General features: G+C 47.9%; 59 protein-coding genes and 1 tRNA gene (1 of these 60 running past the window's edge). 31 read left to right on the top strand and 29 right to left on the bottom strand.

What is annotated here, in order from left to right; translation table 11 throughout:
* Nucleotides 1–122: 122 nt before the first annotated feature.
* From ispF to U2F10_RS20625, 4 genes are read right to left on the bottom strand one after another with little or no spacing between them, the layout of a single operon-like run.
* Nucleotides 123–602 carry a 2-C-methyl-D-erythritol 2,4-cyclodiphosphate synthase gene (gene ispF, locus U2F10_RS20640; protein WP_163662468.1) on the bottom strand — a complete coding sequence of 160 codons (480 nt, stop codon included), beginning with the start codon at nt 600–602 and terminating at the stop codon, nt 123–125.
* Nucleotides 603–650: 48 nt separating this feature from the next.
* Nucleotides 651–1,358 (bottom strand): tRNA (guanosine(37)-N1)-methyltransferase TrmD, encoded by a 708-nt coding sequence (gene trmD / locus U2F10_RS20635; RefSeq protein WP_163662470.1) that lies wholly within the window; start codon nt 1,356–1,358, stop codon nt 651–653.
* Nucleotides 1,359–1,380: 22 nt separating this feature from the next.
* On the bottom strand, nt 1,381–2,394 hold the full coding sequence (locus U2F10_RS20630) for a tetratricopeptide repeat protein (RefSeq protein ID WP_163662472.1): 1,014 nt from the start codon (nt 2,392–2,394) through the stop codon (nt 1,381–1,383).
* Nucleotides 2,395–2,443: 49 nt separating this feature from the next.
* Entirely contained in the window at nt 2,444–3,181 is a 738-nt protein-coding gene (locus U2F10_RS20625; RefSeq protein ID WP_250564877.1) for an RNA polymerase sigma factor, read from the bottom strand.
* Between the two features lie 277 nt (nt 3,182–3,458).
* On the opposite strand from U2F10_RS20625, the gene U2F10_RS20620 reads away from it, so the two are divergent.
* The 3 genes from U2F10_RS20620 (at nt 3,459) to U2F10_RS20610 (ending at nt 5,371) form a co-directional block, all read left to right on the top strand.
* Nucleotides 3,459–4,034, top strand: coding sequence for a glyoxalase-like domain protein (locus tag U2F10_RS20620; RefSeq protein ID WP_163662474.1), 576 nt, complete (start codon nt 3,459–3,461; stop codon nt 4,032–4,034).
* A 21-nt stretch (nt 4,035–4,055) separates the two neighbouring features.
* Nucleotides 4,056–4,553 carry a cupin domain-containing protein gene (locus tag U2F10_RS20615; RefSeq protein WP_499873161.1) on the top strand — a complete coding sequence of 166 codons (498 nt, stop codon included), beginning with the start codon at nt 4,056–4,058 and terminating at the stop codon, nt 4,551–4,553.
* Between the two features lie 62 nt (nt 4,554–4,615).
* Complete coding sequence (locus tag U2F10_RS20610) at nt 4,616–5,371, top strand: hypothetical protein (protein ID WP_163662476.1); 756 nt, start codon at nt 4,616–4,618, stop codon at nt 5,369–5,371.
* 92 nt (nt 5,372–5,463) lie between these two features.
* On the opposite strand, the gene U2F10_RS20605 is transcribed toward U2F10_RS20610, so the two are convergent.
* From U2F10_RS20605 to U2F10_RS20595, 3 genes are all read right to left on the bottom strand, one after another.
* Nucleotides 5,464–6,000: a hypothetical protein gene (locus U2F10_RS20605; protein ID WP_163662478.1), complete on the bottom strand. Its 537-nt coding sequence runs from the start codon at nt 5,998–6,000 to the stop codon at nt 5,464–5,466.
* Between the two features lie 198 nt (nt 6,001–6,198).
* Nucleotides 6,199–7,146, bottom strand: coding sequence for a glycosyltransferase family 9 protein (locus U2F10_RS20600; protein WP_499873160.1), 948 nt, complete (start codon nt 7,144–7,146; stop codon nt 6,199–6,201).
* A 34-nt stretch (nt 7,147–7,180) separates the two neighbouring features.
* Nucleotides 7,181–7,333: a hypothetical protein gene (locus U2F10_RS20595; protein WP_163662482.1), complete on the bottom strand. Its 153-nt coding sequence runs from the start codon at nt 7,331–7,333 to the stop codon at nt 7,181–7,183.
* 58 nt (nt 7,334–7,391) lie between these two features.
* Between U2F10_RS20595 and ispD the strand changes: the two genes are divergently transcribed.
* Nucleotides 7,392–8,072 carry a 2-C-methyl-D-erythritol 4-phosphate cytidylyltransferase gene (ispD, locus tag U2F10_RS20590; protein WP_499873159.1) on the top strand — a complete coding sequence of 227 codons (681 nt, stop codon included), beginning with the start codon at nt 7,392–7,394 and terminating at the stop codon, nt 8,070–8,072.
* Between the two features lie 78 nt (nt 8,073–8,150).
* On the opposite strand, the gene psb30 is transcribed toward ispD, so the two are convergent.
* Complete coding sequence (gene psb30, locus U2F10_RS20585) at nt 8,151–8,294, bottom strand: photosystem II reaction center protein Ycf12/Psb30 (RefSeq protein ID WP_006516248.1); 144 nt, start codon at nt 8,292–8,294, stop codon at nt 8,151–8,153.
* A gap of 191 nt (nt 8,295–8,485) precedes the next feature.
* Between psb30 and U2F10_RS20580 the strand changes: the two genes are divergently transcribed.
* From U2F10_RS20580 to U2F10_RS20570, 3 genes are all read left to right on the top strand, one after another.
* Nucleotides 8,486–8,842: a YkgJ family cysteine cluster protein gene (locus U2F10_RS20580; RefSeq protein WP_499873158.1), complete on the top strand. Its 357-nt coding sequence runs from the start codon at nt 8,486–8,488 to the stop codon at nt 8,840–8,842.
* A 147-nt stretch (nt 8,843–8,989) separates the two neighbouring features.
* Entirely contained in the window at nt 8,990–9,355 is a 366-nt protein-coding gene (locus U2F10_RS20575; protein ID WP_163662488.1) for a TMEM165/GDT1 family protein, read from the top strand.
* A gap of 15 nt (nt 9,356–9,370) precedes the next feature.
* Complete coding sequence (locus U2F10_RS20570; RefSeq protein WP_163702580.1) at nt 9,371–9,661, top strand: TMEM165/GDT1 family protein; 291 nt, start codon at nt 9,371–9,373, stop codon at nt 9,659–9,661.
* 11 nt (nt 9,662–9,672) lie between these two features.
* Here U2F10_RS20570 and U2F10_RS20565 read toward each other — a convergent pair whose 3' ends face one another.
* Complete coding sequence (locus U2F10_RS20565; protein ID WP_163702579.1) at nt 9,673–10,215, bottom strand: DUF4149 domain-containing protein; 543 nt, start codon at nt 10,213–10,215, stop codon at nt 9,673–9,675.
* Between the two features lie 159 nt (nt 10,216–10,374).
* Nucleotides 10,375–11,709, bottom strand: coding sequence for a glycosyltransferase family 2 protein (locus U2F10_RS20560; protein ID WP_163662494.1), 1,335 nt, complete (start codon nt 11,707–11,709; stop codon nt 10,375–10,377).
* A gap of 301 nt (nt 11,710–12,010) precedes the next feature.
* On the opposite strand from U2F10_RS20560, the gene ebsA reads away from it, so the two are divergent.
* The 5 genes from ebsA to U2F10_RS20535 all read left to right on the top strand — a co-directional run bounded on the left by ebsA (nt 12,011) and on the right by U2F10_RS20535 (nt 15,455).
* Nucleotides 12,011–12,385, top strand: coding sequence for a type IV pilus biogenesis protein EbsA (gene ebsA / locus U2F10_RS20555; RefSeq protein ID WP_006516254.1), 375 nt, complete (start codon nt 12,011–12,013; stop codon nt 12,383–12,385).
* A 233-nt stretch (nt 12,386–12,618) separates the two neighbouring features.
* Nucleotides 12,619–13,704, top strand: coding sequence for a DRTGG domain-containing protein (locus U2F10_RS20550; RefSeq protein WP_163662495.1), 1,086 nt, complete (start codon nt 12,619–12,621; stop codon nt 13,702–13,704).
* Nucleotides 13,705–13,813: 109 nt separating this feature from the next.
* Entirely contained in the window at nt 13,814–14,329 is a 516-nt protein-coding gene (locus U2F10_RS20545) for a DNA recombination-mediator protein A (protein WP_163662497.1), read from the top strand.
* A 117-nt stretch (nt 14,330–14,446) separates the two neighbouring features.
* Nucleotides 14,447–14,884, top strand: a complete 438-nt coding sequence (locus tag U2F10_RS20540; protein WP_006516258.1) for an MAPEG family protein — start codon at nt 14,447–14,449, stop codon at nt 14,882–14,884.
* Nucleotides 14,885–14,963: 79 nt separating this feature from the next.
* A complete protein-coding gene (locus U2F10_RS20535; RefSeq protein ID WP_163702578.1) occupies nt 14,964–15,455 on the top strand; it encodes a YajQ family cyclic di-GMP-binding protein in 492 nt (163 codons plus the stop codon).
* A 39-nt stretch (nt 15,456–15,494) separates the two neighbouring features.
* Here U2F10_RS20535 and U2F10_RS20530 read toward each other — a convergent pair whose 3' ends face one another.
* From U2F10_RS20530 to U2F10_RS20520, 3 genes are all read right to left on the bottom strand, one after another.
* Nucleotides 15,495–15,992, bottom strand: a complete 498-nt coding sequence (locus U2F10_RS20530) for a GNAT family N-acetyltransferase (RefSeq protein ID WP_163662501.1) — start codon at nt 15,990–15,992, stop codon at nt 15,495–15,497.
* Entirely contained in the window at nt 15,976–16,155 is a 180-nt protein-coding gene (locus U2F10_RS20525; protein WP_163662503.1) for a DUF8624 family small hydrophobic protein, read from the bottom strand. The genes U2F10_RS20530 and U2F10_RS20525 overlap by 17 nt, the downstream gene beginning before the upstream one ends.
* An 80-nt stretch (nt 16,156–16,235) precedes the next feature.
* Nucleotides 16,236–18,032, bottom strand: coding sequence for a sodium:solute symporter family protein (locus U2F10_RS20520; RefSeq protein WP_499873157.1), 1,797 nt, complete (start codon nt 18,030–18,032; stop codon nt 16,236–16,238).
* A 231-nt stretch (nt 18,033–18,263) separates the two neighbouring features.
* Here U2F10_RS20520 and U2F10_RS20515 point away from each other — a divergent pair, with 231 nt between their 5' ends.
* Nucleotides 18,264–18,800, top strand: coding sequence for a hypothetical protein (locus U2F10_RS20515; RefSeq protein WP_499873156.1), 537 nt, complete (start codon nt 18,264–18,266; stop codon nt 18,798–18,800).
* A 19-nt stretch (nt 18,801–18,819) separates the two neighbouring features.
* Here the strand turns inward: U2F10_RS20515 and U2F10_RS20510 are convergent, their stop codons facing one another.
* Nucleotides 18,820–19,578, bottom strand: coding sequence for a HEAT repeat domain-containing protein (locus U2F10_RS20510; protein WP_163702575.1), 759 nt, complete (start codon nt 19,576–19,578; stop codon nt 18,820–18,822).
* A gap of 146 nt (nt 19,579–19,724) precedes the next feature.
* On the bottom strand, nt 19,725–21,026 hold the full coding sequence (hemL, locus tag U2F10_RS20505; RefSeq protein ID WP_163662511.1) for a glutamate-1-semialdehyde 2,1-aminomutase: 1,302 nt from the start codon (nt 21,024–21,026) through the stop codon (nt 19,725–19,727).
* Between the two features lie 307 nt (nt 21,027–21,333).
* Here hemL and hisIE point away from each other — a divergent pair, with 307 nt between their 5' ends.
* The 3 genes from hisIE (at nt 21,334) to U2F10_RS20490 (ending at nt 24,359) form a co-directional block, all read left to right on the top strand.
* Nucleotides 21,334–21,975, top strand: a complete 642-nt coding sequence (hisIE, locus tag U2F10_RS20500) for a bifunctional phosphoribosyl-AMP cyclohydrolase/phosphoribosyl-ATP diphosphatase HisIE (protein WP_499060465.1) — start codon at nt 21,334–21,336, stop codon at nt 21,973–21,975.
* Nucleotides 21,976–22,057: 82 nt separating this feature from the next.
* Nucleotides 22,058–23,239, top strand: a complete 1,182-nt coding sequence (locus U2F10_RS20495) for a DNA double-strand break repair nuclease NurA (protein ID WP_499873309.1) — start codon at nt 22,058–22,060, stop codon at nt 23,237–23,239.
* 376 nt (nt 23,240–23,615) lie between these two features.
* On the top strand, nt 23,616–24,359 hold the full coding sequence (locus tag U2F10_RS20490) for a phycobilisome rod-core linker polypeptide (RefSeq protein ID WP_163702573.1): 744 nt from the start codon (nt 23,616–23,618) through the stop codon (nt 24,357–24,359).
* Nucleotides 24,360–24,434: 75 nt separating this feature from the next.
* Here U2F10_RS20490 and U2F10_RS20485 read toward each other — a convergent pair whose 3' ends face one another.
* The 4 genes from U2F10_RS20485 to groES form a co-directional block, all read right to left on the bottom strand.
* Entirely contained in the window at nt 24,435–26,261 is a 1,827-nt protein-coding gene (locus U2F10_RS20485; RefSeq protein WP_163702572.1) for a DUF3685 domain-containing protein, read from the bottom strand.
* A gap of 71 nt (nt 26,262–26,332) precedes the next feature.
* The gene (locus tag U2F10_RS20480; RefSeq protein ID WP_499873155.1) at nt 26,333–28,156 is read right to left on the bottom strand and encodes a hypothetical protein; all 1,824 of its coding nucleotides are present in this window, start codon (nt 28,154–28,156) and stop codon (nt 26,333–26,335) included.
* A gap of 674 nt (nt 28,157–28,830) precedes the next feature.
* Nucleotides 28,831–30,459, bottom strand: coding sequence for a chaperonin GroEL (groL, locus tag U2F10_RS20475; RefSeq protein ID WP_163662520.1), 1,629 nt, complete (start codon nt 30,457–30,459; stop codon nt 28,831–28,833).
* A gap of 205 nt (nt 30,460–30,664) precedes the next feature.
* A complete protein-coding gene (groES, locus tag U2F10_RS20470) occupies nt 30,665–30,976 on the bottom strand; it encodes a co-chaperone GroES (protein ID WP_006516274.1) in 312 nt (103 codons plus the stop codon).
* 388 nt (nt 30,977–31,364) lie between these two features.
* On the opposite strand from groES, the gene U2F10_RS20465 reads away from it, so the two are divergent.
* From U2F10_RS20465 to atpC, 5 genes are all read left to right on the top strand, one after another.
* A complete protein-coding gene (locus U2F10_RS20465; protein ID WP_499873154.1) occupies nt 31,365–32,093 on the top strand; it encodes a two-partner secretion domain-containing protein in 729 nt (242 codons plus the stop codon).
* Nucleotides 32,094–32,122: 29 nt separating this feature from the next.
* Nucleotides 32,123–32,797, top strand: coding sequence for a hypothetical protein (locus U2F10_RS20460; RefSeq protein WP_499873153.1), 675 nt, complete (start codon nt 32,123–32,125; stop codon nt 32,795–32,797).
* 378 nt (nt 32,798–33,175) lie between these two features.
* Entirely contained in the window at nt 33,176–34,096 is a 921-nt protein-coding gene (locus U2F10_RS20455; protein ID WP_499873152.1) for a hypothetical protein, read from the top strand.
* A gap of 185 nt (nt 34,097–34,281) precedes the next feature.
* Entirely contained in the window at nt 34,282–35,736 is a 1,455-nt protein-coding gene (gene atpD / locus U2F10_RS20450; RefSeq protein ID WP_163662526.1) for a F0F1 ATP synthase subunit beta, read from the top strand.
* Between the two features lie 190 nt (nt 35,737–35,926).
* A complete protein-coding gene (gene atpC, locus U2F10_RS20445; protein ID WP_006516278.1) occupies nt 35,927–36,334 on the top strand; it encodes an ATP synthase F1 subunit epsilon in 408 nt (135 codons plus the stop codon).
* 164 nt (nt 36,335–36,498) lie between these two features.
* On the opposite strand, the gene U2F10_RS20440 is transcribed toward atpC, so the two are convergent.
* Nucleotides 36,499–36,831, bottom strand: a complete 333-nt coding sequence (locus U2F10_RS20440; RefSeq protein WP_499873151.1) for a 30S ribosomal protein PSRP-3 — start codon at nt 36,829–36,831, stop codon at nt 36,499–36,501.
* Nucleotides 36,832–36,903: 72 nt separating this feature from the next.
* Between U2F10_RS20440 and U2F10_RS20435 the strand changes: the two genes are divergently transcribed.
* Entirely contained in the window at nt 36,904–37,698 is a 795-nt protein-coding gene (locus tag U2F10_RS20435; protein WP_499873150.1) for a TIGR01548 family HAD-type hydrolase, read from the top strand.
* A gap of 120 nt (nt 37,699–37,818) precedes the next feature.
* Entirely contained in the window at nt 37,819–39,339 is a 1,521-nt protein-coding gene (locus U2F10_RS20430) for a DUF3370 domain-containing protein (protein ID WP_250564880.1), read from the top strand.
* Between the two features lie 22 nt (nt 39,340–39,361).
* On the opposite strand, the gene U2F10_RS20425 is transcribed toward U2F10_RS20430, so the two are convergent.
* The 3 genes from U2F10_RS20425 to U2F10_RS20415 form a co-directional block, all read right to left on the bottom strand.
* Nucleotides 39,362–40,051, bottom strand: a complete 690-nt coding sequence (locus U2F10_RS20425; protein ID WP_163662532.1) for a zf-TFIIB domain-containing protein — start codon at nt 40,049–40,051, stop codon at nt 39,362–39,364.
* A 598-nt stretch (nt 40,052–40,649) separates the two neighbouring features.
* Entirely contained in the window at nt 40,650–41,678 is a 1,029-nt protein-coding gene (locus U2F10_RS20420; RefSeq protein ID WP_499873149.1) for a cysteine hydrolase family protein, read from the bottom strand.
* Between the two features lie 33 nt (nt 41,679–41,711).
* The gene (locus U2F10_RS20415) at nt 41,712–42,500 is read right to left on the bottom strand and encodes an ADP-ribosylglycohydrolase family protein (protein ID WP_499873148.1); all 789 of its coding nucleotides are present in this window, start codon (nt 42,498–42,500) and stop codon (nt 41,712–41,714) included.
* A gap of 94 nt (nt 42,501–42,594) precedes the next feature.
* Between U2F10_RS20415 and U2F10_RS20410 the strand changes: the two genes are divergently transcribed.
* The gene (locus U2F10_RS20410) at nt 42,595–43,287 is read left to right on the top strand and encodes an NUDIX hydrolase (protein WP_499873147.1); all 693 of its coding nucleotides are present in this window, start codon (nt 42,595–42,597) and stop codon (nt 43,285–43,287) included.
* Nucleotides 43,288–43,344: 57 nt separating this feature from the next.
* Here the strand turns inward: U2F10_RS20410 and U2F10_RS20405 are convergent, their stop codons facing one another.
* The 3 genes from U2F10_RS20405 to U2F10_RS20395 all read right to left on the bottom strand — a co-directional run bounded on the left by U2F10_RS20405 (nt 43,345) and on the right by U2F10_RS20395 (nt 46,364).
* Nucleotides 43,345–44,241, bottom strand: a complete 897-nt coding sequence (locus U2F10_RS20405; RefSeq protein WP_163662540.1) for a helix-turn-helix domain-containing protein — start codon at nt 44,239–44,241, stop codon at nt 43,345–43,347.
* Nucleotides 44,242–44,305: 64 nt separating this feature from the next.
* Complete coding sequence (locus U2F10_RS20400) at nt 44,306–45,352, bottom strand: hypothetical protein (RefSeq protein ID WP_163702568.1); 1,047 nt, start codon at nt 45,350–45,352, stop codon at nt 44,306–44,308.
* Between the two features lie 334 nt (nt 45,353–45,686).
* A complete protein-coding gene (locus U2F10_RS20395) occupies nt 45,687–46,364 on the bottom strand; it encodes an Npun_F0813 family protein (protein ID WP_499873146.1) in 678 nt (225 codons plus the stop codon).
* A gap of 338 nt (nt 46,365–46,702) precedes the next feature.
* On the opposite strand from U2F10_RS20395, the gene U2F10_RS20390 reads away from it, so the two are divergent.
* Nucleotides 46,703–46,775: transfer RNA gene (locus tag U2F10_RS20390), tRNA-Arg, on the top strand.
* 363 nt (nt 46,776–47,138) lie between these two features.
* Here the strand turns inward: U2F10_RS20390 and U2F10_RS20385 are convergent.
* Nucleotides 47,139–47,378, bottom strand: a complete 240-nt coding sequence (locus U2F10_RS20385; RefSeq protein ID WP_006516289.1) for a hypothetical protein — start codon at nt 47,376–47,378, stop codon at nt 47,139–47,141.
* 377 nt (nt 47,379–47,755) lie between these two features.
* Here U2F10_RS20385 and hpsE point away from each other — a divergent pair, with 377 nt between their 5' ends.
* Nucleotides 47,756–48,829, top strand: a complete 1,074-nt coding sequence (gene hpsE / locus U2F10_RS20380) for a hormogonium polysaccharide biosynthesis glycosyltransferase HpsE (protein ID WP_499873145.1) — start codon at nt 47,756–47,758, stop codon at nt 48,827–48,829.
* Here the strand turns inward: hpsE and U2F10_RS20375 are convergent.
* Nucleotides 48,815–49,429, bottom strand: a complete 615-nt coding sequence (locus tag U2F10_RS20375; RefSeq protein ID WP_163662548.1) for a hypothetical protein — start codon at nt 49,427–49,429, stop codon at nt 48,815–48,817. The genes hpsE and U2F10_RS20375 overlap by 15 nt on opposite strands.
* Nucleotides 49,430–49,508: 79 nt before the next feature.
* Nucleotides 49,509–50,990 (bottom strand): signal recognition particle protein, encoded by a 1,482-nt coding sequence (ffh, locus tag U2F10_RS20370; RefSeq protein WP_163662549.1) that lies wholly within the window; start codon nt 50,988–50,990, stop codon nt 49,509–49,511.
* 119 nt (nt 50,991–51,109) lie between these two features.
* Here ffh and U2F10_RS20365 point away from each other — a divergent pair, with 119 nt between their 5' ends.
* The 5 genes from U2F10_RS20365 to U2F10_RS20345 all read left to right on the top strand — a co-directional run.
* Nucleotides 51,110–52,078 (top strand): DNA-methyltransferase, encoded by a 969-nt coding sequence (locus U2F10_RS20365; RefSeq protein ID WP_490793916.1) that lies wholly within the window; start codon nt 51,110–51,112, stop codon nt 52,076–52,078.
* A gap of 799 nt (nt 52,079–52,877) precedes the next feature.
* Nucleotides 52,878–53,519 carry a hypothetical protein gene (locus U2F10_RS20360; RefSeq protein WP_499867613.1) on the top strand — a complete coding sequence of 214 codons (642 nt, stop codon included), beginning with the start codon at nt 52,878–52,880 and terminating at the stop codon, nt 53,517–53,519.
* 93 nt (nt 53,520–53,612) lie between these two features.
* A complete protein-coding gene (locus tag U2F10_RS20355; RefSeq protein ID WP_163662556.1) occupies nt 53,613–55,250 on the top strand; it encodes a peptide chain release factor 3 in 1,638 nt (545 codons plus the stop codon).
* A 157-nt stretch (nt 55,251–55,407) separates the two neighbouring features.
* The gene (locus U2F10_RS20350; protein ID WP_499873144.1) at nt 55,408–56,592 is read left to right on the top strand and encodes a cysteine desulfurase family protein; all 1,185 of its coding nucleotides are present in this window, start codon (nt 55,408–55,410) and stop codon (nt 56,590–56,592) included.
* Nucleotides 56,593–56,752: 160 nt separating this feature from the next.
* A protein-coding gene (locus U2F10_RS20345; protein ID WP_163662560.1) for a DUF1995 family protein crosses the window boundary here: on the top strand, nt 56,753–56,965 show its start. Its footprint extends 501 nt past the window's final position; only the first 213 of its 714 coding nucleotides appear in the window; it begins with the start codon at nt 56,753–56,755; its stop codon lies off the right edge, out of view.

Genomic DNA, 56,965 nt, shown 5'->3' with positions numbered 1-56,965 from the left:
GCGCTGAAGCGTGCATTAACGCATAACAATTTTGCAGAATCCGGATAACACTCGCTTATAAATTTTAGAAAATACTTAGGGTGGATTATGTGTTCCTAGAAACTTTTTAACACAACTGCGCCCTAGGCCTTCACAAGCAGTACTACAGCATAGGCTGCGATTCCTTCTTCACGTCCAGTAGGGCCTAGTTTTTCATTGGTCGTCGCTTTGATACCAATCTGGTCGGTTGCGACTGCCAACCGTGCAGCCAAAGATTGTTGCATCGCCGCAATATGTGGCTTCAGCTTAGGCTTTTCAGCAACCACCACTGTGTCCAAATTGCCAATGGTCCACCCTCGCTCTTTTACCATTTGGTAAATTTGGTCCAACAGCATCAAGCTATCAGCGCCCTTCCATTTAGGGTCAGTGGGGGGAAAATAGAGACCGATATCACCCAAGCTTAAGGCCCCCAGCATGGCATCCATAATTGCATGGGTTAGCACATCAGCATCGCTATGACCCAACAACCCTAACGTGTGAGGAATGGTGACACCACCTAAAATCAAGGGTCGCTCTGGACCTAAGCGGTGAATGTCATAGCCATTACCAATGCGAACACCCATGGAAAACTCCTTAGTGACTATCAATGCGGAAGCAGACAGCAGCAGCCTTTAATTATCTTTATTTTCCCACTGTTGCTGCTGCCAACGCTCATAAAGATCGCAGCGACGCTCACGAGTGCGTTCGATCTGTTGCTGGCGACGCCATTGGGCAATGGCAGCATGGTTACCGGAGCGCAACACATCTGGCACAGTCCAGCCTCGAAATTCAGCCGGTCGAGTGTAATGGGGATAGTCCAACAAACCAGACTCAAAACTGTCGTAATGCAAAGAATCTCGTTTTGCCACAGTGCCTGGCAGCAATCGAATGACACCATTGAGCAATGCCAGGGCTGGAATTTCACCGCAGGTGAGGACAAAATCGCCCAGGGACACTTCCCGCGTGACTACATTCAGAATGCGTTCATCCACACCTTCGTAATGGCCACAGATAATCACGAGTTGATCAAGACTCGTTGACCATTGCCACAACAGAGATTGAGTCATGGGCTCCCCCTGGGGAGTCATTAGCACCACTTCACGGCGAGCCTGCTGGGGTAGGCTCTCAAGAGCTGCCACAATTGGAGCAACCTTCATCACCATCCCGACGCCCCCCCCATAGGGTTCGTCGTCAACCTTATGGTGCTTATCAGTGGTGAAATCCCGAGGGTTGGTGATGTGAACCTGAGCAATCTCCCGCTGTAGTGCCTTGCCGATGAGTCCAGAGTTGAGGGGTGATGTAAAAAAGTCGGGAAATAAACTGATCAGGTCAAATCGCATTAATTATTACTGCCCCCAGGCTCTAAAAATTCAACAACCGGTTAAATAGTTCCACTTCGAGATTAGTTTGCTCTAGTAAACGTGCCAACTCATAAGCTCGCTCATACTGGTCTCGGGCTAACGTTAGCTCCCCTGTAGCCTCATAAAACTCCCCTAGACGCTTATAGGTGACTAATCTGAACCAATCATTATCACTATTGCTCGTCAGGGCAATACGTTCATCCAGGTAAGTACGCACCTGGTTCCAATCACGTCTAGCGCTATAAACATCAGTTAGACCATCAATGGCATGGAGCTGTGATGTGACATCATTGCTATCACGTCCATAGCTTAGGGCTAGACGATACGCGCCAATAGCTTTACCCTGTATACCTTGAGCTAAATAGGCATCACCGAGATTGTTGCTGGTATTGGCACGGCCTACCAAGTTGCCGGCCCGAATACGGTAGTTGCCAGCAAGTTCGTAATATTCAATGGCAGCGTCATACTCTCCTTGGGCAAAGGCCAATAACCCTAGATTACTGAGGGACAAACCAATGCCTTCAAAGTTTTGAATGCTGTAGGCAATGTTCAAGGCTTCTTCATAGGATTGGATGGCAGACTCCACTCCCCCCCGCTGCAATCGCAAGGTTCCCAGGGTATTCCAAGCAAATATTTGGGTACTGAAGTTTTGATTGTCCCGGGCAATCGCAAGCTGGCGACGCACAGCCGTCTCAGCCCCGGTATAGTCACCCAGCTGGGCATAAGCACTGCCAATTTTGCCATAGACCTGCTCCATGGAAGCGGTATCGCCAATCTCATAGTAGAGTTCTACGGCCTGACGCCAGGCACGCAGTGCCGACTGATAGTCTGCCTGTTCCGCCTGGCGGTCCCCCAAACGGAACAACTGATCAGCCACGTCGCGTCGCTGATTAATGGCCTCTCGGTTAACCGGCTGTCGCAGCTGGTCATCAAGCGTCCCTTGGGCATAGGCTGCTGGCATACCCAGCAACGCCGTCAGCACGAACCCGTAACCAAATCGAACTGTGCAGTGCACGACCAGATCTCTCCCTATGTAAAACACTAGCGCCCAAAAACTAGAGCGATCAAGCTTCAGAAGCTAGATTTGGCTGTTCTAAGTCAAGATCGGATACATCCAATAGCTCTGACAAATCCTCTGCCAAATTCTCCTCCGCTACAGTTTCAGTATCCCCAAAGTAAATCACCTGAATATCACGTGGTAACGCTTTGCTCAAAGATTGTTGAGCATCTGTCAACAAGGTTTTCACAGATTTAGGGGAAATACGCTGCCCCTCAGCCTGTAAATAGGCAGCAATTCGAGTATCACTCCACCGAAATGTCTGCGCCATGACAATCACCAAACGGTGTAGAGGCTGAAGCTGCTCAAGTGCCTGAGTAACATAGCACCAGAGTGGGGGCGAAGCTTCTTGCAAGTTGTAGTGAATCTCTTCAACATCAGGCAAAGCAGCTTGATTAATACAGGCCGCTGTCAAATTCACGAGCCAAGCTTGCAAAGAAAAGTTTTCTGGAGGCTTAGCTGGCAAGTCAAGGCCACTCAATTCATACAGAATATGCCGCCATGTCAGTGCAAACAAATACTCTGATTGCACTGTAGAGCGAGCCGAGTGACGAATCAGGGTATACACCACCGGACTGTAGCGACAGAACACAGCGGTAAAGTACTTGCCGTCTTCGGGATGCAGCTTAAGCTGCTGCACTAGGTCGTAGTCACTGTACTCAAAAAGCGACTTGACGACAGCATGATCACATTCAGGAAAATTAGGAATATCCACAGTACTGAAAACGGCGCTCTTGCCAATCATCGGCAGAATAGACAGACTGGCATTAACCAAACTGAGACTACCGTATAAATAGCAACTACTATACCCAGGATCCGTCGAATCTTAAAGATTCGGAGATAAACCCCAAGCTGACACTAGTGAACACCTACCGTAAATTGCCCTATCAGACATACGGTAAAGGATCGGTTAACCCGGCATCTTTCTAGCAGCTAGTCGGTTTGAGCCTTGATAAACTAAGGTCAATCCCAGTGTCCTAACTCTACTTAAGCTAACAGCACCCTCTTTCCGAATACTGCCCATGGATTTTTGCGCCATCATTTTTTCATCACCACTGGCCTCCATCTGGCAAGGGCTACCCCTCGATAGCCTCGTTTCTACCCAAGGCATTATGGTGATGCTGCTGGTGGCCTATGCAGGCGCGATGTGGATGTTTCTAACCAGCGCCCCTAAGGTGCATACGGTGATGGTTTCTGACTTAAATATTGCCCAACAGTTTTATGAAGGAATGCTAGGCCTGTCTGCTGCCGATGTGCCGCTCCACTATTATTACAATTACGAGCAAACCATGGGGACAGGGCTAGATCCAATGATGGGCATGGGCTCTATGCCTCGTCCCACAGAACTGGGCAACAGCCCTGATGGCCTCTGGTATCAGCTGAAAAAAAATACTCAGCTACACGTTATCTCAGGTGCCAGCCGTGGCCATAAAGATCGTCAACGCCACGTTTGTTTTGATCGAGACTGCCTCGAACTTTTACTCATGCAGGTGCAGGCCAACAGAGTGCGCCATAAGATTCGGAGTGAAAGACCCCTCAATTTCTTGGTCAAAGACTATGATGGCGAAATCATTGAAATGGCTGAAGTTGCCGATTAGATTTGGTCGTAGGGGCGTTGCATGCAACGCCCCTACAATTTGTTTATATATATTGGCCCTATGATCATCGACCTTTCTAAGGTGCCCGCTGGCCAGGGTACTGGGTATCCAGTACCTTTCAAGGCTGCTGTGACAGGACGCTCTAAGCAACGCGTGGGTAATGTGGCTGGGCTGACTAATTTTGGCATTAACTTGACCACGTTAGCGCCTGGAGCGCAGTCAGCCCTGAGGCACTGGCACAGCCACCAAGATGAATTTATTTACATGGTTTCAGGAGAACTCACACTAGTAACTGAGGCTGGAGAAACATTACTCACACCGGGCATGATGGCTGGGTTTCCAGCTGGGGTGCCCGATGGTCACCATTTAATTAATCACTCGAGTGCGATCGCAACATACCTTGAAATTGGCGATCGTACCCCTGGCGACCACGCAGAATATCCCGACGATGATCTGTTAGCCCAACCTAAAGATGGAGGTGGCTACTGTTTCACCCACCGTAGCGGTGCTCCCTACTGAGGTGCCCACAAGCTATGGTAAAACCCTTGATATACGAGACCTTTACCTTCGACAGATAACCAATGCAATTAACGAAGGGACTGGCGAAGGCTGGTTTGAGACAATCTGCCCATAGGGATTACCCTAGCTGGATAGTCAGAAAAATTTTGCCGTTCTGCGTTCTGCTAGCCAGTTGCCAACGCACACCACCAGCTACGGACATTCCCAACGTACAAAATCCATCTGCCCCACCGCCACCAGAGACCCAGGCACCGCCACCGCCACCGTCTAACTCCTATTTGGCACAGATACCGCCTGACGTGACTAATCAGCTGGTCAATCTCGGTGTAAATATCGTGATCCCTACATATCTAACACCCAATATGACCTTGGCCAGCTATGGAGTCGGTGAAACATCAGAAACTAGCACACCCTACTATTGGTTGGTATATCGAGACGACCAACAGCGTTGTTTTGCCATCGAATATGCGGCCAGTGGAACCAATGATATTTCTCTAGAAAATCAAGAGCCCTTGGACAGTATGCTATTTGGAGAAGGCTATCGTCTTTACCACGGTAAATTTCCTAATGGTGAAAGTGGAGAATTACCAGAGCCCGATTTATTTACCGATTGGCTAACGGGTGAGGATGGCTTCTACCGCTTAATAGGAGCCGGTTTAATAAACGCCCAAGACTATGGCCAGGGCGATTGCAGTAACCTTACGGTCAAAGAAGCTATGACTGTCGCCGAGTCATTAAATTATTTAGCGACTGATATTAGAACCTTGGAAGCCATCCCTGCAAAGCCATCTGGTTTGGAGAACAATGTCACCCCATAAAAAAGGCTCGCTTTTGAAGCGAGCCTTTTTTATACATAAACAACAGTAACTTCAACCTTTATCCGTCACTGTTAATAGTCAGCTATCGGCATCTAATGCTTCTCAACCACAGAGGTATCCGAGGCTGCTTTTGACTGCGGTGCTTCTTTTTCAACGGCCGCTTGAGCATCTTTGGCAACAGCAGCCCCCCCGCCTGCAACAGCATTAGCCGTAGTTGAGACATTCTTAGCAACCGCTTTCGCTGGAGACTTAACAGTTACATCGGCTTTAGCAGGACGTTCAATTTTTTCTAGACCAAGCTGCTCACGCGCTTTATCTAATAGAAAATTAGCTCCATTTTGGCTAACTTCCAAAAATGCTTGACCAGTAGCCGCAGCAGCCTGGTTACCATCCACTGGTTCTGCCTGTTGAGTGTCCCACCATGCTCGCATTTTCTGTCCGGAGTTAAGAGCTATATCGCCAAACCAAGCAAAAAATACAAATACAGAACATATAATTAACCAAACTAAAAGAGCTAACTCCTTAATGATGGTCCCCGTCAATACAAAAACACTCTTATACGTGTCTGCCGTCTTGGGATCAAAAAGTAGTTGAGACACCACAGCAGCTTGAGACTTAACGCGATCCATGGTTTTACCTCATCTAAATGATTTATAAAAAACTTGATGAAACTATTCTTTGACTACCACTCAGTAGGGTCATCCTATCGAAAGATATCTAACGTGCCGTTAGACATGGTGGGTAGTCTTAAGCTTTCTCCTCGAAAGACGAGTCATCGTTGCTATAGGATGCAATGCTTTATCAAACGTTCTTGAGTATACCCAAGGTTAACCACCCCAAACTTTTTGTAAAACATCCCCTGGCTTTAGATCAGCTAGCCGCTCTGTCGCCGATTGCACACCTAGGATCCGTGTTTCGCCCTCAACAACTGGTAAGGCCTGGCTCAGTTTTGTCTGCAGTACGAGGGTAAATACCTGAAGAGCCATAGATACTTGGCTGATATAGCTATCAGGAGTAATCACTAAATCAGCGCCAGCTAGGATAGCGGCAACCTGCCCAAGATTTTCCACCTTAACGGCCTTAAGCGTACGCTGACGACTCAGCGTGGCAACTAACTCTTCGCTATCGAGAGTTTCCAACAGCACAATCGGCATCTGTGGCTGTTTAGACTGAAAATCATCCACAATGCTAAGCCAGCTACTTAAAGGATAGGAATCTGCCTGCACGTTCAGGCCAGGATACACAACCACGTAGCCGCCGCTACCCGACAAATTCAAGCCTTGACGTTGTTCGTCAGCCCAGGCAATATCCCCTGCTGGCACATTGAGGGCAATGGGCGCAGATTTAGAGGGTTCTGCCAGGCCTTCTAAAAGCGCCTGGTACTGACTGGCTTGATACGGCTCTTTGTCAGCGGTCACGGTATTGGTGTAAAGCCATGGAGCTTGGGCGTTGCTATAGCCAACTCGAGTGGGAATACCACTCAGCCAAAGCAACACACCTTCCTCCCAACGATCACTAGCTGAGAGAACCAATTCAAATTCGCGATCGCGAATAATACCCAGCAAATTAGCCCAATCAGCCGGACTATTTTGCCCTCGATAGTTAAACGGAATGACTTCACTAACAGCCTTAGACACCCGGTAAGCTGATTTAGACGTGGGCTCCACGACCACTGATATTTCAGCGCTGGGATAAATTTCTTGAATAGTTGCTAACGTTGGAAAAAACTGAAGCTGATCGCTAATTCCACCAGGAACTAAAGCCAGGACGTGCATGGACTTTGGAGAATACTTCGCTACTCATTCTAGATTAAGCTGGCAGCGCTAATGCTGAAGAAAGGTCACTAAACCGCGAAATTGTAAAAATTATTCCTTGGTTAAGATTTTTGAGAGGATGTAGGGTGCCGATGGGGTGACAAACACCGGGGGTGACAAACACCGATGGGGTGACAAAAATTTGCATCTCTTACCTCAACAGGCAACGTTCACATGCGTCCTTAAAATATTTTTTGGAGACAGTAATGCACCTACTTATACCGGCAGCAGGCAGTGGCAAACGCATGGGTGCTGACGGCAACAAACTGCTTTTACCCCTGCTCGATCATTCAATTATGGGATGGACCCTAAAGGCTGCGGTCGCTGCCAACAGTATTGAATGGATCGGCATTATTTGCCAAGCCATGGATGAGCCGGTGTTTCAAGAGACTGTTACTCAACTGAAAATAGATAAGCCAGTATCATTCATCCGTGGTGGAGATACTCGCCAGACATCGGTCAGCAATGGTTTACAGGCCTTACCTGAGGACGCAAAACAGGTGCTAATTCATGATGGAGCTCGCTGCCTCGCTACTCCAGCGCTTTTTGATCGCTGTACCGCAGCGTTTGCAACTTGCAAGGGATTTATTGCAGCGGTGCCCGTCAAGGACACCATCAAACAAGTCAATACTTTTGGCATCATCGAAGCCACCCCCAATCGTTCTCATCTGTGGGCGGCTCAGACTCCCCAGGGATTTGATGTTGCACTACTGAAAGAAGCTCACCAAAAAGGTCAAACCCAGGGTTGGTCTGTCACTGACGATGCTGCTTTATTTGAAAAATGTGGCCTCAATGTCCACATTGTGGAAGGAGAAGAAACTAATTTGAAGGTGACTACACCTATGGATCTTGCGATCGCAGAATTTATTCTACTTCAGCGCCTTTAACCATCAAGAACCCGGTTTCTAGCAAATTTGAAATCATGAGCATTTTATCTGCTACATAAACCGGGTTCTTGATGATGACTAAAGATCGCCGCTTCGTGCAACCAACAAAAAGATGATTGCTGGACCAGAAATAACTACCATTGCCAAGACAGTGAGCTGAGCCACTACCAGAAAATCAATATTGCTGAGAAAACCCAGACCCAAGATACCCAGAAGACCCATTGAACCTCCGATAATCAACTAACCGTGACCTCTGCGCACACAAGCGCACCGTCATTTTACCTGGTTCGATCCCACCGCTTTTAAGAAAGTTTACAAAATTCCAAAAACTTTGATAACAAACCTGGTCAGACGTCTAATCCCCTGGCCCTTTATTCTTGTATAAGCCTCATCCCGCTAAGGACAAAGACAATATGGCCACGTGGCAATGTGTAAAAACCTGTGGTGCTTGCTGCAATCTCACCCCAGCCGATCGACCGAATTTAGCCGACTATCTCACGCCAGAACAGCTAAAAGTTTATATGGGCCTGGTGGGTCCAGACGGTTGGTGCATCAATTACGACACAGAACAGCGTGTATGTATGATTTACGACCAGCGTCCCAGCTTTTGCCGTGTACAGGCGGACACGTTTGAGCAAATGTTTGGGGTCACTGAGGATGCACTCAATGACTTTGCCATCGACTGCTGTCAAGAACAAATTAGTGGCGTCTATGGCAACAAAAGTGAAGAACTGGATAGGTTTGTAGCTGCTGTCGGCATAGAAGACTGAAAAAAGTAATGGTTTTATTTTGAGCGTTCAGTTGCTGTTTAAGGGGGGCATGTGAGCATGCATGCCACTTTAGACAGCTAAAAAACATAGCTCATAGTTCTCCTAACCCTTGCTCTTGCAATCTTCCTGACAGATAATGAAGCAAATATGAAAGACTTCTCTGTGACATCCTCCACCTCCATACAGCCTACGGGCACTGAGCAGCCCACAAAAAAGACGCCCCAAGCCAAAGCAAGCTTTTGGGGCGTCTTTCTTTCAACATTCGTCACAATTTTTCTGGCGGAATTGGGAGACAAAACACAGGTTGCAACCTTGTTAATTAGCGCTGAATCCCACAAGCCACTTACGGTATTTGTAGGAGCAGCGTTAGCTTTGATTTCAACGAGCCTCGTGGGAGTAATAGTGGGCCAATGGTTAGCGCGTCGGATTTCCCCTGAAACCTTGGACACCTTAGCTGGGATTTTACTCCTAATTATTTCCGTCGGCTTAACGGCTGAAGTTATTGGTCTTTAGAGAATTATTGCCATCATGTCATTTGATTGGAACTTACTCAGCGTTAGCTTTATCACCGTCTTCCTATCAGAATTAGGTGATAAGAGTCAGCTGGCAGCCATTGCCTTAGGGGGTAGCTCGTCATCACCTAAGGCCGTATTTTTGGGGACTGCCAGTGCCCTGGTGTTCGCTAGCTTCCTAGGGGTTTTATTGGGAGAAGGCACAGCACAAATATTACCAACGCAAATTGTTAAAGGCGCTGCAGCTATTGGGTTTGCACTACTAGCAATCCGCTTACTGTGGCCTGATGGGGAAACCGACGGATAGGCTGACTCACGTTACTCACTAAACTGAGCAGCAATATCGACATAGCACAGACGCAATAGAAATCCAAGAATCAATACTTTGATAGCTTCCAAACCCCAGTAAATTCCATGGATCCAGACCATAGCATGGGGAATGATGTGAATGGTCCCTGGCATATCCAAAACAATGCCAATAGAGCCTATGTAGGGAGTCAATACATAGGTATAGGTCAGAGCGATCGCGACCAAACTAATCGCCAACAGCAACGCCCATCGGCTACGGCTGCCGCTAACCTCAACGGAGTATTCAGCATGGGCCTGGCGCATGGCCAACACCCCAGTTAAGATCAACCCTGATAAAAGCATTTCCACATGGTTGAAGAGCTCAAATAAACTGTAGCCAGCACTGGCAAACCCCGGAGCAGTCATCATGCCATTCATATAAAGCATCGGCATGACCACAAAATCGAGAATCAGGCTACCACCAATCCAAAAAACTGCAAGAAAGAGAACAGCACTATCCCAAGCAAACTGTCGTGGAGACAGCTTGGGTAGCGACAACGTGAAATGTGTCATGGATTAAACCAGATAATAGATGGGTATGTCCCAACGCTAACCGATTTAGTCAGTAAAAAACGTGAAAAAACGTTGCGATATAAGCATTGCAACGTTTTCTTTAGACTCATAACGCCAGTCTTTACGCCAGTCTTTATTTTATAAAGTCGGCTTCACCCATTAGGCACTGGCCGTTTCACCAGCGTGGATAGTCTTGACCCACTTCAGCCGCTTTGGTCGTACAGCCATACGAGTCGTTGCAAAAGCCATAACCACAACCCAATGGGTCATATATAAGGTGCCTTTAATTGCCCGCACCATTGCCATGGGTAATGATACGTTTTGAGTGCGGTATATGCCCATGGTCATTCCCCAATACGATACACCAACCGCCAAAGTCGTTAGGGGAGCAAACACAGGTGGCTGGCGCAGTGCGATCGCAACAATAAAGTCTGGCAGTGCCACAATCGGCAACATATATTGCAATATCCAATACATCAGCATATCAACGGACTTATTCCAGCCCAGCCGATTGCGGACAAGTAACCGCCAGTAATCTAAATAACGCTGATAGCCCCCCTCAGCCCAGCGATTACGCTGATGCCAGAGAGCGACACCGCTAGTCACCCCTTCTTCACCCACAGTTGGCATATCCAAAAAACCAATATTCCACTGATGTAGATGCAACTGAACGGTCAGATCTAAATCATCGGTAATGGTCATTTCATTCCATCCACCACATTGAGCGATGGTCGTATGGCGCACAAACTGACCATTGCCCCGCAGTTCTCCAATGCCACAGCGGGCTGACCTTTGCTCCTGGTAGTAACGATCTAAAGCCATTTCAGCAGCTTGCCCCTGGGTCCAAAAATTAGTGGCACTGTTAACAATGGACTTGCGCACTTGAATTGCCCCAGTGCGATCATTGGCAAATAGCGGCACCACTCGACGCAATAAATCAGCAGGGACCTGAGCATCAGCATCAAATACAGCCAAAATTTCTCCGGTAGCCCTTGGCCAAGCCAAGTTAAGCGCACCAGACTTGCCCCCAGTTGCCTCTGGGCCACGGTGCAGAACCCTTAACCTGGGATACTCATGGGTTAACTCGTCCAATATTCTGCCGGTATCATCATCACTGTTATCGTCAATTACCCAAAGCTCATAACGATCTTCGGGGTAGTCCAAATTACAGAGAGACTCCACTAAATGGGCAATGACAGCCTCTTCATTTTTAGCGGCCACTAGCAGGGAAACAGGCGGACAGTCCGGTTCAGCCAATGCAGACGGTACGGCAGCCCGATTAGGGCTAATGGCATAAGTAGCATTAGCACTCACAATGCGCACCATATAAAGTGCAACCAGCCCAGTAACGGCCCAAACCACTTGCGCGCCCCACATTGCCCAGTGCAACATCACCGTTACACTCCACAGAAACACTAAAGCAGCCAAAGCTTTCAGGCGACGTCCCTCCGAAAGATCATCCAGTAAAACATCAGATACCGTTTCAATCGCCATAGGTTCCGTGTAATAGGGTTGTTGGGTTACAGGTTATTAATATCTTATTAAAATCTGTTACACAGTATCTTCTTTAGACACACCTTCTCTGAAATCCTCTTATTTTGAGGTGCTTGAGGCAAAGGTTTCTGTGGGTACACTAGTGCTCGGCAGAATTAAGTTGCAGACATCTTGGTTACTGACGCGCTGCGCCCCTGCAACAGATAAGAACCAAGGTCTAGCCAGACCTAGAGGCGTTTACTTGACGCCTCTATTTGCCTAAGTTCACTATGTCTTGAGACAGATTCCACTGCTAAACGCCATGCCTATTGCAGACATTCAGCCCGCTCCCAAACAAGATGTCGGTGTTTATATGCCCTATTACCAGGGCAATAAACGTAAGGCTCTCCCCTATGCCATTGGCCTTTATAAACGTGGAAACCTTGAAGGGGAGCGCCGGATCGAAGGCGGTGAAAGCATTGCCTTTTTAGCAACCTGGAATGTGTCAATGTTGCCTGCTGACTTAACTCAATGTCGGATGCAGTTTGATGGTGATGCCGAACTAACCTATGAAATCACCATGGCCACCTTTGAATTTGTTGATTTTCTAATCGATGTAGTGACTGCTATGCGTCTAAAGCGGTCTCCTGACTTTTCCAAATCCTTTTACCGCAGGCTGCTAAGAATGGATGAGTAAGTTATGGCACCGCTAATGAGTTCGGTGTTCACTAAGCCCTCAACCTGATTTAAGTCATATACCAATAAGCGTCGTGTAGTACTGTAGTCAACTGCACGACGCTTATTTTTAGGCCCTGAACATGTTAAGCACCTAATCAAAACACTTCGGTAAAAGTTAAGGTTTTGTCCAATTGCGAACAGCTCTCCATGGCACAATGGGGGGTAGCCCTATTGGTAGTTAGGAGTTATAGTGTGCCCAATCCATCAAAGCACCTGCTGATTGGCTCAACAGAGCCCTACAGCGGCAAGTCGGCCACCATAACCGGGTTGGCCTTGCAGCTTCAGGATCGCGGTATTGATATCGCCTATGCCAAACCCGTTGGTACTTGTCCTAGCGATGAGGCTGGTATCGATGAAGATGTTCGATTCATTTCCAAAATTTTAGAGCTACCGACATCGCGTCTGCGTCCAACGCTGCTATCTCTGGATGCGCAGACAATCCAGAAACAGTTGACGGAAGAAAACTCTGCGATCGACCCCCAACAAATGGCTACATATCTAGGTGGTCAAGGGGAAGATCTATTGCTGATTGAAGGACCAGGCACCCTCGAGGAAGGGACGTTGTTTGGCTTGTCGCTCACTCAGCTAGCGAAGGTAACCGAAGCTCAAGTCATGCTGGTGGCAAGATTTCATTCTGTGTTGATTGTTGATGGTCTTTTGGCTGCTAAGCAAAAGCTCGGTGATCGACTCATGGGTGTTTTGATTAATGATGTCCCCATGGATCAACTGCAGGATGTAAACACCAACGTTAAGACCTGTCTTGAACGTCATGGGATACCAGTTTTAGGTATTTTACCCAGCACTCCGCTAATGCGCAGCGTCAGTGTCGGAGAGCTTGTGCATCAACTCAAAGCTGAGGTCCTTTGCTGTGAAGAGCGTATGGATCTGATGGTGCAGAGCTTAAGCATTGGAGCCATGAACGTCAACTCGGCCCTCAAGTATTTCCGCAAAGCTGACAATATGGCCGTTATTACGGGTGGTGACCGGGCTGATATTCAGCTGGCTGCTTTGGAAACGTCGACCCAGTGCCTGATCTTGACAGGACATATTGCTCCGCGCCCAGATATCACTAGCCGTGCTCAAGATCTAGAAGTCCCCATCTTGTCAGTTGACCTAGATACCCTGACGACGGTCGAAATCATTGAGAAGTCATTTCAGGAAGTTCGATTGCAGGAGCCTATTAAGGTGCAATGCATTCAATTACTGATGGAACAACACTTTGATGTAGATAGACTCATGGCTGAGTTAAATTTGTCATCACCGGCGGTAACGGCTTAAGGCTGACCTAGGAGGCCATTAGAAGTCAGTCAGAAATTATGGATATCAAGGCTTGGGGACAAGGGTTTGGTAGAATTGGCCAGTCCCTTCATTAAAACTATATAAACCCTTGAGTCAGTCCCTTGATACTCCCATCGAATCGCTTAAGGTAGATGATTTTTTGCAGGAGCTTGCTGCCATTCAGCAGTCTGGCTCTAAGCGCATTGCTATCTTGGGTTCCAGACATGTACCTATTACCCATTTGCGCCTCATTGAGCTCATGAGCTACGCATTGGTACTTGGCGGCAATCGTCTGTTGACCTCTGGGGCGACTGGGACTAATGCCGCAGCCATCCGTGGGGCAATGAAGGCAGATCCGAACTTGCTGACGGTTATTCTGCCGCAAAGTTTAGAACGTCAACCGCGTGAATCTCGTGAACAGCTGGATTCAGTGATTCACCTGGTTGAAAATTCGGCTAATGATCGACTAGAGCTGGCAGAGGCCAGTTCACTCTGCAACCAAGAAATTATTTCCCGCTGTCAACAACTGATCTGTTTTGCATTTCATGACAGTAATACACTGTTGCAAACCTGTAAGGATGCTGAGGAACAGCGCAAGATTGTAACGCTGTTCTATTTTGATTAGGACGGTGAGGTCCTATCCAATTGTCTATAGATGACTATCTCTAGGTAAGTCGTTGGTCATGAATCTGAAGCTTTATGACCTGAATCATTTCCTTATTAATGCTAGAACACTGGATCTGTGAGCTTACTATCCCTGCCTAATCTTTTTTTGTATAGTCTGCCAGTGGCGGCCTTTCTAATTTATGTGCCCTACCTGGTGGTGGCTTCAGAGCGAGTTAAGCTAGCTCAATCTATGGACGATCCCATAGAGGCTTTGGCGCGTCCACGCTTTTATACGGATAAGCTACCGAACTATGCGATGCGGGCTAACTGGGCCCATCAAAATTCGTTTGAGTCATTTATTATCTATTCTCCAGCTGCTGTCATGGCCTACATTACAGGGCAAGACAGTACGGCTGCGCTATCAGCTGTTGTCGCTTATCTAGTTGCTCGGCTGCTGTTTTCGGTATTTTACATTCTGAATGTGGCATCGTTGCGATCGCTAATGTTTGGCATCGGTAGTCTCAGCATCTTCAGCCTCTATTTCATGAGTTGTAAAACCATCTGGCTACAATAGTTTTTAGCCTCGCGCTTTCCATCTCTAGATGGTGGGCAATGCCCACCCTACGGCCTAATACTCTCCATTCACCTTGCTAATGGCTTCTACCTATTCATTTGATGTGGTCAGCGATTTTGACCGTCAAGAACTAGTCAATGCCCTTGATCAGGTACGTCGTGAACTAAAAAGCCGCTACGACCTCAAAGATACTAAAACCACGCTGGACTTAGGTGAGACCAATATTGCCATTGAAACCGCCAGTGAAATGACCCTTGAAGCAGTGCATACGCTGATTCAGACCAAAGCCGCCCGGCGAAATCTATCTATGAAGATTTTCGACTTTGGCAATATTGATGCGGCCAGTGGCAATCGTGTGCGCCAGGATATTGAGTTGAAAAAGGGCTTAAGCCAGGAGGTTGCAAAAAAAATCTCCAAGATGATTCGTGACAACCTGAAAAAGGTTCAAGCATCGATTCAAGGGGATGCAGTGCGAATTTCAGCTAAGTCCAAGGATGATTTGCAAAATGCAATTCAGCTAATTAAGCAAGAAGATTGGCCCGTTGCTTTGCAATTCCAAAATTATCGTTAGGCTACGGGCATAGTAGAGTCTCAAAGAGCAGCTTTTACGCTATAGGTCTAATGTTAACAGCGTCGCCTTAGACTCATAACCTAGGCTGTTGTAAAGGCTGAGGGCAGCTAAATTATCTGTAAATACCTGAAGGCTAAGCTGGTCATAGCCTTGAGCCTTGGCCCAGTTTTTGGCGTATTGCATCAGCTGACGACCCAGGCCTTGGCGGCGGTAGCCAGGGGAGACATAGACCAGATAAATATAGGCCTGCAATGCCCCGGTTAACTGATTCATAGATTGCCCTAACCATAGACAGCCCAAGGATTCTCCCGTAGTAGTAGCCGTGAAACCGACACGAGCACCGCTCTCCGACTTCTCTAACCACCACAGGGCTGAAGGGCCTTCAAGATATAGTTCAACGGTTTTCGTCAAATGGCCTAGCTGGGTAGCACCTAATTCTGCATAGGCATTACCCATGGTGGCAAGCAACCTTGCCCGATCCAAACTAGATCCTTGAACTAAGCGATACCCTGGGGGCCAATCAAACTCCAAATCCATTCAGCAGTAGGGCTTTACCCATCATAGCCAGGTCATCACCATCCATGGGAGCTGGGGCCAGCATGTCGCTCGGCAGCCAGATTCGCGCACTAACAGCCACCATCGCCACTAGAAAGACGAGCAAAATCAGAAACGGAATAACGTAGGAGCGAATGATGGACATGATTTAGATCCGAGTCTCAGAGTGGGTTAACAGTTATCTATTAAGTATCGTAACGTTTTGTTGAGGGTAAGCCTGACTGGCTACGGCAAAATATCATCGTCGTCTAACCCTGGGCGAGGCACCGGTGCGATGGGTTGCCGATTTAAGTGGCGTAACCAGAACCACCCTGCTACGGCCACAATTAGCGATAGCCAGCCCCCTAAAGAATTGAGCAATAAGAAACCGCCCACGGCAAACATGGCACCAAAAAGCAGTAGTAGTGACGCAATTACCCGCTTAAACTCTAAACCCAGATTTTGCAACGGTCTTACCCCTGTACGCTGTCGCTGTTTTTGCCAACCAGGACCACCGGGTCGGACACGACGATAAAAGTTGTCCAAGGTTTCGTCTGATTCTGGGGGGGTAGCAAACATAGCGATCACCCAAATCACAGTAGTCATACCAGCCGTGACGAGTAGACGCAAACCAAAATCATCAATTTGAAACCAAGGTGCACTGCTAGTCAATAAACCAATCAGGAATCCAGCAACCATCGAACTTAGCTCTGCTGCCGCATTAATCCGCCACCAGAACCAGCGCAAAATCAGAACTAATCCAGGACCGGTGCCAATGGCAATCACCAGGCGGAAAACAGTCGCCACATCTGAGGCAAAAAAGGCTGCTGTGGCTCCCAGGGCCGTCACAATTACTGACGTCATGCGACCAACATTGACTAATTCAGCCTGGGTAGCGTCTGGATTGATAAAGCGACCGTAGAGATCATTCGTTAAATATGAAGCCCCCCAGTTAATGAGCGTTGACACCGTGCTCATAAAAGCGGCAATCAACGATGCGACCACTAAGCCCAGCAGTACAGGAGGTAAAAAGTCGAGCATGAGCTTGGGATATCCCAATTCGCGATCGGCCAAGTCTGGATAAATGGCCACAGCAGCCAGCGCCACAATAATCCAGGGCCAGGTGCGAATGACGTAGTGCAAAATATTGAAAAACCAGGCCGCTTTCTCAGCCTCACTCTCGTTTTTAGCGGCAACCAGACGCTGGATGAATTCTCCACCCCCATCACTACGACGAAAGGCCCACCATTGTAAAAAGACATAGGCTGTAAAGGCACTGGCGGGAATACCGGCGACCGTACTCCAACCAAGGCCACCGTTAAAGGTGATGGGTAAGATGCTAAGAATATCGAAATCAGTATTGGTTTGGGCCTGATTGATCAGGTTTTGCATGCCACCAACGGAGATGACGGATGCGATCGCAACCACAATCGCTCCAAAGAGAGCCAGGAAGAATTGGAAAAAATCCGTAGCGACCACCCCCCACAGCCCCGAAAAGCCTGCGTAAAACAGCACCAAAATACTGACAACAATCACGCTCCAGAGCTTCATGCTCTGATTGGGTTCAATGCCCAAACTTTGCCAAAGTTCAAGAGCATCCACCACTTTGACCATGGCTAACATGGCATAGCCGATACCAATGCAATTAATGGGTACCGCAAACAGAAATGCTTTCACACCTCGCAATAAGGCAGCCGTTTTGCCGCCATAGCGAATTTCTGTGAGTTCAGCATCGGTCACCACTTCAGACCGTCGCCACAGCCGCGCAAAAATATAAATCATCACGACGTGGGCAATGCCAAAGCTCCACCACTCCCAGTTACCAGCAATGCCACGGGAGCCGACCACACCTGCCACATATAACGGAGTATCGATGGAGAATGTGGTAGCCGCCATACTTGTGCCCGCTAACCACCATGGCAATGACCGACCCGAGACAAAAAAGTCAACTAAACTTCCAGAGGCTTTACGCGATAAGTAGACGCCTAACACCATCGTAAAAATGAGATAGGCCAACACAATCAGCCAATCAATTAGCAGCATGGGTGTGAACTATTGGAGATTCTGAAGCGACAGCCCAAATCATCCCACACGGTGATCAACTGTCGCAAAAGGGCGTTAAGCAATGTACGACCTGGATACCTGATGATTTCATCCGGGAAATTTTGATAGGTTGACGATTTTTGTGAAGCTTACGCCCTTCGCAGCCATGCAATACGAAAATGCCTAATCACTTACTGAAGTTGTTTCCAGAATTCCTTAATAGCTCTCTCTATGTTTCGTACCCCTGTGTTGCTTGTGGGTAGCCTGTTGCTCATGGGTCCAGCTGCGATCGCGCAAGCGCTGACTGGTCAGTTCGCACAAGGCCTTTCACCCTCCAGCCGTGATGACTTTGAGCGACTAGACGATTTGATTATTCCAATCGAGGCCACATCAGGCAGTTGTCCCCAAGAAGTTCGCTTTTGGAAAGAAACCCATCGCAACTTCGAAGCTGGTGAGAATAGTGGCATTATGCTTGATGTCTCCAGTGTCAGCCGAGGAAAAACCGAATTTATCGATAGCCAGGAGTACTCTGTTACCTTCAGAACACCCCTTGCGCCGGAATTTTATAATTGCGTTGGCAAACTTGGCGAAAGCGAAGAACATTACCGACCTCTATACAGCCTTTGGTTTGAGGAAGGACATGTTTATTTTCACTTTGATATCAGTCCAATTGCACCGGAGCCTCATGAAAACTGGTACTTTGCGACTATTACTCATCAGGAAATTGTCGGCCAGTATCCCTATGTTCGCTGGGCTACAGGCGATTAGGTACCGACTGACAATCGGGCTAAAAATCTTGTTCTTGTTCAATTTCTTCGACGACTTGTAAACCACGCGGATCACCCAAATTGAGTATGGCAGCTCGGGCATCATCCCTCACACCTAAATCCTCATCGTCGGCAAAGGTTTCGATCAGTGCATCAATGGCCGTTGCATAGACCACGTTATAGGTTAAGTCCTTGCACAGTTCACCAATGGACCAGGCACAGTTGCTACGCACAATGGCAATTGGGTCATTGCGCATGGTTTTAACCAAGGCTGGGATAGCTTTCAAAATCGCCTCAAAGCTGATTTTTCCCATTTGGCCTAAGGCACTGGCCGCCCAGAGCCTGACCACAGACATATCATTCTCAATGGCCTCCACCAGGGGCACAACCGCCTTCTCATTACGACAGTTACCTAAGGCCCAAACCACAGCTTTACGCACATAGCCATGGGAGTCATTTTGCAATTGCGCAATCAGAGCATCCACAGCCGTCTCACTGGGATTTCGACCTAGGGCATAGGCCGCATTGACTCGTACCAGAGGGCTTTCGTCACCTAATAGGTCAATCAGACGAGGTATGGCACGGGGCTCTTGAATTTTATAGAACGCACGGGCTGCCAACATCCGCTGCTGCAAGTCATCTGACTCTAGCAGTGGCAGCATTTGGTCAGGGTTATAGCGAGGTCTATCGTCCTCTAACGGAATGTCATCTAAAGGATCGATAGGTGTTTCTAAGCCGACCTCAGTTTCTAAAACTTTGAGAGCATCTATATCGTCCATGTTTGAAAGAGGAAGGAATAAAACTTAGGTAATGGCCCACATGAACCATTACCCAGCATGCGTTTATAAAAAGTAATTGACCTCGAACCGCCTTGACAGCGGGCGGCTTTAATAGCGGGCCGCTTATTGAAAGCGACCCTTACTTTTTAGAGCGCAGACAAAACAGTACGTGCTGCAGCTAACGTATTGGCAATGTCATCATCGGTGTGGGCAAGAGACGTGAATCCAGCTTCAAACTGAGAAGGTGCCAGGTATACCCCTTGCTCCAACATGCCACGGTGGAAACGGCTGAACTTAGCTAAGTCAGATTGTTTAGCATCGTCATAGTTATGCACAGGTCCTTCAGTGAAGAATAGGCCAAACATAGCGCTGATGTTGCCACCACAGACAGCATGGCCATTTTCACGGGCAATTTCTAGCAAGCCTGTGATCAACTTGTTGGTTTTCTCTTCAAGCTGCTCGTAAGCACCAGGGCGACTCAAAATTTCCAGAGTCTTGATACCGGCAGTCATGGCCAGAGGATTACCTGACAAGGTACCAGCCTGATACACAGGACCCGCAGGTGCGATCATTTCCATAATCTCGCGGCGACCACCATAGGCACCCACGGGCAAACCACCGCCAATAATCTTACCCAAGGTGGTCAAATCAGGAGTGACGCCAAGCTTCTCTTGCACACCACCATAGGCAATGCGAAAACCAGTCATAACTTCGTCAAATACGAGTAATGCACCATCGTCTTGAGTTATTTCACGCAGCCCCTCAAGGAACCCAGCATCAGGCGTCACAAAGCCAGAGTTACCAACGATGGGCTCCAGAATAACACCAGCAATTTCACCGGGATTCTGCTCAAATAGGGTTTTGACAGCCTCAAGATCGTTGTAAGGCGCAGTCAATGTAGCTGCTGTGGTGCTCTTGGGTACACCAGGAGAGTCTGGTAGACCCAGGGTGGCTACACCAGACCCTGCCTTAACCAGGAACATACCTGCATGACCGTGATAGCATCCTTCAAACTTGATCACTTTTTCACGCTTGGTGAATGCCCGCATCACTCGCAATACCGACATACAGGCTTCGGTACCAGAGTTGACAAAGCGTACCATCTCGATACTGGGAACGGCGGCAATCACCTTCTCAGCCAGCACATTTTCCAGGTAACAGGGTGCTCCAAAACTAGTTCCCTTTTGTAGGGCTTCCATCAGGGCTGCATTCACTTCGTCATTAGCATGACCGCAAATAGCAGGCCCCCAAGTACCGACATAGTCGATGTATTCATTGCCGTCAACGTCCCAAATATGAGAGCCCTTAACGTGGTCGAATACAATGGGTTGGCCGCCAACGGACTTAAAAGCACGCACGGGAGAGTTAACGCCCCCAGGCATTAAGTTTTGGGCAGCCGCGAAAATCTCATCTGATTTTGTCGTTTTTAAAGATGTGGTAGTAACCAACGGGCTCTCCTTATGGTTAAAAGTCGTTTGTCGAAGGGTTAGGATGACAACCTTACATGGCTGCCATTGTGAAAGGATACGAGTGAAATGCCTGAATCCATAATTTGGATGGATACCTCGTCAGGCAACTGATTGCGCCTCTCAGAGCGGCATTAATCAGGATGGCGAAGATCGCAGTATTCTCAATCGTAGCGTTTGTGATTACACCGATTGCAATATGTTAAGGAATGTAGCAAAACAGTAAAAGCTCGCCAACTGCGACAATAGAGCTGCACTGAGCTGCATTGATACTGAACTAACACGGATCATGAGTACCCCGCTTTCTTTTGTTGGCGCTATCCCCACTGAAAAAATTCGCTACAACGACCAGGGCCTGGTACCTGCGATCGCACAAGACTATTTAGATGGCACCGTGCTCATGATGGCCTGGATGAACCAAGAATCCCTACAAAAAACCTTGGAAACAGGCGACGTTTGGTACTGGAGCCGCTCCCGTCAGGAGCTATGGCATAAGGGAGCCACCTCCGGTCATTTACAAAAACTAAAGGCTATTCGCTATGACTGCGACAGTGATGCCCTGTTGCTAACCATTGAGCAAGTCGGCGATATCGCCTGCCACACAGGGGAACGCAGCTGTTTCCACCAGGTGGATGGGGGCATTACACCACCGGCAGCGGATACGCTATCTCAGGTGTATGGGGTGATTTGCGATCGCAAAGCCAACCCTCAACCCGACTCTTACACCAACAAGCTGTTCGAAGGTGGCGATAATAAAATCCTCAAAAAAATTGGCGAAGAATCTGCCGAAGTGGTCATGGCCTGTAAAGATGACGAGCCTGATGATATTGCCGGAGAAGTTGCCGACCTGCTCTATCACACCCTTGTCGCTCTGGCCCATCACAACGTAGATATCAAGGACGTCTATCGGAAGCTGCAATCACGTCGATAACGCCATGTTTAGAGACGTTCCATGGAACGTCTCTAAATAATCAACCCATGGCACAATAGCAGTACAAATGCCCTATGGTGCCATGGCCATCAAACCGTCTCAAATCCAGGCAATTCTACAAAATAAACGCACCCATTTTGAAACCTTTGAAAAGAGGCAACAATCGAGTCTGGATATTTACCAAACGGCCTGGCAGGCATTATGCGAGACACCTAAAAAAAAGCTAGACGCCTGGCTAGCACGTCAGAATGGCACCATTGGTGCAAGGCCTTTGACATCTCTAAGTGATACAGAGCAAGGCATTCATCGTAGTAGGCTGCAGTGGGGAAATCGAGAACACAGTCTGCAATGGGTTAATGAACACCTGCAAGGCATCACCACATTTGCCGTAGACGGTTCTCAGATTTTTCCGAGCAAGGATTTGTCCCCTCCCATTGCTCTGGTACAAATTGGCTGGTTTGAAAATCCCCATACCTCAGCAGCGGATTACACCAAAGATATTGAGCTCGATGTGATGACTCCCAGGGATTTAGAACTGGGAGATACCTCCAAACCTCTAGATCGGTTGGTCAATAAACATCGATTTAGGATGGAAATTCGGCGTTTGGTGGAGTACATCGAACAGGTCAGCGATCCTGAACACTGTCTGGTGTTTTTTGATGGGGCTTTGGTCGCCACGTTTGCCGATGCCTATGAAGATGAGGATCGTAAAGAGTATGTCGAGGCTTTAATCAGCTTATTGGAGGCTAGCGAAGAATACCGTGTGCCGCTGGTGGGCTATGTAGACACTAGCTCTGCCCACGATTTGACCACATTGCTAGAGCATCATTCTGCCAGCGTCGCAGCCATTCCGAAGGTAACCGATGCTCAGCTATTGAATCGATACATGCAATGGGGTGACTGTACGCCGATTTTTCAGTGCGATCGCACCGGCATCCTTGCTGAATACAAAACCCGAGATAAAGACTACTCTGACCGCATCATATTCAGTTATCTCAAAACCAACCAGGGCCCTCCAGCCCGCCTTGAAATGCCCCGCTGGCTCCATAAAGCTGGCATTATCGACCGCGTCCTTAACTGGGTACGGGCTGAAATTATCGTTGGTGGCGGCTACCCCTACGCCATTGAAACCGCTGATCAAACGGCTGTGTTACAAACCAACGACCGCCAAATTTTCTTTCGCATCCTCCAAGACTGGGCCAGCCAAGAAGACTTGCAGCTGCGCTGGTCTCGCAAAATGATGAGCAAGCTGCGTCGCCGATAAAGGTAACGGAATATTACAGCTTTTCATATTACGAGCCTCTCCCACTCAGAAACCAAATAATATATTTTGCCCGTAGATTAAATAAGTATTTTTACTTAGGCCTAACGAACTCAGCGTTTTTGTTCATATATAAAACCAAACGCTATCCATAGCATGCATCGACGGTTAATTAGTAAATCATTTACTTTTGTTGTGTTTAATTGCGTTTCAGTACGTATTTTTCTGACTACTCCCTTCATATCCATAGGATAAATAACGAATGGAGGACGAGAACTCCTTATATAACTGCATTTGGGTGGTCTCAATGGCTACCCTGCAGTTTTTTTTCTGGCATTGCCCATAACAAGGATTTGAAACGCAAAAGGACTTGACCCTGATGACTTTACCTTTGTTAAGCTATCCCACCAGTTGCCAAAACCAGCGTGTGAGCGGTTTTGAAATCCCCGGTGATGAGCAGCCCCGTATTTTTTCCACCGCGTTGCTACCCGATGCCCAGGAAGTTGACATTCTGATTCTTGCGGCCTACCGCCGCATTTTTAATGAGCAGCAGCTCTTAGCCTGCCATCGCGATCGCTTTTTAGAATCTCAGCTGCGTAGCTCCCAAATATCTGTACGAGAATTCATTCGTGGCCTGCTACTTTCTGAATCTTTTAGACGACTGAACTACGAGTGCAGCAACAATTATCGCTTTGTTGACATGTGTGTTCAGCGGGTGCTGGGGCGTCAGGTTTACGATCGGCGCGAAACTCTCGCCTGGTCAATTGTGCTAGCCACCGAGGGTATCCAAGGATTTGTTGACGCATTGCTAAACAGCGATGAGTACCTGGATAACTTTGGTGAAGAGACTGTGCCTTATCAGCGGCGACGCATTCTACCTCAGCAAGCCATGGGTGAAGTTCCCTTTGAACGCATGCCTCGCTACGGTAGCGATCATTTAGAACAGCTCACTGCCCTAGGTAATGACTTTTCTGCCACTGGCAGCGACTTCCTCTTTGGCGATGGTATGCCTCCCGAAGGACTGCGAAAAGTCGGTGCGGTTATTACAATCGCAGGCGCTATAGTCCTAAGCAGCGGAATCTTGGCCGTCATCCTATCCTGGTTTGGCTGGTTAAAGATCTAAGAAGTAAGTACCTGACTGCTGGAAGCTTATCGCTTCCAGCAGTCAATTCTCTCTAAAACTGAGCAGATTAAGACTCTACTCCCACTCATTAAATGTCGGTGGAGCCTGCCGTTGCCTCGTGCGACGGGTATCTTGCCAGGCACTACCAATACCTTGCAAAATACCGCGACCCACGAGACCAATGCCGCGACCCACTACTTCAGTGAGTACGTAAACTACACTGCTACCCACCAAGGAAACTAACGCTCGTACCCTTGGACTAAGGGCATCACGGGTTTCAAGCAATAAAGTCATGGCCCAGGGTAACCCTGAAAGCTGGTCTAACTCCTGGCGACGGGGGGCATAGATAGAGGAGCTGATGATACCCCTCGGTCCTAAGGTATATAAACGATACTGGCTCTCAAAGATGGCCGTTGGCTCATCGACTAAACGATTCCAGCGATAGCGCCAAGAGAGGTCATTACGAAAGCGTTCAATATCTCGAGTAGAGATAATCCGACGACTATACAATCCCTTTTTGATCGCCTCCACATCTGCCAAGCGATTAAGCAAGGGTTGCATGACTGCATTACCGATTTGGATCAGCAGGTTTTCTAAAAGTTTTTCACTATGGGCTAAAGCCTCAGGCGTGGTGGCAATATAACTCGTTCCATCTATCACCATGGCATCTTGAAATAGCCAATGGCTCAGCAGTTCTGGGACTAATGGAATGTGATTGAGGATTTCCTGTTCAACGCTATCTTTTTCTTGATACAGCACTGCCACCAGTTCTTGTTCAACACCGTTTAGAGGCACCATGTAATAGCGGCCAAAAAATTCTTCGATGGTAGCTACCCACAGATCCCGCAAAAGCTGAGGGAATTTAAAACGTAGCTGCCCTGGTTGTAGGGACGATTGCCGCAGATCATCCAATAAATCTTCAAACCGGCGAAGAACAATAAACAGCAGTTCCCGTTTTTTATCGAGGCGGAGGATGTCAATTTCCAGCGGCTCCGATGTTGTATTTTCTAAACCAGTCTGAAGCTTCGCAAAAACAGCTTCAAACACCATATTTTGAACATCACCACTGCGAAGGCTCAAAGAACTGGGCCCTGGGACAGTAATTGCTGCCGCCGCCCCGACAGAGTTGGGGCGTGGTCGTGATGCCATGGGCGCACTGGTGCGTCTCTGCAGTCTGACATTCTTTTTCACCCAACCAGCATCGGTGTATTTGTGAGTGGCCCACAGCTGCTTAGTCAACCAACGAGCTGCTTTGAGCTCACGCATTTTGCCAGTTAAAACTTGGCGCTCTAACCAGGACAGGCGGGGACGACGCAGTTCAGCTGATGTTTTGGCCAACTGTTGATCGATTTGTTCTAAACCCGACAGCCGCATGCTTAAACGCATCGCTGTCAGCGGTCCTGGAATCTGAAGCGATGATTTAGAACTGGATTCTATGGTTTTACTAGCCCCTCGACCGACTGTACGAATCAGCTGGGCGAGTTCGCGCACAGGCATACTGCGGGTACCATAACCATCGGCTCCGACCTGACGAGCAGCCGCTTCTAACACAGGCTCATCGCGAGCGCTCAGCACTAATACAGGAAGATTTGAGAACTCAGTTTTAATGGATTTACATAACTGTAATCCTGAACTGCTAACGGGCTCTGTGCTGGCATCACTGGCACCTAACCCCAAGTCTACAATGACTAAATTAATGGGTCGTTGTCCACGCAGCGTGGGGTCCGTAAATGCATTAGCTTGGGTGCGGGCATATTTCCGAATAATCCCCATGGCTTCAGATGCATTAGCCGCCTCAGCTGCAATTTGAAACCCAGGTAACTGCTCTAGCCAGACCCGTAACCCCAATCGAAAGGTGGGATCTTCATCCACCAGCATTAATTGCAAGGGCCGTTCACTCATGCCGCCTGATGTCGTTTTATCGGTTTAATCAGTTCTAGTATCCCTCACAGGTCTAGGATATGGATGAATGACTATTCATGATCGTAATGGCCATCTTCTTCGTAGTAGTCATTATCTATTGGTTGCTGTAGCGACTGAATATAAGCGCGTTCAGCATCCCAAATAGAGATTGCATTTCGGGCTTCACGATATAAAGCACGACCAGAGGCAATGCGAGCAGCCAATGCGATCGCATCCGACAACCGACCTTGATAAGCTAGCTCCTCAGCTTCATCTAAAATTGGTCGATCTTCAGCAATTTGAATCCGATTAGTCCAGTTCTTAATCGATTCCTGTGCTTGACTATACAAAGCTCGTCCTTTTTGGATCTTGCGAGCTTCCGTAATCGCATCCCGTAGCTTGCCCTTACTCGCTAAATCAAGCGCCTTGCTATAGAGGGGCTGATCCTCTAAGACCTGGATTTGCTTAGACCATTGGGCAATTTTTGTTTGAGCATCGATCCGTAGCGCTCGACCTTGTTGAATTTTTCTAGCTTCAACAATGGCCGCCTGTAAACTCGCCTTATCTCCACTGTCCGCCAGCTGCTGAGCTCGAACCAATGCAGGCCGATCTTCAATGCGTTGAATCTCTTTGGACCAATGGGATATCAAGGTTTGAGCTTGCTGACGCTGGGGTCGGTCGGTCGTAATGATCTGCGCCTGCTCTATAGCGAGCTTCAAGGAAGCCTTTTGATTAAGGTGAGCCATGAGCGTAGCTCCATAGAGCTGCTGTAGATCGCTGAGCTGTTTCGTCCATAGCTCTAACTTTGCCTGGGCATCTTGATAAAACGGACTCTCACGACCAATGTCTTGCACCGCCTGGATAGCATCCATCAAATTTAGGACATCTCCATAGGTGGGCTCCCAATCTTGCTGGAATGCGGCTAACCGCTGAGCATGGGCAAATTGAACCAAATCTTGAGCTTCTGACTTAGTGGCCAAGTCCGCTGGCACTTTTTGAATAATTGCGATCGCTCCAGCTAAATCATCCTGCTCCCACTTTTGCAATCCATAGGTCAGTAGCACATCAGCCCAGTCCGTCAATAACGGTTTAGCCTCAGGCCAGGCATGGCTTTGCACCTCAATCTGTCGGATCAAGGTCAGCGCCTCTGCCAGACTCTCCATCTGACCATCGCTAGCCAGAGTTTGTGCCTTGATTAAGGTACGACGAGCATCTTCTTCGCGTTGGATATGCTGCCCCAGATAGCGATGCCGATCTTTGAGCCAATAATCACTGGTCAAACGCTTAATGTCTCGTAGCTGCTGACGGGCACCACTCCAATTTTGATTACCCACGGCTTCTATCACCACAGCCGAAATTTCTTCACCCTTCGCCCATTCTTGCAGCCAACGCTCTGAAGCGACCTGGGCTTCTGCATAGATTTCAGCCCGAGGTGGAATATAGCCCAACAATTGGGTCGCTCGGTCTATATGCCCCTTCTGCATGCGCTGTTGTGCCAGCTTCAATAGCCCCTTAGACCAACGATTAGCCACCTCTTGAGAATCTTGATAAAGAGGGTGGGTCTCATCCCAAGCAGAAATTAGCTGTATCCCAGCCACCAAATCCTGCTCAGCCCCCGATACTGCCGATTGCCTAGCACAGTAAAGTCGCTCACTGTCAGCACTAAATACAGATATTCGATCACAGTTGGGCAAAGGGGGTAAACGAGTAATCAAGGCGACCGCCCATAGACCTAGAGCACTTGATGCTACCAGCAACATCAACCACACACTTGACCAGAACCAAGCCTGTCGCCCTCTCGATTTACGTCTACCCTCAAGACTTACCAAGTCTTTCCCCGTAGAGTCTGCGGGCGATGAATTAAATTGTTGTGGATCAGTAGGCGTAGCAGTCATTAGCAACAGCGTCCCAGACAGTGCAGGCCATTAACGGATAGGTCTCCCCCGAAAAAATCGGGAAAAAATCAATGGGAAGGAACAATATCCACACTGGGTCTGACTGTTCTAACGCGAGCCGTCAGGGATGTAAATATCGCTTTTGGCTTAACTTGCTAAAGCCACCCTTTAAAAATTCATATGGATTAGCCCATCTTCAGGCTACTTGCTCCTACAAAGCATTGACTGGGTTAGCAAAGCTATCCAGCGACTAAACCAAAATTTTGCTGTCATTGTAGAGGCAATTGACTAAATTACACAGGTTTTCGGAAAAACCTTTGCTTACAATAATTTAAGTGATCCTTCAAAATGAGTTTGCCCCGCTAAATCACCTCCAAATCATTGACTGATTGATATCCTTCAATGAGTGGCTGCATTAGTTCAGGTATGTTCCTTTAAGTGGTAAGCGGTGACAGCTCAGCCATGACTCAAACCACAACGCAGACCCAAAAATCAGTCTCTGCAATCTGCACCATCCCAGACTCCTGATGCCATGGTAGTTATAGCCTCGTAGAGCGATATCGGTGCATGCCCTCAATCACCAATGACAAAAGCGGCAGGTGAGAAACACCAACCGCTTTTAGTTCACAGTTATCGACACTCAAAAGCATCGACTAATGGATTGTAGGAGCAGCTTAGTAGTCGAAGTCACCCATACCGGCACCAGCACCAGCAGCTTCCTTAGGCTCAGGCTTATCAACAACGATGCACTCAGTTGTCAATACCATCGCAGCAATAGACGCAGCATTCTGAGTCGCAGAGCGAGTTACCTTAGCAGGGTCAACAACACCAGCCTGCAACATATCCACGTATTCGTTAGTTGCTGCATTGAAGCCGATGTTAAAGTCCTTCTCCTTGACGTGCTCAGCGACAACAGCACCGTTCTGACCAGCGTTCTCGGCAATGCGCTTGAGGGGAGAAGTCAAAGCACGGGTGACAATCAAAGCACCAGTCAGCTCTTCGCCAGTGAGATTAGCATTAGACCACTCTTCTAGACCAGGAGCCAGGTGGGCCAAAGTAGTACCACCGCCAGGAACAATACCTTCTTCAACGGCAGCCTTGGTTGCGTTGATGGCGTCTTCTAGACGCAGCTTACGGTCCTTCATCTCAGTTTCAGTCGCTGCACCAACTTTGATGACAGCAACACCACCGGAGAGCTTAGCCAGACGCTCCTGTAGCTTCTCCTTGTCGTAGCTGGAATCAGACTCTTCGATTTGACGACGAATCTGCTCGCAGCGTGCCTTCACATCGGCTTCGTTGCCTTCGGCTACCAGGGTGGTGTTGTCCTTAGTAATGGTGATGCGACGGGAGGTACCCAGCATGTCGATGCTGACGCCGTCGAGCTTAAGACCCGCATCTTCAGTGATGACTTGACCACCAGTTAGAACAGCAATGTCCTCAAGCATGGCCTTACGGCGATCGCCAAAGCCAGGCGCTTTAACAGCAGCTACGTTAAGCACACCGCGCAGACGGTTAACCACAAGGGTCGCCAGGGCTTCTTTCTCGATATCTTCAGCGATAATCAGTAACGGTTTGCCGGAGCGGGCAACCTGCTCAAGCACGGGAACTAGATCCTGTACCAGGGCAATTTTCTTGTCAGTGAGCAGCAAGTAGGGGTCATCTAGAACCGCTTCCATGCGCTCAGTATCGGTGGCGAAGTAAGGGGAGATATAGCCCTTATCAAAACGCATACCTTCAGTGATCTCCAGCTCAGTCGTCATAGACTTGCCTTCTTCCAAGGAAATGACGCCTTCGCGGCCAACTTTCTCCATGGCTTCAGCAATCATTTTGCCGACTTCTTCATCGTTACCAGCGGAGATAGTACCTACCTGGGCAATGGAAGTAGAGTCACCAACGGGCTGGGCTTTCTCGGCAATCCGCTCTACGAGGTAAGCAGTTGCTTTCTCGACACCGCGCTTGAGTGCGATCGCATTTGCACCAGCCGCCACGTTACGCAAACCTTCCTTAACAATGGCGTGAGCCAATACGGTTGCAGTGGTAGTTCCGTCACCAGCCGCATCGTTAGTCTTAGAAGCTGCCTGACGAATCAGAGCAACACCTGTATTTTCAATGTTGTCCTCTAGTTCAATTTCCTTAGCGATGGTGACACCATCGTTAACGATTTGAGGAGAGCCAAATTTCTTTTCAAGAACGACGTTACGTCCCTTGGGGCCAAGGGTAACAGCAACGGCCTCAGCCAAAGTATCCATGCCTTTTTCCAAGGCACGACGAGCATTCTCGTTATATATGATGCGCTTAGCCATGAATCAACCTATGTTTCAGAACGTTTGAGAGGGGTCTGGGGTGGGTACAAGAAGCAAGCTTCCTTGAGTTTGCATTTTTGAGTTTTGGGCTCTTAGTTAAGGCTTTTAGGCTTTATGTCACCCACCAAAAAGTCAACTACCTCTGACTTTTTGGAATACCTTTAATTCAAAATTCAAAACTTAAAACTCATAACTGAGCTGGTGCTTAGCCAACGACTGCAAGGATATCCTTCTCAGAAAGCAATACGTAGTCTTCACCACCCAGCTTGATATCAGTGCCTGCATACTTGGAATAGAGGACCTTGTTACCAACCTCTACATCGGGAGCTTGACGGCTGCCGTCATCGCCACGCTTACCAGGACCCACTGCAGTAATTTCGCCAACCTGGGGCTTTTCCTTAGCGGTATCAGGTAGCAAAATGCCGCCAGCTGTCTTCTCTTCAGATGCGCTGACCTTGATCAGAACGCGATCACCTAGGGGAGTGACACTTGAAACACTCAAAGAAATGGCTGCCATAGTTTTCTCCGAACTTTGATAGATCAATCATTCGGCAATTGCACCAAGGCGATATCAGTTCGCCTGAGCAGTCCCTTTTTCCAACTGAAGGATCTGATAGGGAAAGGAGCCGCAACCTGAACACGGTTTAGCACTCTCTATTGCCGAGTGCTAATTTATCGCTTGAAGAGAAGCGATCGCAACAGATAGAGGGGTACGGGTTCCCGAACTTAGTGATTCCTCAAAACTCCTAGCAAACTTTATGGTTTCAACACAGTGATCTTCACAGCTGCTTCAGGTTGTATTAAAAATTCCTCGTATTATTTAAATGAATGGGTGCCATCTGTAGTTCTTGATACATTTTCACCTAGTGCATATGCTGACACGTTGTCTAGCAATTGCTAGTCCCATGAATTTCAAATTTTCCCTGCTCTTAAATGCCCTGCCATTATGGATAATCGGTCTACAGGGAGTAGCTTCTGCACAGGTCTCACCATCATCAGAAGCATCCGTTACAGCACCAACCCATATCCAACCAGCAACGTCCGACACAAGCATTGTTAGGCAGTCTAATCATCAGCTCAATATTTTAGGTGGGCAATCTTCAGGCGGGGTTGAGCCTAATTTAGTTCATCAGTTTCACCAGTTTGATGTAGGTTCTGACAATGCCGCCAACTTCATCGTTGCCCCAGATGTTGCCAACGTCATCAGCCTGATCAACAGCGCTCAGCCTTCAGCCATCGATGGCTTACTCCAAATCACTAGCGATGATCCAAACCTGCCAAGCAACGCCAATCTTTTTCTAGTCAACCCGGCGGGCATTATTTTTGGGCAAGATGTCACCCTGAACCTACCTGCAAATCTGACTGCTACCACAAGTTCCGGTCTTTTATTTAACGATAGATATCTCCTATCTGTAGATGGATCCATTAGTGAAATAGCTCTCTCAGGCCACCAATCTGAGCACCATTCAGGAACACCCAGCATTAGGAATCTCGTTGGTAACCCTAATGGCTATCTACTATTCACAGGATCAACCAGTTCAGAAATATCAGCCCCATTCTCCCCCGCACTGCCTACAGGTAGCATCGAAAACCAAGGCACCCTTCAAGTCCCCCCCAAGCATCCATCACCTTAATTGGCCAATACATTCAAAATGACGGCAATGTGACTGCCCCCGGTGGCAATGTCAATCTAGTCGCGGCCTCTGGAAACAACCTTCTGAGACTCACCCAACCAGGTAATATTCTCGGCCTGGAGGTAATTCCGGCCGACACTCTCCAAACCATCGCTTCTACTGAAGCACAGTCCGCCATAACCCTGTTACCAGCCGCGAATCTAGCGGAAATGCTGACCGGTGGTGAAGATAATAATGCAACTCAACTCGCAATCACTGCTGACGGTGCTTTTGTCTTAAACAACACCCCACCCCTAACACCAACCGCAGGCACAGTTTTAATTCGCGGCACTGTGGATATTTCCGACAGCGCCATACCTGCCCCCAATAGACTCCCAGGTCAGGTCAATATCCTTGGAGATCAGATCAACCTCATTGGAGGCAGCATCTATGCCAATGCCGTCGACCAAGCAGGCACCATCTCTATCGGTGGCATGCCCGTTGTAGATACCTTCAGTGCTACCTATGTCTTAATTGACCGTAGCTCTGAGCTTTCTGTCGACTCATCAGAGGCCAACGGGGGTGTTATTAACGTGTGGGCTAGTGACACTGTTCGTTTCTATGGTGAAGCAACCGCAGATGGGGCCTCATCATATTTAGATGGTGACATATCAATTAATGCAGGCAACTCACTGGATGTGCGTCGACCAGCCGTCAGCCGATAAACCATTGCTACAGCAGCCCGACCCACTCAATCAGTTCAGCAATTGAATACACCACATAGCGGTGTCGTTAGTTTAACGACCCGCTTTTTTTAGCAAGCAGATCCGTCAAAAACAGACTCCATCAAGCATGCATCATATCCGTAATACCACCTGAATTCAACCAAGATTGATGTGTATTTTTCATAAAGCTTACGTACTTTCAAGGAGCTTCTCAAGAAAAAGTGTCACTCTGGAAAAACCCCTAAAAATGAAGTTTCAAGAGACTATACCCCCCTCAACAAAATCTCTTCGAAACATCAATGGTGCGCCATAGAATCAGTATTTTTTGATACTCGGCAACCAAAAGTATCGTATTGCCCAAATCCTGAAACTTTACCCATGCGAATACCTTTTACTTTTGCTCCACAAGTTGGTGCAGCAAGCCTTTTGAGTATCGGATTATTAGCACTTGGTGGTGACGCCTCTGAAGCCGCTTGCCTACCGGGACGTTGTAGTCAAAATGGCCTCATATTTAGCGAAGCATCAGCCAACTTTAGAATCACGAATGTGACCGGCAGAGGTACCCATAACAACCCATTTGTGGTCTACCAAGATGTATGGGGCCTAGACATCTCTTTGGCCGTCAGCAATTTACCCAATGCTCCACAGCATTCAGTTTTTAATCGGCCAGGCTTTGCGATTAGTATTGTGTCGCGCAACCTGACAGGGGCATTCTGGCGGTTTTATGACCATGAATTGCAAGAGACGGCAGGGTACGCCAGTGGCGAAAACGATGGCCTATCCTTTGCCCAAGCTATAGGTCCTGTTCGTCCTTACACATCTAGTCACTATCAAAGAGCTGACGAAATTACAGATGTACGCGACTTTATTAACTTCTATCGGGGGAATGGAGTAAACCCAGGCGAAACGGTCCGCTTTAACTACTTCATTACCGATACGATTCCCAATCAGCGGTTCTATATCAGACAGCGTCCCGACTACCGAACCAACGCCACACAGACACCCGTCATTTCACCACAACGCCCTAAGATTCAGCCAACCAACCCCAGACCTATCAAAGCTCCCCAACCCATTCTGAAAAGACCTCAGCCAGTTACGCCAGCACCGGTTATACCAGCACCGGTTAGACCAGCGCCAGCGGTGCCACCTCAACCTGGTGTTTCACCACCCAAGGTTCTCGCCCCCCAAGCCCAACCTGTGACCTTACCTCAAGCAGTTCCTGAACCATCAACGGTCATTATGGGCGTGTTAGCTCTGCTATTTAGTAAATCGATAGACCAGCGTAAGTCACCAAATTAACCAAACCTATTGTCTTGGAGCAGCACAAATACAATCTTGGTGAAAACGCAAAAGAACCCCGACTATAGCAAATACCAGTGCCATGGGTGATACATCTAGTGATAATCTTTTACATGGCACTTTGAAAGTAAAAATAAAATTAAAAGTCGCCGCAGTAGCTAATACCCTTAGGATAAGGCGCAAGCATGGTCACCACTGCAGAGAAAACAAATACTGGCTATATCACTCAGATTATTGGCCCTGTTGTAGACGTTAAGTTCCCCGCTGGCGAGCTGCCCAGCATTTATAACGCCCTCAAGATTGAAGGCACTAACCCCGCTGGTCAGGCTGTTTCTGTTACTTGTGAGGTACAGCAGCTACTAGGAGACAGCCAGGTAAGAGCCGTAGCGATGCGTTCTACCGACGGATTGGTACGGGGAATGGAGGTCACTGACTTGGGTGCACCTATCAACGTACCTGTTGGCCCTCCCACGTTGGGTCGCATCTTTAACGTTCTTGGTGAGCCCGTGGATGAGAAGGGTGATGTGGATATGTCCACCACACTGCCCATTCACCGAGCTGCTCCCAAGCTAACTGAATTGGAGACAAAGCCCTCAGTATTTGAAACGGGTATTAAAGTTATTGATCTCTTAGCACCTTATCGTAAGGGTGGTAAGACCGGCCTCTTTGGTGGTGCTGGTGTGGGTAAAACCGTATTGATTCAGGAGCTGATCAATAACATCGCTCTACAGCACGGTGGTGTTTCTGTGTTCGCTGGTGTAGGTGAGCGTACTCGAGAAGGAAACGACCTGTACAACGAATTTATTGATTCTGGTGTAATTAACGCTGATGACCTGGGGCAGTCCAAAGTTGCTCTAGTGTACGGCCAGATGAATGAACCCCCTGGTGCTCGTATGCGTGTGGCGTTGTCTGCGCTAACGATGGCTGAGTACTTCCGTGATGTTAATAAACAGGATGTTCTACTGTTCGTCGATAACATCTTCCGTTTTGTACAGGCCGGTTCTGAGGTATCTGCCCTGCTAGGTCGTATGCCTTCTGCGGTAGGTTACCAGCCCACTCTGGGTACTGATATGGGTGACCTTCAGGAGCGCATTACCTCTACTCTGGAGGGTTCTATTACTTCTATTCAAGCAGTTTACGTTCCTGCGGACGACCTGACTGATCCTGCACCTGCAACTACATTTGCTCACTTGGATGCGACCACTGTACTTTCTCGTGCATTGGCTTCTAAGGGTATCTATCCCGCTGTGGATCCTCTGGATTCTACATCCACTATGCTCCAGCCTGACGTTGTTGGTGGTGAGCACTACACAACTGCTCGTGCAGTTCAATCTATCCTGCAGCGTTATAAGGAACTACAGGACATCATTGCCATTTTGGGTCTAGATGAGCTTTCTGAAGATGATCGTCTCGCGGTTGCCCGCGCTCGTAAGATTGAGAAGTTTCTTTCTCAACCTTTCTTTGTAGCGGAAATCTTTACTGGTCTGGCTGGTAAGTACGTTAGTCTTGAGGACACCATTAAGGGCTTCAACATGATTCTCTCTGGTGAGCTGGATGATATTCCTGAGCAGGCTTTCTACCTCAAGGGTGGCATTGATGAAGTAATTGAGACTGCTGAAAAGATGAAGGCTGAGAGCTAAGCAATCGCTTATTTCTTGTGGCACAGATTACAGCTTTGTGAGTGGTGAGTTGCGAGTTTGCCCTGAGCTTGTCTAAGGGTAGTGAGTGGTTAAACCAGTTAGCTCTGAGTGAGTCAAAGAAGATCTTCAGGTCTTACGACTCACTACTCACAGTTCACGATTCACAATTCATTTTTACTTCTTGAGTTTTATGTCATTAGCAGTTCGTGTGGTAGCTCCCGACAAAACTGTCTGGGATGCTGAGGCAGAAGAGGTCGTGCTACCTAGCACGACTGGTCAATTGGGTATTTTGAGTGGTCACGCTCCGCTGCTGACAGCTCTTGATATCGGCGTATTAAGGGTACGGGCTGACAAGGATTGGGTTGCGATCGCACTAATGGGCGGTTTTGCCGAAGTGGAAAACAACGAAGTTACCATCTTGGTAAACGGTGCCGAGCGCGGTGAAGGCATTGACCTATCCGAAGCTGAAGCAGAATATACCTCTGCAAAGTCAAAAGCCGATAGCATTTCTTCCGACGATAAGCAAGCCGTTATCCAGGCAAGAAAGTCTTTGAAGAGAGCACGGGCTCGTGTTCAAGCTGCTGGCGGCAGCATCTAGTCGACGAGCAGCGCCTAGACACTGAAGACTACACAAGAAAAGAACTGGGAGACCTTGATGTCTCCCAGTTCTTTTCTTGCAGAAATAGTCGATCAACCATAAAGAACCGACTCGCTCAATGGGCGGGTCGGTTCTTTGAGAAATTACGATGGACTAAACCTAAATCATGAACTACCAGTAAAAGCTACGTCAGGAAATTTCTCAGCTGCTTTTTGCATAGACTGAGATTTTCCACCCTCTTGCCAGTAATTAATAATCTCTGTTGCCTGGTTCAAAAGATCGATACGCTCTTCTTCAGCAATCCAAGTTTTGGATTCAAGCTCTAGCTTCATCTGGTCCCATGCATCATTACGAGGCCAGAAAAAGTAAGAGGTCAGCGGACTCGATCCCTTGCCCACTACTTGATCTACGGCAAGAGCCACATCTTTGTCGAGCCAGAGAACCTTTAAGATAAATCGAGACAATGCAAACCTCCGCTGTACGCCTCTTGGCTTCAAAACTACACGGTCTATAATTCTATCGCATTTGCTGTTTTAAGCACATCGAAATTAGTCTCTTCTACGTAAAAAATGTCTATCCCTATCGCCCTAGCTGTATTTGATATCGATGGCGTTGTTCGTGACGTCAGTGGTTCATATCGTCGAGCCATTGCAGATACAGTGGAGCATTTTACACAAGGGCACTATCGACCTAGCCCCATAGATATTGACCAGCTCAAAAGCGAAGGCGTCTGGAACAACGACTGGAAAGCGTCCCAAGAACTCATCCATCGCCACGGTCTAGCCTCAGGACAGACGTACAGCAGTGACTATGATGCTGTTGTGGAGTATTTTCAAGAACGCTACCGGGGTTCTGGTGACGATCCGAGTCAATGGACGGGCTATATCACTCAAGAACCCATTCTAATGACTGTTGACTATCTGACTAAGCTAGCCAGCGGTGGCGTACCCTCTGCTTTTTTTAGTGGGGCAACTCGAGGCTCAGCCAACTACATCTTGCAACAACGGATTGGCTTAGTGCAGCCCATACTCATTGCCATGGCAGATGCTCCGAGTAAACCAGATCCTACAGGACTCTACATGACTGTGGAGCAATTAGAAAAAAGCACCCCTGCCGGACTACCGGTTTTATATGCCGGAGATACGGTGGCTGACATGGCCACTATCGAGGCTGCTAAAGCGGAATTCCCTGAGCGCGTCTGGCTAGGAGTAGGGGTATTACCTCCTCACGTACAAACGGACACCGGCTACCAAAATCGCTATAGCCATACCCTAAAAGAAGCAGGGGCATCCATAGTGCTATCCCATGTGGAGAAATTAACTGCCGGAAAAATTCAAACCTTGATCAAACCTAAAGGATGCTAACAAGCTCCAGGAACCAGTCACCTGAACGGCACAGTCAGTCACATCAGCTACCGCTTGAATGGTAGGTTAGGCGACAGTCATGCGACTGTTGCCGTAGAAATTTGAGTAACTGTTAGTTCCATGGGTCTATTGCCGTTTTTAATTGCGCTTTTAGCTGCTCCATTATCTTCACCATTGACGTTAGAGCAGCAATTGGAAACCTCCTCAGACCAAACAATCGACGTTTCAGCAACAGACTTCTCTAACCACAGAGCAATTGCTCAAAACAGGGCTCCAGAGATCATTCCACAAATCCAGGAAGTTCGCCCTTTACCGGGGAGACTGGATAATGTGCCTGTTTTTAACAGCAATAGCCCCGAACTCATTGAATCTGAAGGAATTCTTCTATCCACCTTTCCCTCTCAAGGTAAGGCTGAACCATCAGCACACTTGGATTATGCCTTTGAGGGACGTTTTGATATTTTTGACCACCATGTTGTCAGGGCTCGAGACGATAGTGACACTCGCACCCGATACTTAGGAATTCTGCTGCATAACCCCAGTCGCCGACCTGTCACCCTCAAATTTCGCGAGGCCGCCAGCTACCTTAGCCAAGAAGCCCCTTGGCATGGTCGTAATGATGTGGAATTTAACTTAGCTAGCAATCAATTCTCAGGACCAGGCAGCCGCCTGATGAATGAAATCCTGCGAGATCGTCGCCAATCATTTTGGCCCAATGATGTCGTCATCCCTCCCCAAGCAAGCTACCTGCTTCTGAATGCACCGTTGCCGGTACGGAGGTTATCGGTAGCGACTGATGGTAGTGTCCCAGCTGGTAGCGAGCTATTGCCACCGCTGCCTAGCAACCTCAACGGTAATCGCAGCAATGCCAGGTCCACACTGCTGCGCCTGTCTAGCGATGGTCCGGTGTATGCAGCCAGCCTCACAATGCTCGCTCCCCTAACGGAAAGTGGGGGTGAGCGGGTCCCTACGACAGATGAATGGTTGCAGGTTCTTATTAATGGTAATCTTGCCACTCCTCGAGACCTCAAGCCTACACGTCCCGGTCGTCAGGCCAACCCTTTTATATATGGCCGAGTGGCCGGTGTCAGCCAGGGTTCCAGTTGGCAAGCTCGCCTGAGCGATCGACGCTCATCAAGGCTCAAAATTCCCGAAACGGGCAAACAAATTTCCTATGCCATTAGCACCGTTGATCACAACACCTTCGGTACAGGCCAAATCCAAAGCGCCCGAATGCTTAGACGTTATAGCGATACAGCATATCGAGCCCATGGTAACTATGGCACTGAATACGATTTAACCCTGCCGCTTCATAACCCCACAGATCAGCCAAAAACTGTTGCCCTATCTGTCCAAACCCCACTACAAAACGAAACTATCAAAAACGCACTCACCTTTTTGACTGCCCACGACTCGCGCATTTTCTTTCGCGGGACCGTTTTGTTTCTATACACAAACGACCAGGGTGAGCGGCGAGCTGACTACATTCATCTGGTGCAACGGCGAGGACAATTAGGTTCACCCCTAGTAGAGCTAACCCTAGAGCCTGGAGAAGAACGTTCCGTAGAAGTTCAATTTTTATATCCCCCCGACGCTACACCACCTCAGGTGCTGACGCTTACTACCTATGAAAATAACTGAGATAGCTTGAGGCTTAAAGCAATTACTTCGCCGGTTTGGGATAGTCGCAGTTCTGAGATAGCCCTCCATGCCCATAGGTTACAGGGCAATGATTTGCCTGCGCCTTAGGTACGGGATTCTGAGGCAATGGCTTTTGTACAGGGATGTAACGCGATTCATCCGTAGCAGGGGGTAGGTGGTTCAGGACAGATAAGATGTAGTCTCGATGGGGATGCTGCTCAAGCCAAGCTCTGATCGTCAATGCCTGAGTATAGTCGTCATCTCCCAGGGCATTACGGTAGGTTTCTTCTAAAACACGATTAAATTCTGCCTGGCGGAGCTGGGACTGCCAAGGCTCTGAAAATACCAGATGCACCTTGTCATGTATATTATGGGCTTGCAAGATTTCCCACTCCCCTTTGTCAAACCAATGACCGCCGCAGTGGGAGCACCGGTCTAGATAAAATTTCAGACCATGACCAACCTTGGCACGTCGCATCAAATGATTACATTCAGGGCAGAAAGACGCGCGACGATTATCGACAACCGACTCTCTTAACTCTGGAGAGTCACATTGCTTGATTTTTCCACTACTTGGTTGCCACTCTAGCCAATGCCAATAGTCATAGGAAGAGACCCATTGCCCCTCACAGGTTTCACAGGCATGAGCTGCCAAATACTCATCTAATCGAATGCGTTTTAAAGTGGACGTCTGACAACAAGGGCAATGCATAACAGGGGCCTGATTAAATGGCTTTGACGATAGATAAAACAACGTATTAACGTGAACAGCACCAGCTCAATACTTCAAAAAACTTGTGAAGTCACCATCAAGTTAACCACGTTAACTTCACTGTAATTGAATTATTCAAGAGGTGGCAGAATAATGATATTTTTGCCACATTTTGATAAGTAGCTAAGTTTTATGGCAGGTAATAGGAAGAGACAAAAACATGCTTCTTAGCTCACTAAATCATCTTTATTAAATAATTTTGATAAATAAATTAAACAAAAGAGCCCTTAAATTAAAAGGCTTCCAGCCAATTATATCCATTAAAGGCTCCCGATATTGACTACTCTCCACAAAGCTCTAATTTTCATCTAGAAAATTGATTAACGACCCCATCGAGTTAATAGTCTGTAACTCTACAATACTGACTAACAAACAACGAACCGTCTTCTGAAGAGAGTCTAATAATAATTAGCAACATCAATAAACGTTCAGATCTAAGTATTTTTAAGCTATCACTAATAAATATCTATCTCAATATTGAGTTATCTCAAGAAAGCAATGAGAAAATCCATGGAATGCATTCATCTTTACCGACAATCTAGCTGCTGGACCACCAACTAGAGATATTGCTAGTTGACTGAATAATATTCATACCAGCAGCAGCAAATTTTTGATAGGCAGCATCCGCAGCGTCTGAAAAGTCTACAATATCAGGCACTACCACGGGTGAACTACAGTCTTCGAGCAAATATATTTTCTGGGCCAAAGAAGCATCCACTTGCTGAATTTCATTCAGCAGATCGTCAATAGTCCAAGCGACGCAATGGCTTTTGGCTTGGCCGGCGATCGCAACCGCATCAAATGTCAACAAATGCTGAATCAGCACCTGATTTTTTTTCGCCACTGGCTGACCCTTGGGATCATCCAACACCTCTGGCCGCAGTGCCGAATAATTTTCCGTTAATGGATTGTTACCTTTCAGCTCAAATCGTGTTTGACACTGCCGGGCCAAATTATGGAAGAAGCAAGCCTCTTCAAACGCAGAGACTAGACTATGGCCAATCCCTCCCAGCATGGAATGGTAAGGCCACACCGTTAACGGATATTTACCATTATCGCTGAGTCGTTTTACATAATGCAGAGCAAAGGCCTCTAGCTGTTCGAGAGACGCATTCAGACTCGGGACAATTGCCGGATTTACGCGCCATCGACCACTCTGCACATCGTCTAAATTCACCATGGTCATCGGAGCAGGCATCTGCCCCTCCGCATCCACCCAGAAAGCGGCATGAAAAATTTGTATGGCCCGATGGGTATCCATCGTGGGCACAATTTCTGTGATTTGGCCCAAATTACGATAGATAAACTCACACAAACGGCGAGTGTCATCCACAGCCCCCTGCCCTGAAGCACCACCTACAAATAGCTCAAACCCAGGAATACAAAAGGTATTTTGCACATCGATTGCCAACAGGCACAGCCTTGGGCGATCGGTGTCTGCAGGTTTAATACCGTGGGTTTGAGCCCAAGCTTGCGCCTGAACCGCACGCTCTTCATAGGGCACACGCCACACATCACCCACACGATTCGGGGCGAAAAACTCAGGAATTGGCACGGAATGGGACATAGTGCTTATTTCTCCAGGGTATTTCTTAGGCGGTTATGCTTTGAGTACGGGCATATAGTTGGCCTTAAACTGTACAATCACAGTCTTTAAATCATCCGGCAGCAAGCCCCAAACACGATCGACAATTGCCCCCGGCACTTCTCCATAAAAGGCTTCAGCAATACTCCCAGTGATACAAGTTAGGGTATCGGCATCTCCCCCCAGGGAAACTGCATTCCGGATTGCATCTGTAAAACTTGTGGACTCCAGAAAGGCAATGATGGCCTCAGGTACCGTTTCCTGGCAGGACTCATTAAACCGGTAGGCAGGTCGAATTTTCTCAAGGCTACGACTCAGGTCATAGCCAAATTTAGTTTCCACATACGCTTTAATAGCGGCCTTCGACTCACCCTGACGAGCTAAAAAAATAGCCGCAGCCGTAGCTTGGGCCCCCTTAATACCCTCAGGGTGGTTGTGGGTCACAATGGCCGTCTGCTCTGCCGCCTGTAGAACACTTGCTAAATCTTGGTGGACATAGGCCACTGGGCTCACGCGCATAGCGGCTCCATTGCCCCAGCTGTTATAAGGCTGACTATCTGCAGCAGCAGCCCACGCCTGAAAGCGTGCACCATAGCCACCACAGGGATTGGGATAAAGCTGGTAATAACGCTTGAAAGCTTCAGTGTAGGTGCCACCATGGAGCAACACTGAAGCCACAGCCACCGTCAGAATCGTGTCATCAGTAAAAATACTTTCGTCTGTAAATAAAGGAAAATCCTTGGTCTTGTGGCCGTCAAACTCGTAGACAGAGCCAATAATGTCGCCTGTGATTGCGCCGAGCATAGGGAAAAGTAGCAGAAAAGCTTAATTGTGTACTTTTTACACTAAGGTGTAGTTTGGTTATAACCAAGGCGTTCTGAAACGTCAACTGCAACCCATGACCTATAGCTATGATTATCCTCGACCAGCGGTCACAGTAGACTGTGTAGTTTTTGGTCTGGATCCAACAAATTCTTTGCAAGTGCTACTGATTCAACGACGGCTGCCACCGTTTGTCGAACAGTGGGCTCTCCCCGGTGGTTTTGTACAGTTAGACGAGGCGTTAGAACAGGCTGCCCGTCGTGAACTCCAGGAAGAGAGTGGCATTAGTGGTCTCTTCTTAGAACAGCTAAAAGCCTACGGCCAACCCCATAGAGACCCTAGGGGGCATACAGTTACTGTGGCGTTCTATGCCCTGGTCAATCTTTGGAGTTATCAGATTAAAGCGGCAACTGATGCTAAGCAGGCTCGCTGGTGGCCAATGGAGCAGCTGCCGTCATTAGCATTCGACCATGAAAAAATTGTGCAGGATGCGATCGCAACCCTACAAGCCAGCATCTGTCATCGGCCCATTGGGTTTGAGTTGCTGCCCAAAAAGTTCACCCTGACCCAGCTCCAGAGACTTTACGAAATTGTCCTAGCTCGCCCATTTGATAAGCGTAACTTTCGTAAAAAGTTGCTTAAACTGAATATCCTCATACCTCTAGACGAAAAAGAAACCAATGTGACCCACCGCGCAGCGCAGCTCTATCAGTTCGACCAGACTAAATATATGGAGCGCCAGAAAACGGGATTCAATTTTGATTTGTAGGTGTAATCACGGATGTAGTGGCGTTCCGTGGAACGCCACTACATCATCCCAATATCCCTAGCCCAACAGAGAATAGATATTGCCATCAATTAGCAAATGGGTAATTCCCTTTGCCTGAAGATAGGACGTCGCTTTAGTGATTAGCTGACCATCAGGTACCTTGATGACCCGCTGATTTCGCCGTGAAAATCTTCGCGCCACACGATGGTTATCAAAAATCGGCAGCGTCAGAGCTGATGCTTGATCGACAGGGATTGTACCAAGTTCGGCAAATTCATTAAGGGGATGCGTAATTAATTCAGATAGACGATCCACTACCAAGTAGCAGGTGCGTGGAAAGACTGCATCCGCAATAGGCATAATTTCGACAGAATTTCCTAGAAGAGAAGCATCATTGTCAATGCTGTCATCATCGTCAAATTCACCATCGAGCTCATCCTCGTCCAAATCATCTAGATCTTCATCTAAATCATCTAAATCATCTAGATCCTCGCCCAAATCATCGTCGTCATGATCCGAAGAGTGCTCAAGCAACTCAGTAGCCACAGCTGACACGTCATCTTGTGCCGAAGAGGACCTCTCATCTGCAGTGTCATTTACCTCTTCAGAAGCAGCCAGAAGCTCTAGTTGGCCATCTTCTTCAGCCTGGGAAGGACTAGCCTCTACGATCCTTGAACGTTTACGAGCACGACGCACCGGCTTTTCAGGTGTAGTCGTTTTTTCATCTTTAACCGGCTGTGGAGGAGAAACTGCCGGCTTCTCAGCAGGTGCCGAACGCTTCTGAGAAATCAGTGCCCGATATTCGTCTTCGGGCAGCTGTGTTTTCAGAATGCGACTAATTGTACTGGTACTGACACCATAGCGCTTGGCAATGGTCGAGGTTGTTTCTCCCGGTTGCCGATAGATTTCAATTACGTCTTGCTTATCGGCGTCAGACAGTTTTCGCGGTGCCATACTAGCAACAGCCCAAAGGGTAGGTTAAAAATGTTTTTCTAGTATGCCAGGTTTAGGCCTGATGTCATGCGCGACGACGCGATCCCCGACGTGACCGTTTAGAAACGTCATATTCAATGGCCGCTCCCGCTGCAAAGAAAAGCGCGGATAATGTCCAAAAGGTCTCCCACCAAGCGCCTTCAATGTAATTATCCCCAGCAGCAGCGAAGGCCATATCGGCAATGTATAGACAGAAGGTTGCGATCGCAATTAATCTCCACGATTGCGAAAAACGCCCCCCCCAAAACGCGACTAATAGGGTAGCCGCAATCACCACCAAAAAGCAATCGGCTACAACATACATGAGTGCCACGGGATCAGCAAACTGCTCAAGGGTGGCATCTAAGGCCTGCGCCCATCCGGGAGCAGGCACCATTCCAGCCACTATTTCGTCAACCTCGTTAGGCTCAGATTCCACGACCTCTTCCACAGGTTCAGCCGCCTCTTCCACAGGTTCAGCCGCCTCTTCCACAGGTTCTACAACTGGCTCAGATTCCGGTGGTGCTTGAGTTAACTGGATCTCAGCAGCCATTACTGGCTGTGGCGATAGCTGGGCTGTCGCAAACGGTAGACCGTAGTTCAAAACACAGGCAAGGACAACACCCACTGCACCAATGGCAAAAATCATGCTCCATTGCGACACAGTCAAATCAATCCGTCGGGGCAACGCCGCCAGCAACATGCCAACCACCATGGCAACATAGCTAATAAAATAAAATCCATCTCCCAAAGATACCGACGGATCTAACCCCCAAACCGTACCCCATAGGAAAAAGAAGATATTACCCGCTACATAGGCCAACATACCAATGCCTAACCACAGCCAGACAGTACGCCCACTGATAATCTGCGAACTGCCAGAATTACGAAAGCATAGGAGAGCTGCTAACAGAAATGCAAAAATCTCTAAAAAACTAATTGAGATTAAAAACCAGTCTGGCCGCGAATCTTCTCCGGGTGCCAACGCTCCAAACAGTAAGAAGAAAAGGATAGACACAATGCCCCAACCAAGGCAAAGCATCAAAGTAGACTGGGCTGAGTTGGTTGGAGAAGCCTTGGAGGACTGAGTCAATGCTCTACTCCCTAATGAGATAACACCAAAGATAATGCCGTAGGCTATTTTGTTGACCCACCTAGCACTGGGACAAAACTTTATCCCATGTATGACTAACCACAACGAGTAAGTAACTATACGTTAGTGATGAGGGGTTCTTATAAAGAATCCTCCCACGGTTTAACTCATATGATTTAACCCACATGATTACAGCGATTGAAACCATCCAATGGTAACCATCAAGCTGAATCAGGAACTTGTTTTGCGCATCCGCAAGCATACCCGCAATGCTAATCAAAAATACCGGTTCGCAAAAAAAAGAAACGCCAAATGAATCCAGAATCAGGCATTTTCAAGACTGCCAAAGTTGGCCACTAGATAACTGTTTCAGCCAAGTCAAAAAAGCATCCCGTTCTGTGGGTGATAGGTCATCTAAAGCTTCTAAGGCACGCTCCGTAAAGTTAGAACGCCCAAAATAGTTTCTACCAATACGATGCAGTTCTTTGAATATGGTATTGAGATGATTAGTCTGCCATGGTGGCAATGAGGCAGAAAAGGGATCTAGTTTTAGCAGCCCGGCCACTAACTCAGCGGATGTCATTTGAGGCAAACGCATTTGTTCACCAATGTCTGCCAAGTCTCCTGCAAAACGCTTGGCCTGCTTACCCCCCATTAAATCTTCGATATCTTCATACATTGCCTGAATGATCAGCACACCCGCTTTCACAAATACAGCACTGACGCCATTGGCAGTTGTAGTCTCAGCCGCAGCGCTTTCTCCTGACACCTGCTCAAGCTGAATCTTGCCCCACACACTAAAACGTTCAGGCTCTTCAAGCAGGACACAAGCCTTACCTCGGTTATCCGTTAGATCTCGCCAGAGGATACGAGCCTCTTCTTCCTGGGCAGCATTAAACACACTCAGCAAGCGAAATGTCTGCCCTTGATAAGACAAGATTGGAATCTTTTGCTCTTTAGACGGATGCTGAAAACTACCGATTTCTACATCCTGGCGCTTTAAGATGAACATGGTGCCACTGATAAATGCTAACCCGAGGAGCCCACGCTACTAGCTTGAGCAAGTAAACCATTAGCCTGTCAATTTGCTTTTCTGTACTGTGGGTAAGATGAACTTAACTCACTACGATAGTAGAAATACGATAGTAGAAAAACCGTTGATTAAAACCATTTTGTGACCCCAGCGTACCCAGTTCGCCATTCTGCAATGACACAGCAAAAATTCTAGGTAGTTCATAGCGATGATAGATTTTGGCTAAGATCGCCTAAACTTAGTGATCAGGCTGCATCTTGTCCTGAAATTAACGGTCAATGTCAGCTATCCTAGTACAGCCTGTTGCGTTATGTTGAGGACCCTTAGCTCAGTGGATAGAGCAACCGCCTTCTAAGCGGTCGGTCACTGGTTCGAATCCAGTAGGGTCCGTTGATACTTTAGAATCGCTCCAATAAATAACCCCCAGTTCATAGAACACCGGGGGCTGTTTTGTTATAAATGGTTAATATAATGTGAAATAAGTGGCAGTATGTCCGCCTATTATTTCACTACAGTTGCTCCAATAGATTTCCCTAAACAGACCTTCAATACTTCATAGAAGGTTATTCAATGTTCTAGAACAGACGAACTTTTGACGAACTGTAACAATTACTCTTTACAAAGCAGCCTAGAAAGCCAGCTATTTACTGCTTCAACCGGCAAGTTGCTTGATAGTCAATAGAAGTTTGGTTGGGAAAAGACGCTACTTTCAACCTGTAGCTGGCATTTACGCGACAAGACATATTTACATAGTCAATCCAGAGTCTGACCACGTTCAGTAGGAGGGCTAATAATAGCTTGTTCTTCCAGCAGTTTCAGCATCGTGATCAAGGTTTCTATCTTTGCGCCCTTATAACGTTTACGCTCGCGTTGTTCCAGAGCTTGTTTGCTAACACCAAGTGCATTAGCAGCATCAGTCATGGTTGGAAATACGAGCTTTCTAGCCGCGATTAATCTATCAGGTAGGTTTTCTAGCCAGTCAGATGCTTTCATGGTGAGTCAACCTATGGTGTGGCCAAACAATATAGCTAACCGACTTTGGACTGTCAACGGGGATCGCCTGATGGCAAGGTCTACAGCACTTATCCCTAAGCCTGTACCAAAGCCAAGAATACCCAACCAAGTGCTAATTAATACATCTGAGTTTCCATAAGTAGCAGCCAACTAATCCAGGTACTCATTGTCCTAAAAGCAGTCATAACCTAAGCTGCATCAACATAATAAGTACATGCTCATACAGAAACATACAGGTATAATTTGCAACTTCAAACTCATTGAGGGGAATGCTGAAAGCAACATTTGCTGACCTTAATTTCGACCTGAGGCAATTAGGGCAATGCAATGCCGCTCTTCTCTAGGTTCTTGATTAAATGACTAATGTTTTGGAACATGTTGATCGCCTAGTGGGATTACGACCTATCTTCAGTCGCTTCTTCCCTGAAAAAGTCGGTCTCGATTTTTCCATTGCTATTCCCACCTATAACGGAGCTCAGCGCTTAGCTCCTGTGTTGGAGTCATTACGCTGGCAGTTAAATGCCCATGACCTTAGCTGGGAAATCATTATTGTTGATAACAACAGTACAGACAATACTGCCGATATCGTCCAAAAGTATCAACAGCAATGGGACCAGAAAGCACCACTACGTTATGCATTTGAGTCGAAGCAAGGGGCTGCCTATGCACGGCAAAAGGCCATCAAAATCGCCACTAGTCCACTAGTTGGTTTTCTAGATGACGATACCTTACCTGATATGACCTGGCTGAGCTCGGCCTATCGTTTTGCCAAAAAGCACCCAGAAGCTGGGGTCATTGCCAGCCGTATTCGAGGAAGTTTTGAAACGAAGCCCCCTAAAAATTTTGAGCGGATAGCTGCCCTACTCGCCCTGACTGAACGTGGTTCGGAACCACTGATGTATGTTCCACAACAGAAAGTAATTCCACCATCAGCTGGAATGGTGGTTAGACGGCAGGCATGGCTAGAAAATGTACCCGAAGAACTTGTCCTCACAGGCCGTACAGGTACCAGCATGCTGACTGGAGAAGATACCGAATCGATTTTGCACATTCAGCGAGCAGGCTGGGAAATCTGGTACAACCCCCAAATGCGTTTACAGCATCAAATTCCTAGTTCTCGATTGACGCGACAATACTTGCAAAAACTATGTCGTGGGATCGGTCTCAGTCGCTATCGGACTCGCATGCTGAGCACCTCACCATGGCAGCGCCCAACTATGCTGTGCCTGTATGTGATGAATGATATCCGCAAGATACTACGCCACTGCCTCCGCTATCGCCAAGAGGTTATTTACGATGATGTTGCATCCTGTGAGCTCACTCTATACACGGCTAGCCTCATTAGCCCTTTTTTCATGGCAAAGCGCAGTATTAAAAAGGAACTCAACAAAATAGGACTCACACTGAACCGTTCTCTACTGAACAGATAACTGTCGCTGCAGATAGTTTTGCAAACGGTCAACATCTTCAGACAAAATCACATTTAGTCTGCCGGTGGTAATCACACCATGGATATCGGGAGTCACTTCAACCCAATAGGCATAATTATTACCCAAGCGGACTTCGCCTTGAATGGTGTTAGTCTCGGAGGTGTAATTATAAACGGACGGGGCACGACGATAGTCAGCGTAGGTATCTGGCCCATAAAGGGTTCGCAGGGACTCTTCTAATCGGGCAATGGTTACCGGCTCATCGTAATCCACCAAAATAAATTCTTCACGACGTACGGTACTTAAGTCTCGCTGTCTGTTGGCTGAGGACCAAACAGCATTGTTTTCAGGGCGTTGAAAACCACCTATAGGAAAAACACTGGCCTGAAATGTAAACCGCCGGGAGGGAATATCAGCCCGATGAACTCTTAAACCCTCACGGCTATTGGCCCGCAGCGTGGGGTGTCCTTGCATCCAGGTTTTCACTTCATTGACAGAGTCCCCAGGTAACCCATAGCCGGGGCCAGCAGATAAAATGCTCGGCCAACTAACACCTAGAACCAATAGCCCCAAAGCAATGCGGTTTTTCATAGATCCCATTGTGATTTCAACGTATGTTGATTAGCTTTCCCAGCTAGGTGACCTCCCTAAGCCCGCCAACATACTCTTTATGCAATTTCTAAAGAGTGCCAAAGCCTTTTTTCTTTTTCTTTTTCTTACCCTTTTTAGATCCTGCGTTGTAGCCACGAAAACCAGGTCGACCACCACCCGGCATACCACCCATGCCGGGCATGCCGCCCCCCATACCCGGCATACCACCCATACCCGGCATACCACCCATGCCAGGGAAACCGCCCATGCCCCCTTGCCCCATTTGTTTCATCATGGAGCGCATTTTTTGGAAATCGCTGACTAGCTTACTGACATCTTTATCGTTGTAGCCAGAGCCTTTAGCAATTCGGCGACGACGACCAGGAGAGTTGGCCAGCAGATCAGGGTCTTCCCGCTCCTGCTTAGTCATGGAATTAATCATGGACTCACAGCGGCGGAGCTGGGTTTCTCCCTGTTGCAGTTGGTCTGCCGATAATTTGTTGGACATCCCCGGAATCAATTTCATGATCCCGCTTAAGGAACCCATATTTTTCATCAAGCGGGTTTGCTTGAGAAAGTCATTAAAATCAAACCGTGCCTCTAAGATTTTGGCCTGAAGCTTCTCTGCATCTGCAATATCGACTTCTTCTTGGGCCTTCTCGACTAAGGTGAGAACATCTCCCATACCCAAAATGCGAGAAGCCATGCGGTCAGGATAAAAGGGCTGAAGCGCTTCTACCTTTTCACCGATGCCGATGAATTTAATTGGTTTGCCTGAAATCTGGCGAATCGACAGAGCTGCACCACCGCGGGAGTCACCATCCATTTTGGTGAGGATTGCGCCCGTGATGCCAATTTGTTCGTGAAATGTTTGGGTCAGGGTGGCTGCTTCCTGGCCCGTCATGGCATCTACTACCAGCAGTACTTCATCAGGACTAATGGCTGTTTTTATTTGCTCCAGCTCAGCCATCATGTCCTGGTCAATCTGTAATCGCCCAGCAGTATCCACGATCACTGTGTCGACACCGTCTTCTTGGGCTTTGGCGATCCCCGCTTTGGCAATATCAACAGGATTTGCGTCTGTACCCATTTCGAAAACGGGTACCTTGATTTGCTTACCCAGGGTGATTAACTGATCGACGGCGGCTGGACGATAAACATCTGTAGCCACCAGCATGGCTGAACGTTCTTGCTTACGCAGATGAAGGGCTAATTTAGCCGATGCAGTGGTTTTACCGGTTCCTTGTAAACCTGCCATGAGCACCACGGTAGGCTTACTTTCAACATCAGCTAGGGGCTCATTGGCATCCCCCATCAAGGCAACTAGTTCATCGTAGACAATCTTGATAAACTGCTGGTCTGGAGCAACACCAGAAACAACTTCAGCACCTTGAGCTTTCTCTTGAACATCAACTACAAAGTCTTTGACAACGTTAAAGCTGACATCGGCCTCTAATAATGCACGTCTAACTTCCCGCAGCGCCTCTTTGATATTGGAATCAGAGATTTTATCTTGACCGCGCAGGGTCTTCCAGGCGGATTCAAATCGTTCTGAGAGGGCTTCAAACATGGGAAGAAGGGAAATCGATTAACCGGAGTATTGTTCCATACTAATCGCTTTGCTCCCGTCTACCGAATATCCAACCGACAAACACTTGCTATGCTGCTGTAGATGCAAATTGCAAACGGATGAATGGTGACAAGAAACGAGCGCCCAATAATCGTACGTTGGTCTTAAGCGCAGAGGATCATCACAGATATCGTCAGCAGCTCGTTAACCTCACCAAACCCATAGCAAACCTGCCATTTGAAAATATTACTATCTGGCAAGATGCCTTCACAGCCTTGCCTCTATTGCCCAATAATTTTGTCAATCTGTTAATTGTTGATCCGCCCTACAATCGCTCCAAGGTTTTTAATCAGTCCACATTTGCTCATCGTTCCCTACAGGATTACGAAGCCTGGTTAGATAGCTGGATGTCACAGCTGATCAGATTGCTCAAGCCGGATGCCTCTGCTTATATTTGCTGTGATTGGCAATCATCACCTGCGGTGTACAGTGTTTTCTCGCGTTACTTTATTGTGCGTAGCCGTATCACCTGGGAACGGGAGAAGGGACGGGGATCCAAACAAAATTGGAAAAATTCATCGGAGGATATCTGGTTTGGCACCTTATCCGAAGACTATTGGTTTGATGTTGAGGCCGTTAAGCTGAAACGTCGGGTACTAGCTCCATATCGAGATCGCAACGGCAATCCCAAGGATTGGCAAACTACAGGGCAGGGCAAAATTCGCATTACCCACCCCTCTAACCTATGGACAGATATTTCTATTCCATTCTGGTCAATGCCTGAAAATACTGATCACCCAACCCAAAAGCCAGAAAAGCTGATAGCGAAACTTATTTTGGCCAGTAGTCAACCTGGGGACATGGTGTTTGATCCCTTTCTAGGTTCAGGGACAACATCAGTCGTCGCAAAGAAACTGGACCGTCGCTATGTTGGGATCGAACTGGATGAGGATTATGCCTGCATCGCTGAAAAGCGATTGGAAATAGCAAACACACAACGTAATATTCAAGGATATGCTGGTGGCTACTTCTGGGAAAGAAATAGTCTCAGTTCACAGCAGCAGGCCCGACGGCAGCAGAAAAGCTAGGGCAATGCCAGGATAATTCGAGAGAACAGGCACTTGACTCAGACTTATATCGGTTTTGACTGTTTGAGATTTCAATTGTTGGAGATTTCAATCAGTTTTGATTGTTCTATAGATTCAGGACAAGTCTGACAAGTTTGCATCGGTAAAAAACCTGAAAAATATCCGTTGATCTCTTAAACCTTAAGGCCTCCCTATGATTCTTGGGGGACAGTCATTACAAATTCTAAAAACTGTCCTAGGGATACTTACGTACAGCAAGGATTACCTCATAATAGGGACATAATTTTGGCGAAAGTGTACGTAAGGAACAGGCTCAGAATTCAGAGCAGCAAAACATTGTTTTGATCTTGAGCGGCAATCATCAACTAGGCTTAATTTGAAAGTCTTGAAGGCGTGAATTGGGTGCTTGTCACCTTAAGTATTCCCAAGCAAGATGTTGTCTGGTTGAGCCCTTGATTTCTGAAAATTTGAGGTTTTACCCAAGTGTGACTGGCACTGTCTGTGTAAAAAAGCCTCAAAAAGATCCGGGGGTTGCTATTTAGAGCGGGAAGATCGCTAATTTTAGGCAGGTCGTATTAGTGTCAAGCACATCTCATTGAGATGAAAGTGACGCTCTGACTTCGCGATCGCATCTGATCGGATTTTAAAGCGTATGCTTACCCCGATCTGTTCCCGTATTCGAGGGGATCGGCTATCCCATTCGGAGGTAAGCTATTTTTATAGCCTGTCTCCAAGCGCTTTAGACATCGTCACTTTGTTTTAGAGAAAATTTGTTAGAGGGGCGAATCAGCAATTGGCTATGGTGGCATCTAAACTCAAGCAGCTAGGTAAGCAAGGGCTGCTGATTATGGCAATGGTCAGCCTGATGGGAGGCATCAAAGCTGTAAGTAAATTTATCAATGTGGCTGACGCTGTCGTGACTCACCCCCAGACGACATCTACGGCCATTCAAAATACAGCAGAGTTTTCAGTCTGTAGTGAAGCAACTGATTGGCAACGCCCCAGTCTGGATCAACAGCAAAAGCAGCTAGCTACCGACGAGCGTTATAGCGATCTGTTACAGGATAAAGAATTTCAGCAATTTGCCAATCAGTTTTGGCAGCATAATGTTTTAAGCTTTACCACTTATGGTCTCAGTGCCCGTATGGAGCCCGTGAATTTGTCAGGCCTGTGGTCCGTGGCAGATGAAGTGTGGGCAAACTGCTATAGCCATGATGAAGGCAGTGCTATTAACGGAGGTACCCTCGCTGAAGCCTGGTTAATGCATCATCACGTCGTCGATCTACAGTGGCAAGATGATCGCTACATCATGACTGTGGAACCCGATAATCAAGGCATGCAAGTGGTTCAGTTTGCTCGGCATGAGTCAGAAGCAGATCTCCCTTTAACGATAGTGACCACCCAAGGAGAGATAATTGAGCACCACGATGCTGACTGGTAGCCTCCCAGACAATAGGCCCCGGACAGTACAATGACGGATACCCCAGTGCTTAGCTTGGGGATCGCGCAATGCTCACTGAGCTGAAACATCTCCATGACCTCCACCCTATCGTCTCCAGCCAATATCGATGCTGCCGTTGAGCAGCGCCGAAATTTTGCCATCATCTCCCACCCCGACGCCGGTAAAACGACCCTGACTGAAAAGCTCCTTCTATATGGAGGGGCTATCCATGAAGCGGGCTCAGTTAAGGCTCGTCGTGCTCAACGCCATGCAGTTTCTGATTGGATGGAGCTAGAGCAACAGCGAGGTATTTCCATTACCTCGACGGTGCTGCAGTTTAACTACAGTGGCTATCGGATTAATCTGCTGGATACACCCGGTCACCAAGACTTTAGTGAAGACACTTACCGGACTCTAGCAGCGGCAGATAATGCGGTCATGTTGGAAGATGCGGCTAAAGGTTTGGAGCCACAGACACGTAAGTTGTTTGAGGTTTGCAAGATGCGTGGGCTGCCAATTTTTACCTTTTTCAACAAATTAGACCGCCCTGGTCAGGAACCGCTGGCACTACTGGATGAAATTGAAAAAGAGCTAGAGCTATTTACCTACGCCGTTAACTGGCCCATTGGCATGGGTGATCGATTTAAGGGAGTCTTTGATCGTCGCAAGAAACAAGTGCATTTGTTTGAGCGTTCGGCTCACGGTAGTAAGGCTGCGACGGAAACGGTTCTGGAATGGGGAGATCCCCGCATTGAAGAACTGATTGGCGATGATGATGTCTACGGTCAGTTTTTAGAAGAACTAGAAATGCTCGATGAACTGGGTCCCGAACTAGACTTGGAACTCGTGCACTCAGGTGACATGACCCCTGTGTTCTTTGGCAGTGCTATGACGAACTTTGGCGTGGAACTGTTTTTAGAATCGTTCTTAGACTTTGCCCTACAGCCTAGCCCTAGGGAAAGCACCGTGGGTTTAGTCCCCCCCACCCGGGAAGAGTTTTCTGGGTTTGTGTTTAAGCTCCAGGCCAATATGGATCCACGACATCGCGATCGCGTTGCCTTTGTTCGCATTTGCTCTGGCCGTTTTGAAAAGGACATGGTGGTTAATCATGCTCGCTCCGGCAAAAATGTACGGCTATCCCATCCACAAAAGTTGTTTGGCCAAGGACGGGAGTCTTTAGATGCGGCCTATCCAGGCGATGTTATTGGTCTCAATAACCCTGGTGTGTTTGCCATTGGCGATACCATTTACCAAGGCAAAAAGCTGGAATATGAAGGCATTCCATTTTTCTCGCCTGAGTTATTTGCCTATTTGAAAAACCCCAACCCTTCTAAGTTCAAGCAGTTTCGCAAAGGTGTAACAGAGCTGCGAGAAGAAGGCGCTGTCCAGATTATGTACTCAGCAGACGAGTCAAAGCGAGATCCAATTTTGGCAGCTGTAGGTCAACTGCAATTTGAGGTGGTGCAGTTTCGTCTGAGAAATGAATATAACGTCGATACGATGATAGAAATGTTGCCCTATAGTGTGGCTCGCTGGGTGACGGGTGGCTGGGACGCATTGCACGATGCAGGTCGGCTGTTTAATACAGTAACGGTTAAGGACAGTTATGGACGTCCGGTGTTGCTATTCCGCAATGAGTGGAACTGTCAGCAAGTGGAAGGAGAACATCCAAAACTGGCGTTAAGTAAGACGGCTCCGGTGGTTTCGGGTAAAGAGCCAGAGGAGATCTAGGTAGGGACATCCCCCTGTGGGTGCCCTTGGGCCATGAAGCCCTTGTAGTTACCCAGGGGGCCATAAGGCGAATTTGTGAGCAATGCTGGCATTTACTTAACTGGGCTCTGACCAGTCGAAAGACGGCATATCATAAGCAGGCAGGACAGGGCATGTTATGCAGATCTATCTAGACTACAGCGCTACTACGCCACCGCGAGCTGAGGTGACGGCGGCGATGGGCTCGGCTATGAAAAGTAGCTGGGGGAATCCATCGAGCTTACATAACTGGGGTAGTCGGGCGGCTACGGTCATGGAAACGGCACGGATGCAGGTGGCGGATCTAATGGGTGCGTCTGGAGATGCTGTGGTATTTACAGCCAGTGGCACTGAGGCAAATAACCTGGCCGTCATGGGGGTGGCGCAGCAGTATCGTAAGCCTCGCCATATGATTATTTCGGCGGTGGAGCATTCTGCGATCGCAAAACCCATCACGCTTCTCGAACAGTGGGGCTGGCAAATCACTCGGTTACCTGTGGATTGCTATGGTCAGGTACATCCCATAGATTTAGCCAAAGCACTGCGAAAGGATACGGTACTGGTCTCTGTTATTTACGGACAAAGTGAAGTAGGTACCATACAGCCCATTGCTGAGCTTGCGGCGATAATTAAAGCCAGTGAGCATATTTCTAAACCCCTTTTCCACTCCGATGCTGTGCAGATAGCTGGGCGCTTGCCCATTGATGTACAAAAACTGGGTGTAGATTTACTCTCCATATCCAGCCATAAGATTTACGGCCCACAAGGTGCGGGAGCACTGTATGTGAAACCGGGCACTGACTTGATGCCGTTAATTAACGGGGGTGGTCAAGAGAATCACTTGCGCTCAGGGACTCAAGCAGTACCCACCATTGTGGGTTTTGGTGTAGCCGCGGAGCTGGCCAGGCAAGAACTCTCTCAAGAACAACAACGATTGCTAAAACTGCGCGATCGCTTAATTGAGCAGTTGCAATGTCATCCTGAACTATTACTGACGGGACATCCACAGCAGCGGCTACCGCATCATGTCAGTTTCTATCTGCCCAATGCCAATGGGGAGCAGGTCTCTGGTAAAACCCTGGTACGTCAGTTGAATTTGGCGGGAATCGGCATCAGTGCAGGATCGGCTTGTCATAGCGGAAAACTGACACCGAGTCCAATTCTGCAGGCCATGGGATTTAGTAATACAGCAGCTAAAACAGGTATTCGCTTAACCCTTGGACATCAGACTACGGAGGCTGATGTAGATTGGACAGCAATGGTGGTAAGACAGATTATTGAACGGGTAATGATGAGGCAGCTGGTTACAGCAGGGGTCAAATAACGAAGCCATCAGTTCCAACGCTTGCAGCCACCCACGAGAACGTTGATGACGTTTATAAAAAGGACGTCAATGGTAACCCCATCATTAAACTCAAATGCTAGGCTGCCAAAAAAGCAGATAATCAGAGGGTGATTGATTTCTGAAAACGACAAATCCAACCATGTCTGACCTGCCGAGTAGCCTTGAAGCAACCATCGAGCAAGCCATTGCCTCTACCAAGGCAGCCATTGAAGATGGCATCATCCGCCTACAGGTAGAAATGGTCATTCCAGAACTCAAGCAACAACCCATCGCAGAACGCTTCTTAACCCTCTTCCAAGACTTGGGTCTGCAGTTTAAAGTCTATTTCCCTGATGCTGGTGCAGCCGCCCTC

Origin of the sequence: Leptothoe sp. EHU-05/26/07-4, assembly GCF_043421015.1 — a bacterium.
Taxonomy (GTDB): domain Bacteria; phylum Cyanobacteriota; class Cyanobacteriia; order Phormidesmidales; family Phormidesmidaceae; genus Leptothoe; species Leptothoe turfae.
The sequence above is the reverse complement of the archived record's forward strand: the minus strand, read 5'-3'. Positions and strand labels throughout refer to the sequence as shown.

Bases quoted from the DNA above. Each gene is read 5' to 3' on its own strand.
- U2F10_RS20485 (WP_163702572.1), bottom strand. From the start codon at position 26,261: ATGAGTGAACGGCCCTTGCAATTAATGCTGGTGGATGAAGATCCCACC.
- U2F10_RS20575 (WP_163662488.1), top strand. From the start codon at position 8,990: ATGAAAGACTTCTCTGTGACATCCTCCACCTCCATACAGCCTACGGGC.
- U2F10_RS20605 (WP_163662478.1), bottom strand. From the start codon at position 6,000: ATGGATCGCGTTAAGTCTCAAGCTGCTGTGGTGTCTCAACTACTTTTT.
- U2F10_RS20385 (WP_006516289.1), bottom strand. From the start codon at position 47,378: ATGAAAGCATCTGACTGGCTAGAAAACCTACCTGATAGATTAATCGCG.
- U2F10_RS20595 (WP_163662482.1), bottom strand. From the start codon at position 7,333: ATGCAAATTTTTGTCACCCCATCGGTGTTTGTCACCCCCGGTGTTTGT.
- atpD (WP_163662526.1), top strand. From the start codon at position 34,282: ATGGTCACCACTGCAGAGAAAACAAATACTGGCTATATCACTCAGATT.
- U2F10_RS20565 (WP_163702579.1), bottom strand. From the start codon at position 10,215: ATGACACATTTCACGTTGTCGCTACCCAAGCTGTCTCCACGACAGTTT.
- ebsA (WP_006516254.1), top strand. From the start codon at position 12,011: ATGCCTATTGCAGACATTCAGCCCGCTCCCAAACAAGATGTCGGTGTT.
- U2F10_RS20355 (WP_163662556.1), top strand. From the start codon at position 53,613: ATGACCTCCACCCTATCGTCTCCAGCCAATATCGATGCTGCCGTTGAG.
- U2F10_RS20415 (WP_499873148.1), bottom strand. From the start codon at position 42,500: ATGCTCGGCGCAATCACAGGCGACATTATTGGCTCTGTCTACGAGTTT.
- U2F10_RS20580 (WP_499873158.1), top strand. From the start codon at position 8,486: ATGGCCACGTGGCAATGTGTAAAAACCTGTGGTGCTTGCTGCAATCTC.
- U2F10_RS20510 (WP_163702575.1), bottom strand. From the start codon at position 19,578: ATGGACGATATAGATGCTCTCAAAGTTTTAGAAACTGAGGTCGGCTTA.
- groES (WP_006516274.1), bottom strand. From the start codon at position 30,976: ATGGCAGCCATTTCTTTGAGTGTTTCAAGTGTCACTCCCCTAGGTGAT.
- U2F10_RS20410 (WP_499873147.1), top strand. From the start codon at position 42,595: ATGACCTATAGCTATGATTATCCTCGACCAGCGGTCACAGTAGACTGT.
- U2F10_RS20435 (WP_499873150.1), top strand. From the start codon at position 36,904: ATGTCTATCCCTATCGCCCTAGCTGTATTTGATATCGATGGCGTTGTT.
- U2F10_RS20610 (WP_163662476.1), top strand. From the start codon at position 4,616: ATGCAATTAACGAAGGGACTGGCGAAGGCTGGTTTGAGACAATCTGCC.
- psb30 (WP_006516248.1), bottom strand. From the start codon at position 8,294: ATGGGTCTTCTGGGTATCTTGGGTCTGGGTTTTCTCAGCAATATTGAT.
- ispF (WP_163662468.1), bottom strand. From the start codon at position 602: ATGGGTGTTCGCATTGGTAATGGCTATGACATTCACCGCTTAGGTCCA.
- U2F10_RS20375 (WP_163662548.1), bottom strand. From the start codon at position 49,429: ATGGGATCTATGAAAAACCGCATTGCTTTGGGGCTATTGGTTCTAGGT.
- U2F10_RS20395 (WP_499873146.1), bottom strand. From the start codon at position 46,364: ATGTTCATCTTAAAGCGCCAGGATGTAGAAATCGGTAGTTTTCAGCAT.
- U2F10_RS20490 (WP_163702573.1), top strand. From the start codon at position 23,616: ATGACTTTACCTTTGTTAAGCTATCCCACCAGTTGCCAAAACCAGCGT.
- U2F10_RS20425 (WP_163662532.1), bottom strand. From the start codon at position 40,051: ATGCATTGCCCTTGTTGTCAGACGTCCACTTTAAAACGCATTCGATTA.
- U2F10_RS20465 (WP_499873154.1), top strand. From the start codon at position 31,365: ATGAATTTCAAATTTTCCCTGCTCTTAAATGCCCTGCCATTATGGATA.
- U2F10_RS20620 (WP_163662474.1), top strand. From the start codon at position 3,459: ATGGATTTTTGCGCCATCATTTTTTCATCACCACTGGCCTCCATCTGG.
- U2F10_RS20520 (WP_499873157.1), bottom strand. From the start codon at position 18,032: ATGCTGCTAATTGATTGGCTGATTGTGTTGGCCTATCTCATTTTTACG.
- groL (WP_163662520.1), bottom strand. From the start codon at position 30,459: ATGGCTAAGCGCATCATATATAACGAGAATGCTCGTCGTGCCTTGGAA.
- U2F10_RS20615 (WP_499873161.1), top strand. From the start codon at position 4,056: ATGCAACGCCCCTACAATTTGTTTATATATATTGGCCCTATGATCATC.
- atpC (WP_006516278.1), top strand. From the start codon at position 35,927: ATGTCATTAGCAGTTCGTGTGGTAGCTCCCGACAAAACTGTCTGGGAT.
- U2F10_RS20360 (WP_499867613.1), top strand. From the start codon at position 52,878: ATGGTGGCATCTAAACTCAAGCAGCTAGGTAAGCAAGGGCTGCTGATT.
- ispD (WP_499873159.1), top strand. From the start codon at position 7,392: ATGCACCTACTTATACCGGCAGCAGGCAGTGGCAAACGCATGGGTGCT.
- U2F10_RS20430 (WP_250564880.1), top strand. From the start codon at position 37,819: ATGGGTCTATTGCCGTTTTTAATTGCGCTTTTAGCTGCTCCATTATCT.
- U2F10_RS20405 (WP_163662540.1), bottom strand. From the start codon at position 44,241: ATGGCACCGCGAAAACTGTCTGACGCCGATAAGCAAGACGTAATTGAA.
- U2F10_RS20515 (WP_499873156.1), top strand. From the start codon at position 18,264: ATGTTTCGTACCCCTGTGTTGCTTGTGGGTAGCCTGTTGCTCATGGGT.
- hpsE (WP_499873145.1), top strand. From the start codon at position 47,756: ATGACTAATGTTTTGGAACATGTTGATCGCCTAGTGGGATTACGACCT.
- trmD (WP_163662470.1), bottom strand. From the start codon at position 1,358: ATGCGATTTGACCTGATCAGTTTATTTCCCGACTTTTTTACATCACCC.
- U2F10_RS20480 (WP_499873155.1), bottom strand. From the start codon at position 28,156: ATGACTGCTACGCCTACTGATCCACAACAATTTAATTCATCGCCCGCA.
- U2F10_RS20420 (WP_499873149.1), bottom strand. From the start codon at position 41,678: ATGTCCCATTCCGTGCCAATTCCTGAGTTTTTCGCCCCGAATCGTGTG.
- hisIE (WP_499060465.1), top strand. From the start codon at position 21,334: ATGAGTACCCCGCTTTCTTTTGTTGGCGCTATCCCCACTGAAAAAATT.
- U2F10_RS20525 (WP_163662503.1), bottom strand. From the start codon at position 16,155: ATGTCCATCATTCGCTCCTACGTTATTCCGTTTCTGATTTTGCTCGTC.
- U2F10_RS20560 (WP_163662494.1), bottom strand. From the start codon at position 11,709: ATGGCGATTGAAACGGTATCTGATGTTTTACTGGATGATCTTTCGGAG.
- U2F10_RS20530 (WP_163662501.1), bottom strand. From the start codon at position 15,992: ATGGATTTGGAGTTTGATTGGCCCCCAGGGTATCGCTTAGTTCAAGGA.
- U2F10_RS20625 (WP_250564877.1), bottom strand. From the start codon at position 3,181: ATGATTGGCAAGAGCGCCGTTTTCAGTACTGTGGATATTCCTAATTTT.
- U2F10_RS20570 (WP_163702580.1), top strand. From the start codon at position 9,371: ATGTCATTTGATTGGAACTTACTCAGCGTTAGCTTTATCACCGTCTTC.
- U2F10_RS20350 (WP_499873144.1), top strand. From the start codon at position 55,408: ATGCAGATCTATCTAGACTACAGCGCTACTACGCCACCGCGAGCTGAG.
- U2F10_RS20600 (WP_499873160.1), bottom strand. From the start codon at position 7,146: ATGCACGTCCTGGCTTTAGTTCCTGGTGGAATTAGCGATCAGCTTCAG.
- U2F10_RS20535 (WP_163702578.1), top strand. From the start codon at position 14,964: ATGGCTTCTACCTATTCATTTGATGTGGTCAGCGATTTTGACCGTCAA.
- U2F10_RS20495 (WP_499873309.1), top strand. From the start codon at position 22,058: ATGGCCATCAAACCGTCTCAAATCCAGGCAATTCTACAAAATAAACGC.
- U2F10_RS20455 (WP_499873152.1), top strand. From the start codon at position 33,176: ATGCGAATACCTTTTACTTTTGCTCCACAAGTTGGTGCAGCAAGCCTT.
- U2F10_RS20365 (WP_490793916.1), top strand. From the start codon at position 51,110: ATGAATGGTGACAAGAAACGAGCGCCCAATAATCGTACGTTGGTCTTA.
- ffh (WP_163662549.1), bottom strand. From the start codon at position 50,990: ATGTTTGAAGCCCTCTCAGAACGATTTGAATCCGCCTGGAAGACCCTG.